Raw genomic sequence first — 54,071 nt, 5'->3', positions numbered from 1 at the left:
GATGCCCCCTTCCTGTTGCTTAAGGATCGAAACAATCTGCGTCTCGCTGAACTTGGTTTTTTTCATCAGTTTAAAATTAAGTGATATTCTCCAATTTCAAACTGTCTGTGGTTTAGGGATACTTACATGTTTTTACAAAGTTATTTCAATGTTGGGTTGTAAAATCTCCAAGTATGATTTGCAGGTCGAAGATCAGGGTTATATATCAATATTCATCAAGGATGCACATCCGCATCATCAACTCATCGTGCAGTCATTTTATGAAATTCCTGATAGGATAGCGGTTTCGAAAAATCCGGAACTTTGATCTTTTGCACGGAATGTATGCCATCATCCCATCCCTACCTCAATCAACAGCACTCCAAACAATACAATTACCCGTCGTGGATTTTACCTGGATGAGCCGGTAGTATTTGGAATAGAGCATATTGCCGGCAGGACATATTGCTGTGGCGCGGACGATCAGCGTTTTGTATTTCTGGGTGAGGCTGTCGGGGACGGTGTAGGACTGGGTCGCGGTGGTTTCTTCGATCGTCCGGTCGTTGCCAGACCAGCCTTTTGCTGCGGAATCTTTGACGGCAATTACCGTCCAGTCCAGACTTAGGGACTTGTTTGCTACCGTAGCCGTCAGTTTTAAACCCTGACCTGTGTTGCAACTTTGGTCGGCGGTGATGAGGGATGGGGCCTCGCAACCATAGGGTTTGAGTTCGCTGTCATGGCATGAAAAAACAATCGAAAGCAGAATCAGAAACAGGCCGCTAAATTTTCCAGACTTCATTTTATTCTATTTTTTGGTAAAAACTAAATTTAAATCGCCCATCCCAGGCCCAGTCTCACAGTACCCTGCCCCGATTTCGCGGTCGGGCCGGTTTTCAAAGTGTTCCAGCTCCATGAACCGTAAATGTCAAAATACACTCGCCGGAAAAGTGTTTTTTGAAAACCTAAAACAGCACCGGCGCCCAAGTGTTTGAAAAAAGCTTTTTCCAGTCCAAGCTCAGAGTCAAAATTGATATATTCTGCCAGCGGCCCGACATAGATGCCCGACAGGTTATTGCCGCCCAGGCCTCTTCTCGCCATATATTTTTGCAAAAAATAATACCGGATTTCCAGCGAAGGTTGCACCTGGGAAACGCGGTCTTTGAAAGTTGGATAAACCGTCGTCGGGAGCAGATGGTTGTTCCGATAATCGACATTGACCTGCACATTCACCGACAGCGGCGATTCCTCGATTTTTCGCTCGTAACCAAATGCCAGATTTGCTTTTTTGATTTTGGAAGAAAGATAAATGCCCGGCCACTGGATTTTCCACTGTTGGTTTAACTCCTCGTCACAGCGCAAAATCTCGCAAAATGGTGGATTGGAAGTTCTTTTCCAGTCTCCAAACGCGCCGCCGAGGCTGATGTGGGTTGATAATGCTACGTCTTTCACTTCTTGCAGCGCCAGACCTGGCTCATTCAAAAAGTAATTATTTTGATACTTCTGATAATCCAGCCCGACCGTAAACTCAATCCGGCCATCATTGAACAACCGCCGCTGTACGCCGAAAAGCAGTCCTACACTTCGCAGCGAAAGTACCTCGGTGGCTTGCCTGACGCTATTATTCCATGAAAATGCAAGAAAGTTTCCGCTGAAATTGTTCGCGTTTTTCCCTGCCCTGATCCTTTTGTTCATATCAAAATACCAGCGTGCCTGCACATTCGCGGCGTAAGTATTGAGGCTTTGCGGGTTACCGGGGGTTTTATTGGTAATGTTAAAATTGGCGCCCAAAGAAAATGCCGGCGTCACTTTAAACTCGTAGCCAGCCTCGGCAGTAAGCACCCCGATCCGCCCCGGACGCAGGAAAATTCCATTGACGGGTGAGATTGCGGAGCCATATTTGAACATGTGGCGCGTCGGGATTTTGGTCATAAAAACCGCCTCATACTGATCAATAAACCGCTGACTGACTGCCGACGTATCCTGCTCTTCCGAGAATGTAATGTGCGTTCCGTCCTGCCCGTAAGCCGAAGCGACGGACAGAAAAAGCAGCACAATTAGCAAACGAAATTGGATTGCAGCTGTCATGTCTGACAAGTTTTTGAATGGAGTAACCCTGCACGCCAAAAAGAGGCAGGCCGAACAAAAAATGGTTGTATAGGGTTAAAAATATTATTATTCAACATCCTACTCAGTTATGTCTATTACAAAAGAATCGGATCTGGAAGGCATGCAAAATGCCAGCGAGGCGGTGGCTTATACCTTGAAACAAATGACGGATTACGCCCAGCCGGGCATGACTACCAAGGAGTTGGACGAATTTGGCGCCAAGATATTGGCTGGCTTTGGCGCGAAATCGGCCCCGAATGCGACTTACGGTTTTCCGGGCTGGACGTGCATCAGCGTTAATCAGGAATTTTGCCACGGGATCCCTTCTTCGCGGAAATTAAAGGAAGGCGATCTGATCAATATCGATGTTTCGGCTGAATTGAATGGTTTTTGGGCAGATAATGGTGGTTCGTTTGTGCTGGGAGAAGACATTCACCGTCATCAGAAACTTGTGAATGCTTCGAAGGAAATCCTGATGAAAACGCTTCAAAATATCAAAGGAGGTGTCAAAATCTCCGATACCGGTTACCTGATGGAATCGGAGGCGAAAAAACGGGGCTTCAAAGTGATCCGAAATCTGGGCGGCCACGGCATCGGCCGGGGACTGCACGAGCAGCCCAACGAGCTCATGAATTTCCGAAATAAAGCCGATCAGCGGCGTTTCAAGAAAAATTCTGTCGTCGCCATCGAAACATTCATTTCAACTACTTCATCTTACGCAACCGAGCTGAAAGACGGCTGGACGATGGTTGGAAATAATGGTGGTTTTATGGCGCAGCATGAGCATACGATTGTTGTTACGGACAATGCGCCGATTATTCTGACGAAAATGAACGAGATTTTTGGGTGAAAAGAAATTCGGACGTAGTTGACTTCCGCGTCCTGAATGTCTGACTTAAAAACCAAACCCACGCGCTCATGCTGAACTTCACAACATTCAAAAATTACCTCTTTTTTATCGTTGCGGCGACTTTATTGCTGTCGTCCTGCAAAATGACGCGGCCAACATTGCCTGCCAAGCTGATCAATGAAACGCCCACTTCGGTTGTCTTTTCCGCTGACGGCAATCTCATTGCGGCTGGCGTGTGGGGCGGCGTGCGCGTGTGGGAAATGTCTTCGGACCATTACAAAGATTACCCGGCCAAAATGAAAAACGAGACGCCCAAAAATGTCAGTTTTTCGCCCGACGGCTCCCGCATTGCAGCAGGCATCTGGGGCGCAGTCCGCGTTTGGGAACTGAATTCGAAGGAATACAAAGATTATCCAACGAAATTAAGAAATGATACACCCGGCAAAACCTATTTCTTCCCAGATGGAAAATGGGTCGCCGCGGGGATCTTCGGCGCTGTCCGCGTCTGGAACCTGGAAGATGGCGCGTTCAAGGATTATCCACTCAAACTGAGAAACGAAACCCCAGACGCAATCGCCATTTCACCGGATGGCAAGACGATCGCGACCGGGACATTTGGCGGTGTGATGAAGTGGCATGTGGAGCCGTTTTAGAATTCTAACACAGCCACCGGCTTCTTCTTCCAATCAATGTCAATCATCCAATAATTCAAAGACATTAAAATGCCCCCTACCGCGTGCCATTCAACCGCAGGCCAACGGATAACCCGAGCTGATTGGGCCGCGCTTTGATGCTGGGCTGGTCGGTTTGGACTTTCATAAAATGGTATTCGAAATACGGCCCGATCGTCAGGTCGGTTTTGGCGTTGAGCATTATTTTCTTACCGGCGGAGATATTTCCGGAAAGAAAATTTTGGCTGCCCGCCTGCAAAGGACGGGCGTAGGCAAACCCAAATTGCCCGAATGTCCGACCCAGGTGCCGGCTTTTGAAATTGAGCTGCTTGTTCACTCCCACTCCTATGATATCCAGCTTGTTAGCCACGGTTTGCGCCACGCCCAGTCGCTCGAAAACGTATTTTTTAGAAGCATATTCGTCGGCCTTGAATTCGTCTACCGCAAAAACATATTCGGCTTTCCAGCGCAGGTGGCTGTAATTCAGCAACACCTGGAACCCGCCAGCCTGGACCCCCGCGCTAAATTTATACCCAAGGTTTCCTACCGAGTTGGGAAAAGAAACCTTCAAAATACGCGATTGTGCACTGGGCAGCAGGTAAATGCTCTGAAAAGTATGGGTCGCAACCACATTGAAAAGCCAGGCGTAGGATTTAGATTTCACCGGGTCGATTTTCGGAATGTCCAGTTTTTCCCAGACCGATTTGGTTTCTTCTTCTGCCACGACCGCCGCTGCTGCTGAATCCGGCGTACTGTCCGCAATGCCGATTTCCGGAAGCCGCATGGCAACCGGAATCGGCACTACGTTACTGGTAAAGAGAGGATTGACAGGCTTTTCAACGTCAAAAACCGTCCTGTGTTCATCAGGTGGCGGAAGTTGATACGGTAAATAGATAGTGGGTATAGTATTCAAATTTTTCTTTTTCTGATCGGTTTTGGTCACATTTAAAACCGTATTGACAGTAGAAGCTTCCCGATTTTTTACGGTTTTATTCTCCGCATCAGTCACCGTTTTAAGTTTGGTAACCGGCTTTTTGCTGGTGACCGCGTGATGATTTTTATTTTTAGAAAACACCTCATGTCCCGATAAACTGTAAATCCCGAAACCCAGCATCATAAGTAACCCAACCGCCGACAGCAAAATCAGCGGACGCGGTTTCCGGGACTTGCTGCGGAGCGCCTTGTATATTTTCTTATCAACCGACGCCTCAGGCATTTTCTCCAAATTTCCCAGCGAATTTTGGAGTGCCTTTTGAATGGCATCGTTCAATTCATCTTCATAAGAGTTCATGTTGTGTGATTCCTTTTTGTTCTAACTTTTTAATAAGAAGATTGCGCCCCTTCGACAATTGGGAGCGGGACGAAGCTTCCTTAATACCCAGCAAATCAGCAATTTCCGAATGTTTATAACCGTCCACAAAATGCAGGTTAATCACGATCCGGTACCCGTCGGGCAGTTCGTTAATCGTTTCTAAAAGTACATTTACATCCAATTTTCCGGGCAGTGTCAAATGATCGCCGCTCTCCCAGTCCATCTTCGAATCTTCCAGGTTACTGCTTAATGTTTCCTTCCGCGTCACCTGATTATAGTAGTCGATCGCGTGACGGATCATGATCGTTTTTACCCAGCTGTCAATCGTTTGCGGGTTCTGAATGTCTTTTATTTTGGTAAAAATCTTTAAAATCCCTTCCTGAAAAATATCCTCCGCCTCGGCCACCGTGCGCGCATACCGGAGACAGACGCCCAGCAGCTTGCTTTTATAGCGGTCGTAGAATGCCACCTGCGCCCGTGAATCCTGTTTTTGACAGGCCTCCACCAGTTCGGTTAATTCCCAGTGATGCTTTTTTGACTTAAATAAGGCCATTCGAAAATTTGTCGAAACAGGAGGCTGTTTTAGTTGCGGGCTGTCTGGACAACTTCAATCAACAAACTATTTGAAAACATAGGATGAATATTGGTCATAAATGATCTCTCCGGATGTGGCATTGACAAAAACTTCACGCAGCTCGTTGATGAAACTTTTGGTACCTGCTACGCCAGATTGTTTCTGGAAAACGTACCGCACACTTTTCAAACCGTTGAACTGCGATTCAAATGCTACTTCGGTCGGCGTGGTGAAATCTTCGTAGCCCGCAGTAACATTGGCAAGCAATGTGGCGTCGCCAACCTCATTGTTCGGCTTGTTGACGAGCTGGGTACCATCCGAATTTTTGGCGATCCAGATCAGCTCCCCGGCATCATTGAAAATCACCGGATAGAGCTGCGACTGCGGCTGGATAAAATAAACTTTCTTGCCCTCCGCATTCACATTGACGGTTATCTTACTGTCTGCCAGCGGTATAGAATTATCGGCACAAAATGCTACTGTACTGGCCGGCAGGTCTGCGGGTTGCAGGGAGTAGCTTTCTGCCGGAAAACCCGCGATTAATTTTACAATGTGCCAATCGTTCAGGATATAATAGTTCAGGAGGTACGATTTTCCGTCGAGCACATACTTCATTCTCGCTGTGCTGTCGGTGGATTTTTCCATGAGCTGCAAACCGGAAATCGTCCCGCCCTTTACTTTCAGCTTGTCTGTCAGCGATTTATATAATGTAATGTTATTCGATTCTTTGTAAACATCCGCTACGATGGCGATGGGACTGACCTGTGTTTCGAATTTGCTGGCGTTACTTTCAAATCCTGCTTTCCAGAGTTTGTCCTTTAATAATGTTTTAAATAGAAAATTCCCCGCGTCGGGATAAGCCGTTTTAATTGCCGTGATTGTTGCCTCGGGAACCGTTTCCGTGTCCGGCTCCTGAATGTCGTAAACCTTGTTGCACCCGACCAACAGCCATAAAATAGCGGCGGTGAGGAGCGGGGATAAACGTTTTGAATTCATTTTTCTTGATAAAAACTGGGTGGTGTAAGGCATTCCGGAAGTATGCCGTGGTAAGCAGACCGGATAGTTGGCAAATAACGTTGCCTGATTTCGATTTTTTTAAAAGTATAAATTCGTATCCGCTTTATTTGGTCAGGCAACGCCGTGTGCGAAAGTACCGGTCTAAGGATCAATCGTCACAACAACCCCTGAAACAATGAGATTTTTTTCAATACTGGCCCTGGGCTTTTTGATTTTGCAAGGCTGTAAAAAAACAAATGTCACGCCCGATCCGCCCCTTCCCGAGCCGACTATCGAAATCCCGCAGACTGTAAAGGAGCTGATATACAAAGCCTATCCCACGGCCGGCGAGTTGAAAAATGCCAGAGAGCTGGAAAAAGACAAGGTGTACGAAGTTTCTTTCCGGATGGGTGAGAAGGATTATTCGGTCATTTCGAGCCAGTCGAACATTTTGCAATCCAGCCGGATGTCCGGGGAAGAGGTGCCGGAATCGGTCGTTGAGCGGGTTCAGAAATTGTCGATCAAAGGCGGTGTCCTGAGTAATTACCGGACCGTCACCATTGCCAACGGAGGCGAGGCTGATGTAGCCGATTATTTGTTGAATGGTTTCAAATATGTCGCCCGGTTTACGCCCTATGCCGTCTACCTCAACCCTTTTGAAAAAGATTATTACACCAAAAACACTGCGGACCTGCCGGAGGGCGTCCAGCAATTTATCGCGCAAAGAAACAAGCCTAACCCCACATTCATCAACACATTGACCAACCTGAATGAGGCCAGCAGGAACTTCATCATCAAAAACAACGAGCTGACTTTCAGCGATTGCCGGGTGCTGGTAATGCCCGACGGGACCAATGCGTACGAGGTGAGCGTCAACTATTTTGGAACGACCCATCTGACTATTTCCTTCAACGCGGACTCAAAAGTGAACTGGGTGGCATCTTTTAACCGGCTGAAAAAATTTGAGCAGGATTTTAATGGTACGCCGGCACTCTGGGCACCAAACCTGACGACGCAGGAAATTTCTTACTTCCGCGATGTACTGGCCGGATCATCGCACTTCCTGGGTTTCAATCTGGACAATTTTCTCAATTTCGAGCGCAGCTACCGCAATGAATACGAAGATGTTAAATGTTATGAATTGCAGTTGAACAACAATAAAAACGAGTTCTGGTACCTGAGGTTTAGTGCGGACAAGAAGCTGATTTATTCGTTTTATAATTCCAATTACTAATCATTTAACCTTGATCGCGATCGGGCTTTTCACCTGCTGCGCGAACATTTTCAGGTAATCAAACCACGCCCCGCTGCTGCTGATCCTGCCTGCCTTGTCCCAGGCGCCTCCGGTATAGTAAGTAAGTGTTTCGCCGGAGGCTACGTCCAGCCGCGCCAGCCCGTGGGCATATTTTTCAAACATTGACCTAGGTAATGTTGGAAAAACGCATCCGATACCGAGCGTACCATCATCACCGTGACGAGGCTCCCAGTATCCCAGCACGCCCGCGGTTTCATCCAGCAGCAGCGAACTTTTTTCAGCGCGCAACGTAATGCCGACTACGACCGGCAGCTTGTTTTTGAATGAATGCTGCATCCTTACCTGCACTTTGCTGAGCTGTGAACCGGCGTCAAGGGAAACAGTCCGCTCCTCGTGAACCGTGGTTCCGTTAAACGTATGGGGATCAAAGTTTACGCGAAATGTGGCGCGGAGCGGGCCGTTATCGAGGATTTCGTAGCTGCGGTAATTGTGGATAAACTGGATGGAATCTTTCAAAAACACACCGATATCGCCCGCGCCCAATGTTAGTCCAACCTGGTAATAATCCAGTCCTTCGCCATGGTCTTTGTGGTAATCATTTTGCTTGTACCATTTATCCAAAACCAGGTCCGAAGTACGCTTGGCCCAGATATCGGTCCCGTAGGCATTGTCCGCCCTACCATTTAATGCCGCCCCATAAATCCGGAATGCAATCCGGTCATTTTCCCAGGCAAAATCATCAAACCGCTCAGGTACAAACCGACAGAAAGCTTTCGGGACGACGGGCGCTGGTTTTGCTTTTTTAAATGTGATGGTAACCGACTTTTTTGCCTCGATAGAAAGCTGGACTAAAAGATTCTGAACATTGCTTTTGCCCTGCCTTTCAAGCTGATAGGGAATATTCTCACCTCCTGACAAAACTTGCAACTGCGTCGTATCAATTTTTGGATATGCTTTCAAAACCGTTTTCCAGGGAATTTCTATGACGGTTTCAGTCACTGCCCGCTCGCCAGGATTGTACAGCTCAATGCCCGATTGCGCAAAAAGCTGTGCGGTCAGAAGCAAATTAATCAGCAAAATCATCGTCATTCTCATGCTATCCTTTGGCTTGTGTTAAAAGTAAAGATAGGAATGCGCGGTTTGCTGCGCGGGTCAAATTAGATTTTTATTATAATCCCTCAAATCGACTTTTTGGATCGCTGTAACTCCCGCTAAGTTGCTTGCTTTGTAAAAGTTTAATGACCGAGGTTATGACATTATACAGCCTTGCTGTTCGCGTCAAAGAAATTATTGACCTGCGGACCGAATACGAAGAAACCAAAGACCAGCAAATTCTGCTGAGCCTGAATGACAGAAGCGGCGACCTGAATATGCTCGCCGACAGTATTATCAGTGCATATCAGATCGCCGGCGTCGGTGAAACACACGAGGTGTTTGTGGATGTGGATGAATTTGGCTGCTAGTTTTTCAACTAAGCTTCAATCCCAATTTCTTCCCGTGCCTGCTGTGCTGCGGCTACCATGTTTTCCAGGGCAGCTTTGGTCTCGGGCCACTTGCGGGTTTTGAGGCCGCAGTCGGGGTTTACCCAAAGATTTTGTGCAGGCAGAAGTCCGGCCGCTTTTTTGAGCAGCGAGGTCATTTCCTCCGTCGTCGGTACGCGCGGAGAGTGAATGTCGTACACACCCGGCCCGATCTCGTTCGGATATTCAAAATGTGCGAAGGCCTGCAACAATTCCATTTGCGAGCGCGATGTTTCAATCGTGATTACATCGGCATCCATCGCCGCAATGTGCTCGATAATGTCATTAAACTCGCTGTAACACATGTGGGTATGGATTTGCGTACGGTCCTGCACGCCGCTGGCCGTGATCCTGAAAGCCCGCACCGCCCAGGCGAGGTAATGTGCACGTTTCGATTTCCTTAGCGGCAAACCTTCCCGGATCGCCGCCTCGTCGATCTGGATGATGCCAATGTTTGCTTTTTCCAAAGCCAGTACCTCGTCATGGATCGCCAAAGCAATCTGATTGGTCGTCACATCACGCGGCTGGTCGTCGCGCACAAAGGACCATTGCAGGATCGTGACCGGGCCAGTGAGCATACCCTTCATCGGCTTGTCGGTTTGCGCCGCTGCGAATGTGCTCCACCGCACCGTCATATCTTTCGGGCGACTGATATCGCCGTAAATCACCGGCGGCTTCACGCAGCGTGAGCCGTAACTTTGCACCCAGCCGTTTTTTGTAAACAAAAATCCGTCGAGCTGCTCGCCGAAATACTCCACCATATCATTCCGCTCAAACTCGCCATGCACCAGCACATCGAGCCCGATTTCTTCCTGCCAGCGTATCGATTCGATCGTCGCTGCTTCGATCGATTTTTCATATTGCTCAATCGTCAGATCGCCTTTTTTGAACTTTGCACGCAGCTGGCGGATATCATCCGTTTGCGGAAAAGAGCCGATGGTCGTGGTGGGGAAAGCGGGCAGATTAAAGCGCTCGCGCTGGATTTCCTGGCGTATCGGAAAAGCACTCGTACGCGTGGAATCAGCGTCGGTAATGCTGCTAACCCGATCTTTTACAACCTGCTTGTGTACTTTCTGCGAAGCACGTCTGCTCGCCAGCGCGGCTTTGTTGGCTTCCAGTAAAGCATTATTCCCCTCAAAAATTTGCTTCAATTCTTTCACCTCATGCAATTTCTGTTTCGCAAAAGCCATCCAGTTTCTGATCTCCGGATCTATTTCCGTTTCCAGTTCCAGGTCAATCGGACTATGCAGCAGTGAGCACGACGGCGCCAGGATCACGCGATCAGCACCTAGTTTTTCAACTGCTTTGTTGATCAGGCTGAGCGATTTTTCGTAGTCATTTTTCCAGACATTCCGTCCGTCCACGACGCCAAGGGAAAGTATAAGCTGGTCAGGGATCAGGGCCAACACCTCGTCCAGCTGCTCCGGGGCACGCACCAAGTCAATGTGCAATGCTTGTACAGACAAGTTTACAGCGAGTTGCGTATTGTCCAGCAATGCCTCGAAATAGGTGGCTACGAGCAATTTCACCCCGGTAACCTGCTCCGCAATGCTGCGGTAGGCATATTCAAATGCTTCTTTTTCCTTTTTGGTCAAATCAAGTGCCAGGGTCGGCTCGTCGAGCTGGATCCATTTTGCTCCGAGTGCGGCCAGGCGGTTGAATATTTCAATGTAAACCGGTACCAGGTTTTTGATCAGGTCGGCGCGCTCAAAACCTTCTTCTTTTTCTTTGCCCAATAACAAATAACTCACCGGCCCGAGGATCACCGGCTTCGCTTTTTGGCCCAGCGTCTGCTTCGCTATCTTGAATTCATTGAAAATTTTCTCGCCCGACATGCGGAATTCCTGGTCCGCTTTAAACTCCGGCACAATGTAGTGGTAGTTGGTATCCAGCCACTTGGTCATTTCCATGGCCGTAATGTCCAGCCCGTTTTTCTGGTAGCCTCGCGCCATCGCAAAATACAGGTCCAGCTCATCGTCCGACTGCGCCTGCACTGCCTCGTAACGCTGCGGCACCGCGCCGAGTAGAATGCTGGTATCCAAAGTCTGATCGTAGTAGCTGAAATCATTGCAGGGGATGAGGTCAATGCCGGCTTCGAGCTGCGTCTGCCAGTTTTCTTCCCTGATTTTCTGTGCAACCTCGTGTAAGTCAGTTGCATTGATCTTTCCTGCCCAAAATTGTTCAGAAGCTTTTTTAAGTTGTCGTTGCCCGCCAATCCGCGGATAGCCCAGATTTTGTGTTAACATTTCCTTGTTTGTTTTGTAAAAAAGTCAAAGGATGAATTATCTGGGCAAAACTATAAACGGTAAATTTATTCTCTACAAATGTTTCAAAATGGAGATATATGATGGAAAATTAACCTAATTAACCAGATTTTTTATCGGTTTGAATATTTGCAGACATTGAAAAACAGATGAATTTTCGGGCGGTTTTCGTGCTTGTAAATCCGGAGCTTTACTCCCGAAACTCCACCACCCCATTTTTCATCACCATTTTCATCTCAAAAAGCGACTTCTTAAAATCCTTTTGCAGATCTCCGTTGAATACCGCAATATCCGCCATCGCATTTTCTTTGATGACACCGATCCGGCCCTCCATTTCCAGCGCTACCGAAGCATTGTACGTGGCCGTTTTCAATACATCGGCTGGCGACAAACCTGCCTCAAAGTAGCCCAGGACCGTATGCTTGGCCGTTTCGCCTCTTGGTAGATTAAGGTCCAAATAAGCGTCCGAACCGGCAACAATCATGACGCCTGCCTTGTGCGCCGCTTTAATGCGGTCGTACAAAGGCTGGAAGTTGCTTTTAACCTCTTGTTCGTTGAATGTTATATTCTGGCCTTTCAGGTAGATCATTCTTAGCGCGGCCGAACCATCCGTGGGCACGAGGTATATCCCTCTTTTCGCCATCGTATCCAGGGTTGCAGGCTTGAAGCCGTAGCCATGTTCGAGGCCGTCCACCCCCGCTTCGATGGCCGCGTGCACCGCCCAGTCGCGGTCGCAATGTGCCGTCACTTTCACCCTTTCGCTGTGGGCCGCCTGCACGATCGCCTTCATTTCGTCCCTCGTTAATGTCAGCCTGCCGCCGATGGCGGTGATTTTGATGAGGTCCACACCCCTCGCAATGTGTTCTTTTACAGCCTTCCGCGCTTCTTCCACGCCACTTACCATTGAATACTCCTTGCGCGAATAAGTATCAAATTCTTTTACCGGTATCCCATCCAGCTGGCCGTCCATAGCGCTGATGATCGGGCCCGAAATGATCATTCTCGGACCAGGAAAATCGCCGCGCTCGATCGCCCGGCTCACTTCCAGGTCCAGGTATTGCTCGGAATTCCCCAGGTCGCGAATGGAAGTAAAACCCGCATTCAAATAACTCCGGGCATATCCGACCGCCCTCAAAACCCTCGTTTCGGGAGAATTCATGATACCGTCGAAAGAGAGACTTTCCGTGGGGCCCTGCCGGAAAATCAAATGGGTATGTGCGTCGATCAAACCGGGGGTGACGGTGGCATTGCCGTAATCCAGCACCGTGGTACCCGGCGGCACATCCAGCTTGTCGCCGACTTTTACAATGCTGTTTCCTTTGATCAGGATTTGCCTATTTTTCAGAAACACATTTTTCTCCGAGTCATACATTTGCCCGGCTTTGATGAGGTAATATTTGTCTTTCGACTGGGCGAAGATTTGTTTTGGGACAAGAAATAGGCAGAAGACCATGGCTAGGAAGGCCCTGACAAAGAATATGTTACGCATTTTACTTTGGATTAGGTGAGTTTTAGTACTATTATAAACCGGAAAATCAATTTTTATCCTCTAAAAAAATGACGTCACTATTTAGACAATTCGATCTGACCGGGAAGACGGCGCTGGTCACCGGATGCAAGCGAGGGATTGGCCGGGCGATGGCTTCGGCGCTGGCAGAAGCGGGCGCGGATATCATCGGGGTGTCGGCCAACCTGGAACTTTCCGGCAGTGAGATTGAGGCAGAAGTAAAGGCATTCGGGAGAAATTTCAGGGCGTATCAATGCGATTTTAGAGACCGGGAAGCACTTTATGATTTTATTAAAAAAGTAAAAACCGATTTCCCAGTGATCAATATCCTGATTAACAATGCAGGTTCGATCATGCGGAAACCTGCGCAGGAGCATCCGGACGAATATTGGGATACGATTATCGATACCAACCTGAATGCGCCATTTATTCTCAGTCGGGAAATCGGGCGGGATATGGTGGCGCGCGGGTCAGGGAAAATCATTTTTATGGCTTCGCTGCTGACATTCCAGGGCGGCATCAATGTGCCGGGCTACACCGCAAGCAAGTCGGCGATTGGCGGACTGGTGAAGGCGCTGGCGAATGAGTGGGCCGGTAAAGGTGTGAATGTGAACGCCATAGCGCCGGGATACATTGATACCGACAACACTGAGGCGCTGCGAAATGATCCCGAGCGCAGCACTGCTATACTCGGCCGCATCCCGGCAGGCCGCTGGGGCAATACCGATGATTTCAAAGGCCCAACGGTTTTCCTGGCATCGGCAGCATCGGATTATGTGCACGGCACCATTCTTACGGTTGACGGCGGATGGATGGGCCGCTAACCGACCAGGAAACCGGTATGCTCAGTAAAAAACATTCCATGAATCATTTATACCAGAAAAGACTTTTATGCGCAAAATCGGACTTTCAGCATTGCTGGCGTTTTTGTTGGTGATTTCCTGTATTGCCAGTTCATTTTCCCAAACCAAAAAGGTAATTGCCGCGACCAGCAATAAAGTGGATATCAGGGTCGGGCAGGAATTGCATAAAGGCACCTGGAACATAAACCTGTCTCTGAACCCGGATGTTTTTGATGTATTTGTGAAGAAATCCGGCACGACTGTCACGTTTATTACAGATAAAGATTCTGTCCGATATGACGTGAAACCTGGTGATTATCACGCTTTTGTGATCTTATTAAATGGAAAAGACAGCGCCTTCACGGCGATAAAAGGCATTCTGGACGTTCCGCGAGCTGTGTTTCCACAAGCTTATCAGAAAGCGCATCGGGAGAAAACTTTTGTTGAAATCCCGCGGGTGTACGAACTGATGAATGTGGTGATGGCTTTGACCGCCGAGGGCAAAAAGGACAATGGTATGATCCGAAAAAGCGAGCCTTACTATGCCGAGGTGATGAAATGGTTTGAACCGTTCAGCAAAGAGCCGGTCGTGGCGGAGGTCAATGCGGAAATTGTGAATCCGGATAATTATCATTCGACCAAAATGGATGCGTATGCCTTTGAATTTCAGAGAAAGAAAATTGTCAAAAGCCCGATTTACGATCGGATCGGATTTTCAAATGCCAATAACATTGGTGCGTTGCTCCCTGGCTTGCAGGCATTTGCGGATAAGAGCAAGTTTCTTGATTTTTATGCAAAACACCAGCCTTACTATAACAAGCTGATCGGAAATTACCGCGATTCGGTTGGGGTGGCGGACATGCAGAAGTGGCTGGTGCGCAACTTTCCTTCGACACGCTACGATTCTTTCAAGATCATTTTTTCTCCGCTGGTGAGCGCCAATCAGTCTGCTACCTGGTTCGACTATGATGGTTTCAGAGAGGCGCAGGCGCACGTTAACTATCCTTTCCGCAGAAAAAATTCACAGCCGACGCTTTCGGAAAAAGCCTTGCTGGTGGCTGACGGAAACATTGTTTTTACTGAATTAAACCACGCATTCATCAATCCGGAAAGTGAAAAACCGGCTTATGCCGCACGGATTGAAAAGGCATTTACTAACATGGCGACCTGGAATGATCCCAACAAGCCGGCGAAATATTACAACAATCCCTACGCTTCATTTAACGAATACATGAACTGGGCGCTGGTATGCATTCGCTACGTAGATTTTGCGCCGGAAAACGAGCAGGTGCAGCTCATTCAGGAGACCGAAAAAAAACTGGTCGAATCGCGCGGATTTCTCCGGTTTGCGGAATTTGATCAGTTTCTTGTGCAGCTTTATAAAAACCGGAAGCCGGGGCAGGTGATGGCTGACTTGTACCCTGAAATTGTAGGGTGGTTTGAGAAAAATCAATGACCTGATCCGGACTGGTACCATTTTGGGAAAGTGGCGCAGAGCATCTATTTTAGCTGAATGATACATATACTGCGTTCGTTTTGCCTGATGCTTCTTACTAGCGTCTTTTTTTCATCCCATATTTTTGCCCAGAATGTTCCTGCCAAAATGGACCTGTACCTGCTGATCGGGCAGTCTAACATGGCCGGGCGTGGTAAGGTCGATTCACTATCCATTCCCAAAAATCCGGAGATCTGGTTCCTCGACCGCAATGTGGAATGGAAAATGGCGGCTGATCCGCTGCATTTTGACAAGCCTGCCGTGGTAGGCGTGGGGCCGGGACTGGCATTTGCCCAGGAGATAGCGGCTCGCCGACCGGAAATGCCGGTGGGACTGATCCCCTGCGCGGTAGGCGGCAGCAGCATCGACGACTGGCAGCCTGGCGTAAGGCATGCGCAAACCGGCATTTACGCCTGGGATGAAATGCTGGAACGTGTGAAAGCAGCCATGAAAAATGGAAAGATCAAGGGGGTTATCTGGCACCAGGGTGAATCCGACAGCACGCCGGAGAAGAAAAAGGAATACGAAGCCAAACTGGAAGCATTTTTCAAAAGACTTCGCAGCGAATTGGACCTTAAAAAGACCCCGATCATCCTGGGTACTATCGGCGATTTTTATGTAGCTAAACATCCCGACGCCGTCGAAATCAACAAAGCCATGCACCATTATGCGGCCTCGCACAAAAATACGTATGTCATTTCCTCGACCGGATTAACAGATATGGGTGACGAGACGCATTTCGATACGGCTTCTGCCCGTGAGCTGGGCCGCCGGTATGCCTCTAAGTATCTGAGTGTTTCTAAAAAGAAATAAATCCTGACCGATGCTCATCAACAAACAAGTTTCTGTCAGTTATTTTATCAATCTGATCAAGTGGGATGTGCTGGCCATCACGTGCTATGCCACGATGACGGGCGCGATGGACCATTACTCGATTTTTCGGGGATTGACTGTTCCGCTGGCGCTTTCGGGGCTTGTCGGTACGCTGGTTTCGCTGCTGCTGGCATTTCGCACGGCGCAGTCTTATGAACGCTGGTGGGAGGCGCGACAAGTGTGGGGCGCGATTGTGAATGATAGCCGCACATTGATCCGCCAGCTGATCCAGTTTATGCCGGCGGGTACCAATAAACAGAATGTAATCAGTGAGTTTGCGGTGCGGCAATCGATGTGGTGTTTTGCGCTGGCAGATAGCCTGCGCCGCGTTCAGCTCTCACCGCAAGTAGCTGATTATGTGGATGCCCATGACCTGCGGCACGCCCACGTAACCAATCAGCTTTTAACCCGGCATGCGGAAAGACTGGCCGCATTGTCAGACGAATACCACATTGACCCCATCAAACAAACGCAGATCGACGGCACGATAACCCGGCTGACGGATGCGATGGGAAAGTGCGAGCGGATCAAAAACACCGTTTTTCCCCGCTCGTACAGTATGCTGATCCACTTTCTGATCTACTCGCTGATGACCATCCTTCCTTTCGGGCTGGACGACAACAATGCCGTCCTGGAAATCCTGCTGGTAATTCTGGTACCTGTTCTTCTGATCGCTATCGAAAAAACCGCCATCGTGATGCAGGACCCTTTTGAAAACCGGCCGACCGATACGCCGATGACGACGCTATCGATCAACATTGAGAAAAACCTCATGGAAATGGCCTCACTCACCGCGCCGGAGCGGTATGGCAATGTGGGCAGTTACTATTTGTTGTAACCTGAAATATTACTTCCAGCCTCCGCCTAAGCTCCGGTAAAGATCTACCCGCGCCGTCAGCGACTGACTTTTAATGTACGCCAGATTCAGCTCAGCCTGCAACGCATTTCCCTGCGCAGTAATCACTTCCAGGTAATTGGCCATATCGCTTTGATACAGCATTTGTGCATTGGCGATGGCTTGTTTCAAAATACCTACCTGCCGGTCGGCGATGGTTTCCTGCTCTTTCAGTTTCTGGGTTTGGACCAAAGTATTGGAAACCTCCCCTACTGCATTCAGAATCGATTGTTTGAATTCAATCACCGACTGCTCGCGCTCGATTTTAGCTACCGCAAGGTTTGTTTTCAGCTGACCTCTCGCAAAAATGGGCCGGGCGATGGTACCCGCTGCAATCCCGAACAAGGAGCCTGGAATGTTGAACCAGTTGCTCGACCGGAACGATTCGATACCCGTACCTGCCGAAATCACGAGTGACGGATACATACTCGCCTGCGCCACGCCCAGGTTGGCATTCGCGATCACAATGTTCAGCTCGGCGGCACGAACATCCGGGCGGCGTGACAGCAATGCTGCTGGCACGCCGGTACTCAGGCTATCCCCGGACTGAAAATCAGCCAGCTGCACTTTGCGGGTGACGGCTGCGGGCATTTGGCCGGTGAGGATTTGCAGGTTGTTTTCCTGGATCGAAATGTCCTGTTCCAACTGCGGGATCAGCAGTAACACCGACTCACGCTGGGCTTCGGCTTGCTGGATCGAAAGTGAATTTACTTCACCAGCATCTTTCAAAAGCCGTGTCAGCTTCAACGTGTTATCGCTTAGTTCCAGGTTGTGACGGGCTACTTCCAGCTGTTTATCCAACATTAAAAGATTAAAAAAACCTCTGGCAATGTCGGCTACCAGGCGCGTCTGCACGGCATTTCTGGCTTCCTGTGTTTGCAGGTAAGTGGCTAATGTGGCTTTCTGCTGGTTGCGGATCTTTCCCCAGATATCGGCTTCCCAGGATAAAGTGATCCCGGCCGAGTAGTTTTCAATGTGTTTGGAACCGAGGAAGTTACTCGCACTGATCCCGTTCAAACTGTTACTCGAAGGACGGTTGTATTGACCGGTAACATTCAGATCAAGGCGCGGGAGTTGCAGCAGGCGCGCCTGCTTGGCACGCTGCTGCGCCACGTCGATGCGTTTGATCGCAAGTTGCAGATCGTAATTATGAGTAATGCCCCGCTCGATCAATGTTTGCAGCGTGGTGTCAGTGAAAAATTTCTTCCACTCCACATCGGCGACGGTCGCCGTGTCGGCAAATGTTACCTGCCGGTAATTATCGGATATCGCAAGCTCGGGCCGCTGGTAATCCTTGGTGACCTTGCATGAAGCAAGGAACACCGTCAGCAGCAAAGCGGGCAAAAAGTGAATATTTATCTTGTTTTTCATGAGTTTCAAAATGTAGGGTCAACTAGTGCGCGGGTTCAATGAGCGGCTTTGCGGCTGGTTGTACCGGCGGCACTTTTACTACTTTTTCCTGCAAATACTGGAAGATCACGTAGAGCACCGGGATCACAAAAATCCCGAAAATAACACCCGTCAACATACCTCCCACGGCGCCGGTACCGATCGAGCGGTTACCTAATGCAGATCCACCGGTAGCGCGCATCAGCGGCAGCAAGCCCACGATAAAGGCAAATGAAGTCATCAAAATTGGGCGCAAACGCAGCCTGGAAGCTTCCAGGGCGGATTCGATGATCGTCATACCGGCTTTGCGGCGCTGCACGGCGTACTCAATGATCAGGATCGCGTTTTTAGCCAAAAGACCGATGAGCATGATCAAACCTACCTGCACGTAAATGTTATTTTCAATGCCCATCCAGTTGATAAACAGCATGACGCCAAATACGCCCAGCGGGATTGTTAAAATTACCGCAAAAGGCAGGATGTAGCTTTCGTACTGCGCTGCGAGCAGGAAGTAAACGAACACAAGGCTCAAAACGAAGATCAAAATGATCTGTGAACCTGCATTGATCTCCTCCCTCGTCATACCTGTCCATTCGGTGCGGTAATTGTTCGGCAACACCTCCTCGGCCGTTTCTTTCACGGCGCGGATCGCGTCCCCGGTACTGTAACCAGGCTTCGGCGTACCGTTGATCATTACCGCATTATACAGGTTGTTACGCGTCACCGTTTCAGGTCCAAAAACCCTTTTCATAGTCACCAGCTGGTTGGCTGGCACCATTTCGCCCTGCGTATTTTTAATATAAATACCATTGAGCGACGCCGGATTGGCGCGGTAACTCGGGTCGGCTTGCGCCATCACGCGGTAGTATTTCCCAAACCTGTTAAAGTCTGACACAAAGCTGCTACCGTAGTAAATCTGCAAAGTTTGCAGCAACTCATTCACCGGAACATTCAGCTGTTTGGCCTTGGCATTATCCACTTCCAGCATGTACTGCGGGTTACCCGTCGCGAAAGTCGTAAATGCATAGGCGATCTCTTTTTTCTGCATCAAAGCACCCAGGAATTTGTTCGTAGTAGCGCTCAGTTTTTCCAGCGAACCGTTTCCACGATCTTGCAGCATAAATTCAAAACCGCTGACGTTACCAAAGCCATCCACCGTCGGGAAGGTGAAAAAGAAAGCATTGGCATCATTCACGGCCCGTACCTGCTGCGACATCATTGCCACAATCTGGTTAAACTCCTTCACGTCGCCGCGCTCTGCTTGGGGTTTCATGCGGATAAATCCGACCCCGTAAGGCGATGCATTGGAGTTGGAAATGATGTTCATCCCTTCCACAATGTAGCGTTTGTCGGCGATCGGCGATTTTTTCACAATGCTATCCACCTGCGCCATCGCCTTGTGCGTACGGTCGAGCGAGCTGCCCGGAGGCGTGTTCAGGGCGTACAACAAGAAGCCCTGGTCTTCGGTCGGGATAAAGCCGGTCGGCGTTTTCTGTGTGAGCCAGAATGTAGTCCCGGTAATGACCAGCAAGCCTACTATGGTCACCCACTTGCGTTTGATTAAAAATTGTAAGCTCCGGACATACCGGTTGGTCATATTTTCAAAAGCCACATTGAATGCTGCGAAAAATCGCGCCGAGAATCCTGCACGGACGAGTTGCAGGTTGCCGGTATGTTCTTCTGCATGCGGATTTTTCAAAAGTAAAGCACAAAGCGCAGGACTGAGCGTCAACGCATTCAGCGCGGAAATCAAAATGGCTATCGCTAATGTAAATGCAAACTGCCGGTAAAATACCCCGGCCGGGCCTTGCATAAAACCGACGGGGACGAATACCGCGGCCATCACCAGGGTGATCGAAATGATCGCGCCGGAAATTTCGTTCATACTCTCAATCGTGGCTGGTTTGGCCGCCAGACGCGACCGCTCCATCTTCGAGTGCACCGCCTCCACCACCACAATCGCATCATCGACGACGATTCCAATCGCCAAAACCAAAGCAAAGAGTGTCAGGAAGTTGATCGTAAAACCAAACAACTGCATGAAGAAGAATGTACCCACAATCGCAACCGGGACCGCGATGGCCGGGATCAATGTCGAGCGGAAATCCTGCAAAAACAGGAACACAACCAAAAACACGAGGATAAATGCTTCAAACAATGTGGATCTTACCTGGTTGATCGAGTCGTCGAGGAAGTCTTTCGAGTTGTACATAATGGTTGTTTTCACACCCTTAGGCAGCGATTTTTCAAAATCTTTCAGCAAAGCCTCGGCCTGGATCAGGATATCATTGGCATTCGTACCGGCAGTCTGGAAAATGGCCACACCGGACGATGGGTTGCCATCCAGTTTTCCGTTGGACGAATAAGTATAGGAGCCGAATTCTACCCGCGCTACGTCTTTCAGCTTCACGACGGAACCATCGCTGTTCGCTTTGATGATAATGTCCTCGTACTCTTTGTTTTGCGTGAGCTTTCCTTTGTATTTCAAAACATATTCAAAAACCTCCGTGCTCGCTTCACCCAATCTTCCGGGCGCTGCTTCCAGACTTTGCTCGCGGATCGCGCCGGTCACTTCCTGGGGCGATAACCCGTAGGCAGCCAGACGATCGGGTTTCAGCCAGATCCGCATCGAATAGTCACGTGTACCAAAAGGCTGCGCCTGTCCGACCCCGGGTATACGCTGCATCTGCGGCACGAGGTTGATTTTAATATAATTCAACAAAAACGTCTCGTCATAAGTAGTATCCTCGCTCGAAAGCGCCACGAACATAATGATACTGTTCTGCTGCTTTTGGGTAGAGATACCGGCCTGCACCACTTCCTGCGGAATCTGGCTTACGGCTTTGGAAACGCGGTTTTGAACGTTTACAGCGGCAATGTCGGGATCAGTGCCCTGCTTGAAATACACATTCAGTGCCATCGTACCATCATTGTTGGACGATGACGTCATATAGGTCATATTCTCCACGCCGTTTACGGCTTCCTCGATAGGCGTGGCAACTGCGCGGGCTACGACCTCCGCGTTCGCTCCCGGATATACGGCCGTCACCTGTACGGTGGGCGGCGCGATATCGGGAAATTTAGTAATAGGAAGCGTAGTAAGTGAAATGATCCCCAGCAAAAGTATGAGTACGGAGATCACTGTCGAAAGGACGGGCCTTTCTATGAATCTTTGAAACATGATGTGGTGTTTTTTGTAAACTTTTACGTCAAATCGGGTTCGCGCTCAGCAAGCTATCCATTGACATTTTCTGCGGGTTGATCGCCATGCCGTCGCGGAGCCTGTCCAGACCATTATACACGATCTTTTCGCCTGGTTTTAAGCCTTTTGAGATCAGATAGTAGCGTCCGCTGCGGTCGGAAACCGTTACCGGCCGGCCTTCTACCTTGTTGCTGTCGAGCACGGTGTAGACGAACACCTTATCCTGCATTTCGAAAGTCGCTTCCTGCGGGATCAGCACAGATTTGGTCAGCTCACGCGGGATCCTGATCTTACCGGTATTGCCTGAACGCAGCATTCCGTTCACATTAGGAAAGGTAGCACGGAGCTTGATGGCACCCATGGTTTTGTCAAACTGCCCATCCACGATCTCGACTTTGCCTTTTTGCGGATACACACTATTATCAGCCAAAATCAGGTCAACGGACGGTATCTCCTTGATTTTCTGCTCAATAGTACTCCCTTCAAATTGCTTTTTAAAGTCGAGAAAATCCAGCTCGCTCATCGAAAAGTAGACGTGGATATCTTTGGTTTCTGACAAAACGGTCAGTGCTTCGGCATTGCCTTTCCCAACCAGACTTCCGGTTTTGAAAGGTATGGTACCAATGTAGCCGTCGGCGGGTGCTTTCACGGAAGTGTAGCCGATGTCGATTTTGGCAGCGTCCACCGCAGCCTGTGCAGACGAAACATTGGCCGCAGCAGCATTATAGGCCGCTTTCGCTGTTTTTAACTGCACATCAGATACTACATTATTGGCTACCAGCGGCGTCAGCTTATCGACATTAATTTGCGCACTTTCCAGTGCCGCTTTGGCCGAAAGTAATGTTGCGTTGGCGGTATTCAGTTTTTCGCGGTACGGGCGGGGATCAATGTGGAACAAAACCTGTCCTTTACGCACATACGCGCCTTCATCTACTGAAATTTTATCGAGATAACCATCCACCTGCGGACGGATTTCAATGTCGCGGCTGCCTTCTACGGAAGCGGTGAATTCGCGGTAAGCGGTTACCTGGTGGTCGCTGACGGTCAGCACCGGTAATGTTTGAGCGGGCATTGCGCCTGGCGCGCCGGCATTGTTTGCGTTACTTGACCCGCAGCTGTAAATGCCTGCGGCCAATGTGGCTAATAAAATGAACGTACTGAGCCTTTGCAAGGAGTGAATTTGCTTCGTTTCCATGGTTGTAGACGATTCTTTTGTGGTGAGAGACTATGGTTTGCGCCTGGTAGCGCGGTTACGTTAGCTAACAGTGTTAGCGGAAAGGAAAAAAAATTACAGGTTTTTGATGAATGCCTCTACGGTTTCATCGAGTACTTTTTTGTTCATGGTGCTGTCATCGATATCTGAACATCGCATCATGACTATGGAGATAAGTCCGTGAACAACAGACCAGAAAGCATAGGTACGGAAACAAACTTCCGACTCGTCTTTCTTCTTATCCTGAGCGATTTCCTCGATGGCGTCACCGATGTGGTCGCGGAAAGTATTGAATTCCGGCTTGATCTTCCCTGGTCCCGAACAGGGCATTCCAAGACCGTACATCAGCTGGTAATACTCCGGATTTTTGAATGCAAAATTCCAATAAGCGTCTGCGTAGGCTCTGAGCCGCTGAAATGGATCCGGATATGCCCGCTTGTTTTTTTCCAGCGTGCGTTGCAGTAACCGGAAACCATCAAGAGAAAGTTCAAAAAGAATGTCCTCTTTATTGGCAAAATGATCGTAAATAACCGGCACGCTGTATTCAATGGCATCGGCGATTTTACGGATAGAGAGAGACTGCCAGCCCTCGTCCTTGACCAGCTGCAATGCGACCGCCATGATGGTCGTCCGCATATTCTCTTTTTGCCGTATTTTTCTTTCCAGAATTCCCATTGATTCCTCCCATTCACCTAACGATGTTAGCAAAGGTAAAGGCGTTTTTTTATTTTGTCAAGGGTTTTATTTAAAGTAGCAGGTGCTTCATGCAGAACATTTAAATGTTCTTGATTTTATCTATAAAAAAAGAGGACGCCTTATATAATATAAGGCATCCCCTTCATTCTTAACATATTCTTAACCTTACAAATCGAGACCCTGTCTTCTCAGACGTTCCTCATCGGTAAGATCTTCCACATCTACCTCGGTGCTGCGCAGGGTTTCGTTGATGATTTCCTCACGCTCGTCCACGGTTTTGCTCAGGCTAACTTCCTGGATTACACGCGCTTCTTTGCTCACCACCGGAATTTCGGCATATTCCTTCATTTCAATGGTTCCTTCCTGGAAAGTATCGAACTCCGAACCTGTCGCGATCCGGTCTACCGGCGTACGGTTAATGGTTACTGTTTCCTGACGTAAACGAATGCTTTCCTGTACGGGACGCTCGATAATACGGCTGCGCAGACGTACGCCACCTGTTTCAATTTCACGCTTGCTTACGGAAAGCTCTTCCTCGATTACCGGCAAAGACGCTTTTTCGTCCTCAGACACATATACCTCATCCGTTATCGGATTCGACGGCGTTGTATATCCTTGTTCCGCAGGTGAATAGCTGTCTACTTCGGTTGGATAACTTGGATTAACGCCGGTGGAATAGCTTGGGTTAATTTCCGTGGAGTAGCTTGGGTCAACAGCGGTATAGCCGGTAGCAACCGTTCTGTCGGTTTCGGTGATATCGTCTGTATCGCTGTATTGATTAATTGCAGCGTCATTATCCGTTGCAGCATATCCGATACCGGCAGTAGCGTATGGCGTTTCCGGGTCGGTATAAGAAGTGTTTGTACCAGAAATGTTCGTACCAGAATAGCTGGTATCCGCATCGGAGTAGCTATTTGTCTTGTCGGCATCCACATCCAGCGCGCCAAACTGATCCAGTATTCTTGCAGCCGTGTGCGCTTCCTCGCGGTCCACAGCATGTACGGTTACGATCGTATTTCTTTTTCCAGCCTCTGAGTAACGTTTTGTATCATCCTCGTCGCCATCAAAAAGGTTGCTGAAAAAGTTTCCGATACGGTCGCCCAGGTCGTGTTCTTCTTCAACTACTTCTGAATCCGATTTGTAGGTAGCCGTTTTAATGTCTACATCTCCATCGGCAAATCCGTTTGCCAGCAAAAAATTCTGCGCTTCCTGCGCATCGCTTTCGCGCTCAAAAATTCCAACTACTGTATTTGCCATGATTTCTCCTTTTTTGGTTTTTAGTTGAATTGATTCCGCCGCGTTTCTAAATATCCGTGCCGGAAGTTTCTCTGTTGATGGTAATTTCTTCCTTCTTCAAAATTTCAGAATACGTTTGTTGATCCTGGTGCTGCCGTTTTGTGATGTGAAGTTCCTCCACCAGCATAAGCCTTTTTTCCACAACCAAAACTTCCTTCATCACCGACACAATCGTCACATCGCCTTCCTGCCGTACAGCAGGGGGAGCCGACTCTACATATTGGTTAATCGGTTTCCGCTCCACAACCACCTCGTCGCGGGTCGCGGTCACATCGATAAAGTCTTCTTCTTCAAAAACCTGTTTCGATATGACCACTTTCCCCGTCTCGACGCGCTCGTTGGTAACAACCAGTTTCTCCTGGATTACCGGGATTACCCGGCTCTCTTCAATCGGAAAACCGTCGTTAATGCGCTCATTGTCTTGTCCTTCCATGGACATTAATATCGTTTTTGATATCTGTCCACAGTCGCTTTGGTACTCTCGGCAAGATCGTCAACCGTACCTTTAGCTTTATCGGCCAGGCCGTCCACTGCGCCTTTGGTTTGCTCCGCTACAGAGTCGAGCTTTTCGCGGGCCGCATTTACCGAGTCAGTCGCCTTAGCCTTGGTTTGCTCCCATTGATTTTTAAGATTGTCTTTTTGCTGGTCAGCCAGGTCTTTTAAATGCTGACGCGTTTCAAAGCCAGATTTTGGCGCATACAAAATAGCCGCAGCCGCACCTATCGCAGCGCCAATCAGCATACCCATGAAGAATCCACCGTTGTCAGAATCTTCGTCTTCGTAATTTTCATGTTTTGAGCTCATCACATTTAAAGTTTAGCGTACGCCAAACTGCGAGCCAAAAACGTGCCAAAACCGAAATTCCTGAGGTTTAGTTTTGAGGTTTGTTTGAAGTGAATGTTGTTAAATGGTTCATTTTAAGCCTCTACGGCGCGCTCCTGCACACTTTTCAGCACTTCGTAACTGTGAATGCGGGCGTCGGGGTTGTAAATGTGGCTGGTTACCATCAACTCGTCGAGCTGGGTATGTTTTTGAAAATAGGCGAGATCGGTGCCCACTCTTTTACGGTCGCCGATGAAAGTGTATTTCATCATTTGTCTCACCGCGGCCTCTTCGTATTCTCCCCAGAGTCCATCCATGCTGTCGACGGGCGGTTGCAGGGGGCGTCGTCTGCCGGTAATAATTCCGGTGGCAAGCTGGAAAAATGAGGTAGCCAGCCGCTCGGCTTCTTCATTGGTGTCGGCGGCGATCACATTGATGCAAGCCATCACATAAGGTTTGTCCAGATAGCGCGACGGCCGGAAATTAGCACGGTACAAATCAATCGCAGTCATAAACTGATTGGGCGCAAAGTGGCTGGCAAATGCATAAGGCAAACCCAAATGTGCGGCCAGTCGCGCGCTGTCGGTGCTGGAACCCAGGATCCAGATCGGAATATCCAGGCCTTCTCCGGGGATCGCGCGCACTTTGGACGTACTATTCTCGCTGGAAAAATAGGTTTGTAATGCCATCACATCGTCCGGAAAATCGTGGGCCGATTCCATGTAGTTGCGGCGCAGTGCGCGTGCAGTTACCTGGTCCGTGCCAGGTGCTCGCCCCAGCCCCAGGTCAATGCGGCCGGGATACAGCGAAGCAAGCGTACCAAACTGCTCAGCCACCACCAGCGGCGCATGATTGGGCAGCATAATGCCCCCGCTACCGACCCTGATCGTATTCGTCCCGCCGGCAATGTACCCGATCAGCACCGAAGTCGCCGAGCTCGCTACACTTTCCATATTATGGTGCTCGGCGAGCCAGTAACGTTTGTACCCGAGCTCTTCCACCCGCTGCGCAAGCCGGAGACTGTTTTTGAATGTTACGCCTGCATTATTCCCTTCCGTGATCGGCGCGAGATCAAGAATCGAAAAAGGTATATCCTGAATAAGTTTGTCTGCCATGATTTTGTCAGCTAAAAGTTGCTTCTAACAAAATGGTTTCGGCAGCGTGGTAGTTCCCTCGCGCTTCGTAAATCAACCCTGGCCCGACAACATTGTCACCCTACTTCAAAGTTAAAATCACCGTTCATGACCAGCCTGGCATCCGTCGTTTCGGGGTTGCCGGGAATTTGCAAGCCCTTAATCTTAGCCGTTTTACCTTTGCTCAACAAATCATATACATGCTTGTCGGTGAGCTTTTTTCCTAAAAATTCAAATGGAATTTTAAATCCGCAGGCCTGGAAGTTGGAGCAGCCGTAGGCGGTTTTTCCTTTTTTCAGCAAATGTTCTTTGCATTTCGGGCAGGTCAGCGCTTCAATGTTGATTTCTTCTTTCTGCGCTTTGGGCTTGACCGGCTTTTTTTCTTTTTCTTCTTTTAAAACTTCCACCGGAGCTTCTTCGGCAATGCTGATCGCTCTTCCACGATTGCTTTTCACCTCCTGCGTAAGGTCTACCACCATCTGTATCAGCTCCTGCTTGAAGGTTTCCATCGAATAATCCCCTTTTTCGATGAGCCGCAGCTTTCTTTCCCAGTTTCCGGTCAGCTCTGCACTTTTAAGGAGTTCATTTTGAATGGTATCGATGAGGTCGATGCCGGTTTGTGTAGCAAAGATGTTCTTCTTTTTCTTTTCAATGTAGCGCCTTTTGAAAAGCGTTTCAATAATGTTCGCACGCGTCGATGGCCGGCCTATACCATTGTCTTTCAATAACTCACGCATTTCCTCGTCGTCCACCTGTCTCCCGGCGGTTTCCATCGCGCGCAATAATGTGGCTTCCGTATAGGCTTTTGGCGGCGACGTTTTTCCCTGGTGCACCCGCGGCTCGTGCGGGCCTCTTTCGCCAACTTCGAAATTGGGCATTACCTTTTCTTCTTCCTCTTTTTTAGGATCAGCTTCTTTTTTATCATTCAAATAAAGCTCCCGCCAGCCGAGTTCGAGGATCTGTTTACCAGTCGCTTTAAATTCTACCTGCCCCGCTTTCCCCAGAACCGTCGTATTTGAAACTTTACATTCAGGATAAAAAACGGAGATAAACCGGCGTGCTACCAGGTCATAAATTCGCTTTTCGTCTTGACTAATGTGGTTTGGCAAAACACCCGTGGGAATGATCGCGTGGTGATCGGTGACCTTTTTATCATCAAAAACATTCTTCGATTTCGGGATCGGCTTCGCCAGCAGCGGCGCGGTGAATTGGGCGTAGTAAGTCAGTTCACGCAAAATCCCCTCGACTTTCGGGTAAATATCTTCCGACAAATAAGTCGTGTCAACCCTCGGATAGGTGATGAATTTCTTTTCGTAAAGATTCTGGGTATGTTTTAATGTTTCCTCAGCTGAGTAGCCATACTTTTTGTTCGCCTCTACTTGCAGCGAAGTGAGGTCAAAGAGCTTTGGGTTTCCTTCTTTTCCTTCTTTCTTTTCAAATGAGGTGATCTCAAAATCGTGCTGCAAAAGATAGGCAAGACCTTTTTGTGCTTTTTCCTCACTTTTGAGGCGCTCGATGTTGGCAGTAAATTCTGTTTCCCGGTAAATGGTTTTCAGCTCCCAATATTCCTCCGAAACAAAAGCATTGATCTCCTTCTGCCGCTGCACGATCAGCGCCAAAGTCGGTGTCTGCACCCGGCCAATGCTCAGCACCACTTTTCCCTGCCCGAATTTCTTGGTAAAAAGCCGCGTCGCATTCATCCCCAGCAGCCAGTCGCCGATGGCGCGGGCACTGCCTGCCGCATATAAATTATTGTAGATTTCGCTGTCTTTGAGTTTTTCAAAACCCTCGCGGATCGCTTGCTCGGTCAGTGACGAAATCCAGAGACGTTTCACTGGTACATTGCATTTGGCTTTCAGCAGCACCCATCGCTGGATCAGCTCGCCCTCCTGCCCCGCATCCCCGCAGTTGATCACCTCGTCACATTGACTCACCAAATTCTCTATCACGCCGAACTGCTTCAATGCACCCGCATTGTCGATGAGCTTGATACCAAAGCTCGACGGGATCATCGGCAAATCTTCCAGGCGCCACGATTTCCAGCGCTCGGTGTAGTCGTGGGGTTCTTTTAATGTACAAAAATGCCCGAATGTCCAGGTTACCTGATAGCCATTTCCCTCATAATAACCGTCACGACGCTGGTTCGCCCCGATTACATTTGCAATATCCTTCGCCACGCTCGGCTTTTCGGCAATACACACTTTCATAGCCGCAAACTTACTCTGCCGACTGCTTTCTGCCTTTGATCAGAAAGTAAACCGATGCAATAAAAGTGATTAAGTAAATGATTCCCAGGGCAGTATTTTCAAATCGAAATGTTTGAAAATCAAACTGTTTATAAAGTGTTATTCCTAAAATGATAGCGACAATTGCCCAGACTGGGTTCATTGGAATGTGACAGTTAGGTTGAGTTTTTGGCGAAAATAGCGATTTCTAATTGAAAGGGATCGGTTTAAAAATCTCCCAATGATGCCCGAAAGGATCAATCAAATGCCCCAACCGGTAGCCATAGCTCTGGTCGGCGACTTCATAAACGACCGTCGCGCCCGCCTTCACGGCCTGCGCAAATAAAGCGTCCGGATCTTCCACCTGCAACCCAATCCTTACCGAAATGCCTTTCTGACGCTCCGGGCTTACATTCCCATACTCCTCCGATTCGTCGGCCACCACAAATCGCGCACCCATCACCTCCAACTCCGCCACCACTTCCCCATCCGGCGAAACATTCGACATCAAAATCGCGGCCCTGAAAGCCTCCTGATAAAATTCGATAGCCTTCCCGCCATTACGCACGCTAAGTGTCGGGACAATGATTGCCTGGGCTGGGTTTTGGTCCATGGGTTTGGTTGGTTTAAGTTTAGAACAAAAATTTCGACAGTTACAAAAAAGGCAACTAACCTAAGCCAGTTGCCTTTTTTTCCTGAAAATACAATATATTTTATTCTCCCGGAAGCTTGACGTTTTTCAAAGTTTCCGCCATGCGGTAGGTTTTTTCAACAATGACATTTCTTCGCTGTGAAGCGGTGGAATCAGAGTCTTTCTTAGCTTCGCTAGTAGGACTCTTCGGTTTTTTCGCTATTGTTGTCTGCATAATTCCCATCTGTTTTTTCAAATTTAATGATTCCTCAGTGATAATAAAAACCCATCAAAATTGATGCCTTTCTGAAAGTCGATGAAGATATCATCCATTTTTATAAAGCCATAAAGGCGCAGCTCTTTCGGGATTTCATCCAAGATGTTCGATATTTCTCGTTGATACAGCCTTGTTCTGGCCCGTGTACTTCCCTCAGCAAATAAGAAGGCGAAGGGATATCTTTGCAAGAAGTCTAGCGCAATTATCGCGATCGTACTCAAAATCCTGCGAAAATCTCCATTTCTCGTCTGTATCATGTCGTCTACCATTTGAAGTTCCTCACTCCAAACACCGAAGCCTACATTGAACAAGTCCTGCCTCGAATTAGTCTCCACCTTCGCGATAAAAGTCCGTAGTTCAAATCGCCCGTTTGGCCCTTCACTGAAAAATCTGCGGGAGTCGAAAATCTCAATGCCCGGCATATTGTCTTTATAACTTCCAGCATCGATTACTTCTGCATCGTATGTAGATACGCTCATTTATATGATTTGTATAGTGTGCAAAACTGACCAAAGCTACACCTTTTTTACGAAGCGCATCATTAGAATATTTCCCAATCAAATCAAAAAACCGGCGCGGCTGCTACTCCTGTCCGCGACAGATAAAAATGCCAGATGATCATGCAAGCGACAGTCCTGAATGGCTTCCAATGATTTGTGATTTCCAGCACTTCTTCCTTTGTTGCGGCAGGCAGATTTTTCAGACGTTTGGTTCCGTTGATGGCGGCGAGGTCGCCGAGGGGGAAGATGTCGATTCTTTGGAGGACGAACATGAAGTAGACGTCAATCGTCCAGTGGCCGATACCTTTGAGTCGGATCAGCTTTTCTCGGACTTTTTCATCGGGTAAGCTTGGGAAAAGCGTGAGGTCGGTTTCGCCGTTTTGCAGGGAAAGCGCCAAGCCGCGGAGGTAAGCGGCTTTTTGGCGGCTGACGTAGCAAGCACGCATCTCTTCGTCATTGAGCAAAAGCAATGTTTCCGGCGTGAGGGTTTTGGTTTTTTCGCGGAGTTTATTGAGGGCCGCGAGCGCCGAGGCCAGTGAAACCTGCTGTTCCAGGATAATGTGTACGAGTGTTTCGAAAGTGTTAGGGCGCGTCCACATGGGCGGATACCCGTATTTTTCCAGCACCGATTTCAGGTCCGCATCCATTTCAGCCAGCTGGTCGCAGATTTCGTGAAAGTTCTCCTGGTTAAATGTTGTTGGCAGCTCCGGCGTCAGTTCCATTTTTTTTACTCATCATTTAACTAATGGCCTCCTCTTCATTGGTAAACCGCGCGGTAATTTTTCCTACTGTCAGACCCTGCACAATGATGGAAAATAGTACTACGAAATAGGTGATGGCCAGGAAAAGGTTTTTGTTGAGATCATCGTCGATGGAGAGTGCGAGGGCGATGGAGACGCCGCCGCGCAGTCCTCCCCAAACAAGTATCGCCACAGATTTTTTCCCAAAACGGGATTTGAATGGAATCAGCTTTACCGGCACATATATCGAGATAAACCGCGCCAGCAAAACGATTACGATCGTAGCCATACCAGCCCAGCCAAACCGTCGCAAATCGGGGATCAGCAGCAGCTCAAAGCCAATAATCATGAATAAGATCGCATTCAAAATCTCATCCAGCAGCTCCCAGAATTTGTCGATATAATCCCGCTCGGTATCCGAAACCGCACCCGGATTTTTACCAAAATTACCAATCACCAACCCGGCCGCGACCATCGCCAACGGACCAGAAATGTGTAGCGATCGCGCCGCCAGATGCCCACCCATCACGATCGCCAGGGTAATCAGTACGTGCACATTATATCCGTCGACACGGTAGATCATTTTGGAACCAACAAAACCAAGTACAAAACCAAACGCAATCCCGCCCAAAGCTTCCTGGACAAATAACAGCGTAATGCCGCCCAGTGACGTATTCACGTCCTCGCCTCGGGCCAGCGCCAGCATTAAGATAAAAACCACAACCGCCATGCCATCATTAAAAAGCGACTCGCCGGCAATTTTGGTCTCGATGGATTTGGGGACACCGGCTTGTTTCAGAATGCCTAAAACGGCAATCGGATCGGTCGGTGAAATGAGCGCGCCAAAGACCAGACATTGTATCAGCGGAATAGGCAAACCGAGCAGCGGCAAAATCGAATAAATGAGCAAACCGATCACGAATGTGGAAATGATCACGCTCACCGTCGAAAAAATAATAATGGGCATGCGCTGCTCTTTCAGGTCTTCCAAATGCAGATGGATTGCCCCGGCGAAAAGCAGGAAATTGAGCATTGCGCCCATTAAAATCTCGGTGAGATCGACGCTGGCGATCAATGTGGTGACGCGATCGAATGTGCGCGGGAATATGCTGTCTGTGGCGATCAGGGCCAGGGAAACCATCAAAGCGATGACCATGATCCCGATCGATGGCGGAAGTTTTAAAAATCTTGAGTTTAAATAGGAAAATACGGCCGTGAGCACAATCAGCGCCGAAAAAGAATAATATAACTCCATGAAATTGTTCTGTTGAATACTCAAGAATACAAATTCCAGCCCACAAACCGGGTCTGCGCGGGTGATTCTAATGGTATTCTAACATGCTTTTGCGGTGCCGGTTTTTCGATGGAACGCGTTTTGTAGAAGGTGGTCGAACTTTTAACCGGGGTGCTTTAGCATCCCCAAATCCGAGTAACATGGCGAAAAGGAAAGCACAACAAGATCCGGCCGTAGACCAGCCTGAAAATGACAAGGTCCGCAGCCTGGCGCCTTTTATGGAGGATTCAACCGGAGAACGGATGAATACGAATACAGGGCTCCTCATCAACGATGACCAGAATTCTTTAAAAGCAGGTGAACGCGGCGCTTCGCTGCTGGAAGATTTTATTCTGCGTGAAAAAATTACCCATTTCGACCACGAGCGCATCCCTGAGCGGGTAGTGCACGCAAGGGGTTCGGGTGCACATGGTGTTTTTAAATTGTATAAACCGCTGGGCGAATATACCCGCGCAAATTTTTTGAATGATACCGAGGTTGAAACCCCGGTTTTCGTGCGTTTTTCTACCGTAGCAGGTTCCCGCGGCTCGACTGACCTGGCTCGTGACGTGCGCGGTTTTGCCGTCAAGTTTTATACCCAGGAAGGAAATTTCGACCTGGTGGGGAACAATATGCCGGTATTTTTTATCCAGGATGCCATTAAATTCCCCGATCTGGTGCACGCTGTAAAGCCGGAGCCGGACAATGAAATTCCGCAGGCAGCATCGGCACACGATACTTTCTGGGATTTTATTTCGGTAATGCCCGAATCGGCGCACATGATCATGTGGCTCATGAGTGACCGCGCAATCCCGCGCAGCTACCGCATGATGGAAGGTTTTGGGGTACATACATTCCGTCTGGTAAATGCAGCAGGTGTTTCACACTTTGTAAAATTCCACTGGAAACCTTTGCTGGGCGTACATTCGGTGGCCTGGGATGAGGCGCAGAACATTTCCGGAAAAGATCCGGATTTCCACCGACGTGATTTGTGGGATGCGATCGAAAGCGGCAGTTTCCCAGAGTGGGAACTGGGATTACAGATCGTACCGGAAGAAGATGAGTTCAAATTTGATTTCGATTTACTCGATCCTACCAAGATCATCCCGGAAGAACTGGTACCTGTGCAGCGGATCGGTAAAATGACGTTGAACCGTAACCCAGAAAACTTTTTTGCAGAAACCGAGCAGTCGGCATTCCACCTTGGGCATGTTGTGCCGGGGATCGATTTTACGAATGATCCACTTTTGCAGGGAAGACTTTTCTCTTATACCGATACACAGCTGATCCGCCTAGGTGGACCGAATTTCCAGGAAATCCCGATCAACCGACCAATCGTACCGGTGCACAATAACCAGCGCGACGGCTACATGCGGCAGACGATCAACCGTGGCAAGGTAAGCTACGGTCCGAATGCTCTGGGTGATGGTTTCCCGATCCAATCGAAAGTTTCGGAAGGCGGATTTGCTTCCTACCCCGAGCGTATCGATGCACGCAAGGTTCGCGCGCGCAGCAAAAGTTTCCTTGACCATTTCAGCCAGGCGAAACTGTTTTTCAACAGTCAGTCGGATCCTGAAAAAGACCACATTGTGGATGCTTTGAGCTTTGAATTGGGTAAGGTACAATCCGGCGAGGTACGCCAGAGAATGCTGGGTATTTTGTCGATGATCGACAGCGGCCTGGCTACGCAGGTAGCATTCAAGCTCCGCCTGCCGGTACCCGAAGATCCGGAATTGCCAATGAACCGCAGCATACCTGCGGATGCTGATCCGGCTGACTACGATCCGGAAGTGAAAGAACCATCGATAGCTTCTTCGGCAGCATTGAGCATGGCTAACCAGCCAAAAGACAGTATCGAAACACGTAAAATCGCTTTCCTGGCAGCCGATGGCGTGGATGGTACTGCTTTGCAAACCGTCAAATCGGCTTTGGAAAATGCAGGTGCAGTGGTTGAAGTGATTTCAACTCGTCAGAACTATCTTTTGTCGGAAGCGAACGAGCAAATTCTGGTCAACCACAGCTTACTTACGGCGGCGTCGGTATTATATGACGCGGTGTACGTGCCGGGCGGTACTAATAGTGTGGCCGAAATTGCGGCGGATGCGGACGGCGTGCATTTTCTGAATGAGGCTTTCAAACATTGCAAAGCGATCGCAGCAGATGCCGGCGCCACTCAGGTGATCGAGGCAACGAATTTTGCCAAGAAAGTACCTGATAGTTTCGATGACGAAACGGTTTTGATGGAAGGCATTGTGATCAGCGAAGATCCGGCGCAGCTATCCGAATGGTTTATCAAAGCCATCGCGCAGCACCGTTTCTGGGATCGCGAGAAACCGCGCAAGGTTCCAGCATAATTGGAAGTTGAATTGTTTTTGAGAAAATCAAAAATGATTTTAAGACAGCCGCAAATGTTGCGGCTGTCTTTTTTATGCTTCGTAGCCCAGCAATGTTAATGCTTCTTCATTCCCCTGCTGCACGGCCAGGTCGGCGACAGACTGGCCTCTTTTATCCAGTAAGCTTACATCGGCACCTGCATCGAGCAGCAGCTGCACCATATTATTCCTGCCAAACATCACCGCGAACATCAGCGCAGTCCCGCCATTTCCGTGTTGCAAATTCAAATCAGCACCATTTTCGATCAGCAGTTCAGCGATTTCGGGATAACCTTTAAATGCCGCACCCATCAAAGCGGTGTTCCCGCCAAAATCTGCAGCATTCACATCGGCCCCGGATTGCAGCAAAAACCGCGCAGCTTCCAGCCGGTTATTATAACACGCAATGATCAGCGGCGTGTATCCTTTTTCATCCTGCACATTGAGGTCCGCGCCTCTTTCGACGAGTTCGGCCAGCACGCCGGTTTCACCCAGCCGTGCTGCATGTATGGTAATTTCGGTAATATTTTCCATGAGAATAAATGTTATTGGCGTGGGTTTAGAAAAAATGTGCCACAGGATTTTGACACAACCTTTAAACCGAATAATAACCTTTCCCTACATTAAAGCCTCGTCCAAATCGGGATTATCAAACCATCGGTTACATTTGATAAACTGCCTGACCCACTATGAAAAAATTCTGCCTGATTACTGTTTTGCTCTTCCTGTTTTTTCAGGCTTTTGCGCAAAATCCGAATGTGACCATCAGCGGGTTCGTGCGCGAAAAAGGCAGCATGGAATCACTGCCCGGCGTGCATGTTTATCTGGGCCAATCGGGCATCGGCTCCGTAACCAACACCTACGGCTTTTACTCGGTTTCCGTCCCGAAAAAAGATTCTGTTAAAATCTCCTATTCATTTGTTGGCTACGATCGTGCTGAAATTTCCTTATCAGCCACAACCGACAAAAAGATTGACATCACACTTTCACCATTTACGCAACTAGACGAAGTAACGGTTCTGGCGGGACGCGAAGGTGAAAAAGTGAGTGAATCGGTGCAGATGAGCAAGATTGAAATACCAATAAGCCAGATCAAAAAGATACCTTCTTTTTTTGGAGAAAAAGACGCGATACGTGTTTTGCAGCTGATGCCCGGCGTGCAGAAAGGCAGTGAGGGTCAAACTGGTCTGTACGTTCGCGGAGGCGGCCCGGAGCAAAACCTGATCATCCTGGACGACGCAGTTGTGTACAATGCCAGCCATTTATTCGGCTTCTTTTCTGTTTTCAACAGTGATGCCCTCAAAAGTGTGGAGCTGACTAAAGGCGGGTTTCCTGCCCGGTACGGCGGCCGGCTTTCGTCGGTTGTCGAAATGAATATGAAAGAAGGCAGCAAGGAAAAGTTGCATGGCGAAGGCGGGATCGGGCTGCTGTCGTCGCGGCTGACATTGGAGGGGCCGCTACTCAAAAACAAGGCATCTTTCCTTGTCTCTGCCCGGCGGACTTACGTGGATGCGCTGGCAGGTTTGGTGGTACAAAATCAGCAGAAGACTAATTACAGCAGTGCGAAACCCAAATATTTCTTCTACGACCTGAATGCGAAGGTCAACTATGATTTTGGTAAAAAAGACAAACTGTACCTGAGCGGCTATTTCGGAAAAGACCGGTACGGTTTACGCGAAAAATACGATCGCCACGACAACCGGTCAGCAGTGGATTGGGGTAATGCGACGGCTACCCTGCGCTGGAACCATTTGATCAGTAACAAACTTTTCGTCAATACTTCGCTGATTTACAGCCGGTTCAATTTCAACATTTCATCCAGTGACGAGACACTTGATTCACTCGGCACGGTGATCGACGAGGCGGTGATGGATTACCGCAGCCTGATCCGGGATTACAGTATCAAAACCGATTTTGATTTTTATCCGGCTCCGGGGCATAAGATCCGGTTTGGCGCCCAGGCCACGTCGCACCGGTTTGTCCCGTCTGCGCTGGTGATCCGCGACCCGAATTATCTTGGTGCGATAGACATCAGCACGGCGCCTATCAATACCGTGGAAGCCGGAGCGTACATTGAAGATACCTGGCAGCCGGTTGCCCCGCTGAAAATCAATGCCGGATTTCGTCTGAGCGCTTTTATTACCCAGTCCAAAACTTACATCAGGCCCGAGCCGAGGGTGTCCGCAGCATTCAAAGTCGGAGAAGATTTGTCTGTAAAAGCATCCTATGCCCGGATGAACCAATATGTACACCTGCTGAGCAACACCGGCATGGGGTTGCCGACGGACCTCTGGGTACCCACCACCGACAGCATTCCGCCGCAGCAGTCGAACCAGGTGGCGCTTGGCCTGGCGAAGGATCTGGAAAAACAGGGCTTGACGGTGACGCTGGAAGGTTATTATAAAAAAATGAGCAACATTATCAGCTATAAAGAAGGTGCGTCATTTATCCGGCTGGACGGCGCCAATGCCAACGAGCTGGATTGGGAGGACAATGTTACCACCGGCAAGGGCTGGTCTTACGGAGCGGAATTCATGGTCCAGAAGAGAACGGGCCGACTTTCCGGCTGGGTGGGCTACACGCTTTCCTGGACCAAATGGCAATTCGCCGATCTGAACTTTGGCCGGACATTCTATCCTCGCTACGACCGGCGTCACGACATTTCGGTGGTGGGGATTTTTGAACTGAACAAACGTTTTACACTTTCGGCCACCTGGGTTTACGGTACCGGCAACGCACTAACCTTGCCCATTTCCCGCTTTTCGACATTCGACAACACATTCTTGCTCAAACCATACAGCTTTGGAAATGTCAATACCGAATACGGACAGAAGAATTCGTTCCGGGCAGAAGCTTATCACCGGGCTGATCTGGCGGTGCAATACCATAGAAAAAAAGGACGGTTTGAGTCAACATGGGAACTGGGCGTGTACAATGCTTACAGCAGAAAAAATCCGTTTTTCTACCAAATCCGTCAGAAAATGGATCCCAGAAACCCGAACGACGGCGTGAATGTGCTCACCCGGTATTCGCTATTCCCGATACTTCCTTCCATCACCTATAACTTCAAATTCTGACCCGCATGAAATGGATCTATAATCTGATGATAGTTATGTCGGCGCTGCTTTTTTGTAACTGCGAAGGCCTGGTGGAAGACCTGGACGCCAGCAAGCTGCCCAAAGTTGAATCGAAACTCGTAGTATCCTGCTTCATTTCGCCGCAATCGAGTTTTATGAATGTCATTGTGAGCGAATCGCAGCCGCTGCTTGGGCCGGCAACATACAGTCCGATGTACGTTCCCAACGCGGAAGTAATACTTTCAGGAGAAGCCGGCCAGATCAGACTACCCTATCGCGATTCTGTCAATCAATATTATGTCGATAGCAGCGCGTTTAAAATTATTGCCGGGCAGAGTTATACGCTCACAGTCAATGATGGTAAAAGGTCTGTGAAGGCGACTTGTACAGTTCCGGTTAAGGTGCCTAAAATCAAGAATATAGTGATAGAATATCTACCTGAGTTTGAATTCATTTACCTGGGCATGCTTGTCCGTGCATTGTGGGCAGATATTCCGGGAGAAAAAAACTATTACTCTTTGCGAGGCTACTTTAATAACAGCATTACCTACCTGGATGCGATGTCGGGAGATTTGAAGCCCGTCCGCCGAAATGATATCACCGAATTTCGGTTTCTGCCCGCGATCAATAATTTGTTTAACGATGAGAATCTTGACGGGACAACTTTTGCAAGTCAAGACATTCAATTTGTACTTGGTAAAAAAGAGACAATCGTTTACCGCGACAAAAACAATGTTGAACATTCTTTTAACAGTAATCCCAGGGTCGATGTCATTCATCTCGAAGTCATGAACCTGGACGAAAACTATTACCAGTTCCTAAAAACGAGGGCAGATTATAAGGAAGACAACAAATTCACGGAACCCACGCCGGTTTTCACTAATGTGGAAGGAGGCTTGGGTTGCTTCGGCGCGTACAATGCTGCCATTTTTGAAGATCGGACGGGATGGTAAATCCCCGGGATAATAACCCGGGGATAATACCTCAGAAAAAAATTATCGCCACCCCAACCCAGGTGCCACGTGCTCCAAAATAGACGACAGCACATGCACATTGTAATCCACGCCCAACGTATTTGGGATGGTCAGAAGCAACGTATCTGCTTCCTGGATCGCTTCGTCCTGTGCCAACTCTTTGATAAGCTGGTCGGGCTCAGCGGCGTAGCTTCTGCCGAAGATGGCGCGTTTGTCCTGCTCAATCATGCCGATTTTGTCGCGGCGGTTGCTTTCCTGGCCGAAGTAGTAGCGGTCCTGCTCATTCACCAGGGCGAAAATCGACCGGCTTACTGAAACCCTCGGCTCACGCGCGTGCCCTGCTTTTTTCCACGCGTCTTTGTACAGCCTGATCTGCTCGGCCTGCTGCACGTGGAAAGGTTTGCCGCTTTCGTCGTATTTTAATGTTGAGCTTTGCAGGTACATACCATTTTCCGCTGCCCATACCGCGGTAGCATTGGAGGCGGCGCCCCACCAGATGCGCTCCCGCAAGCCTTCGGCGTACGGTTCCAGGCGCAATAAGCCTGGCGGGTTGGGGAACATGGGATTTGGATTAGGTCGCGCAAACCCTTTACCATCAAGTTTTTCCAGGAATTCCAAAGCCTTGCGGCGCCCCATCTCCGCGTCGGTTTCGCCTGCGGCAGGTTCGTACCCGAAATACCGCCAGCCATCGATTACCTGTTCCGGCGATCCTCTGCTAATACCCAATTGTAATCGCCCCTCAGAAATGAGGTCTGCCGCACCGGCGTCTTCCACCATGTACAGCGGGTTTTCATAACGCATGTCGATCACACCCGTACCAATTTCAATCTTGCTGGTTTTGGCACCGATGGCCGAAAGCAGCGGAAAGGGCGAGGCGAGCTGGGCAGCAAAATGATGCACCCGGAAATACGCGCCGTCCAAGCCGATTTCCTCGGCTGCCACAGCCAGATCGATGGATTGGAGTAAGGTATCGCTGGCTGTCTGGGCGTTATATGCCGGATGGTTTGACCAATGTCCGAACGATAAAAATCCTATTTTTTTCATAAAGCGCCTTTCAAATTCATTTCAAATTAGACATTCAAATTGCCCCTAAAAGTTCCTGATTTTACCGTAGGCCAGGCGCGGGTCTGGGGATTCTAGCATGATTATTATAGGGAAGTGCGAATCAAATTATAGCTTCATCAACAAACGAATCTTTCATCAAAAGCTAAAAACAATGGATAACAAAGGAAAATACGCACTGATCACCGGGGCAACCAGCGGAATCGGGTTTGAACTGGCGAAACTTTTTGCCCGTGACGGGTATAACCTGGTGATCACCGCCAGGGATGAGACAGAACTGTCAAACGCACGCACAACATTGATCGAATCGGGTGTAGAAGTGGTGACGATTGCCAAAGATCTTTTCGACCGTGAGCAGGCTTTCGCGTTGTATGCCGATATCAAACAGCTTGGTATTGAAATAGATGTACTTGTCAACAATGCCGGACAAGGTGTTTACGGTCAGTTTGACAAAACCGACATTGACCGCGAACTGATGATCATTGACCTCAACATTGCCTCGCTGGTGATATTGACGAAATGCTTCCTGACGGATATGATCGCAAGAAATTCGGGTAAGATCCTGAACCTGGCGTCGGTTGCGAGCAAGCTGCCTGGTCCTTGGCAGGCGGTGTACCATGGTACCAAAGCATTTGTACTATCGTTTACCGAAGCCATACGGGAGGAAACAAAAGACACCGAAATCACGCTCACCGCGCTGATGCCGGGCGTGACTGATACCGACTTTTTCAACAAAGCGGATATGCTCGATAGCAAAGTGGTGCAGGACGAAGACGCCATGGCAGATCCGGCAGATGTGGCCAAGGATGGGTACGACGCATTAATGGCAGGCAAGGATAAGGTGATATCGGGCCTGAAAAACAAGTTACAAATTGCGATGGCGAACCTGACGCCAGACCGCTTGGTAGCGCACCAGCTTAATGAGCAGCAGAAACCCGCGTCTCAGGAATAATCCAAAAAATTTTCATCCGCTGAATAACTGTTAAAGACATTCAGCGGATGAAAACCTTTCTCCTATTTCCCGGTGACCCGGTTGAGGCGGTACCACTTATAGCCGTAGCCATCCAATGCAATGCGCGGACCTGCACCGGTTTTCTGATCATCGTGACCAATCAGGTCTATCAATGTGCCGCCGTCGAGCGGTAGCTGTGCAGTTTGCGGCTTGTCGCTGAAATTGTGGAGTATCACCAGCGTTTCTCCTTCATAATCATAACGGAATGCCAGTATGGAGGCCGATTTTGCATCCATCACCTGGTATTTCCCCATCCCGATTTCCGGACTTCCTTTTCGCAACCGGATCATTTCTTTTGTCCAACTCAGCAAAGATGAAGGGTCGCGGGTTTCCGCATCGACATTCACTTTCTGATAACCAAATTCCCCGGTGCTGATCACCGGCCGGAATACGGAATCCGCACTTGTAAAGCCTCCGAAACGTGCCCCGCTCCATTGCATCGGCGTGCGGACGGAAATCCTTTCTTTTAAACTTTGGTCATCACCCATGCCCAGCTCGTCGCCGTACCGGATCACCGGCGTGCCCGGCAGGGAGAATAACAGGCTGTATGCCAGCTCAATGTGTTTTCTGTTGTTGGATAGCATGCTTGCCAGCCGGCGGCGTATCCCGCGGTCGTAAAGCTGCATGCTGGAATCCGGGCCGAAGCGTGCGTAGACCTGGTTCCGCTGTTTATCCGTAAGCCGGCCCAGGTCAATTTCATCATGATTTCGGAGAAAATGCGCCCACTGCGAGGCGTCGGGGATCATTTGTGTCTTAGTGATGGCTTCTTTGAAAGGTGCCAGCTCGCCGGTGGCAAGCGCATAGAACAAAAACTGGTTTGCATAAAAATTAAACATCAGCTGCATCCCTTCCCCGTTCTTACCAAAATAATTCAGGTTCTCTTCCGGCTCAACATTTGCCTCGCCCAAAATGGCCACATCCGCCCGCCGCGACTGTGCAAACTGCCGAAGATCCATCAGCAGCTTGAAATCCAGCTTCGGTTTTTCCGTCCCGGTTTTTGGTACTTCAATGATAAAAGGAACCGCATCGAGCCGGAAGCCTGAAATGCCCTGGTTAAGCCAGAAGCCGATAATTTTCTGACATTCCGCCACCACTTCCGGATTTACAAAATTGAGATCGGGCTGGAAATCGTAGAATCGGTGGTAGTAATATTTACCCGAAATAGAATCCTTTTTCCAGGTACTTTTTTGCACACCCGGAAAAACCATTCCCTTGTTGTGGTCTTTGGGCAATGTTTCCGACCAGACATACCAGTCGCGGTACTTTGCTTTTTCACTGCTGCGGGCATTCCGGAACCAGTGATGCTGCTCGGAAGTATGGTTGATCACCAAATCCATCAAAACCCGGATCCCCCTCTTTTGCGCCTGGAACATAAAATCGGCAAAGTCGCCGCCGGTGCCCAGCCTCGGGTCAACACTGTAAAAATCAGCCACATCGTAGCCATCGTCCTGCCCGGGTGTGGGCTGGAACGGTGCCAGCCAGATCGCATCCACCCCCAGCGCCTTCAAATAATCCAGTTTTTGGATCAATCCCTGAAAATCGCCCCGGCCATCGCCGTCGCTGTCTTTAAAAGTGCCCACTTCCAGGTTATAGATAATGCTGTTCTTAAACCAGAGCTGGTCCTGCATCTGCACAGTCGCCAGCTTTTGCGGCTGGGCAGCCACATTTACACACACCAAAAGGGACAGAAAAAGGAGGTACCGGTATTTCATTCGTTTCAAAATGTTTAGAAGTGATGGTTGACGCGTCCGAATTTGAAATAACACATTGTGTTGACGGCGCTGTGTTGTTAAAATCGTTCCATACGCGCTTCGGGAACAGTTTTTTCTAATGAGGCGACCGTATTTAACCAGTCGGCAGGCAGTGGAATAAAATGAAAAAGCAGGATGTAATGATTTGGGACTGGTACCGGGTTTTGTTTGGGGAAACGCCGGTAATCTTTTTGGTGGAAATTTTGCTCAGGACAATTCTGATGTACGCGGTACTTCTGGTGATTGTCAGAATGATGGGCAAGCGGATGGGCGGCCAGCTGACGATTTCGGAAATGGCTGTGATGATTACCCTCGGTGCGATCGTGTCGCCGGGTATGCAGATGCCGCAAACCGGGTTGCTGCTATGTGCCACGATCCTGGTGTGTGCGCTCGTATTTCAGCGTGGAATGAACTTCCTGGAATACCGGAGCGAGAAATTTGAGCAAATAACGCAGGGGAAACTGAGCATTCTCGTCAAAAATGGCGTCATCCAGCTTGACGAAATGAAGGAAACCAACATTTCCCGGCAGCAGCTTTTTGCCAAACTCCGCAGCGAGGGCGTCTACAATCTTGGTGAAGTGGACCGGGTTTACCTGGAATCGTGCGGGCTTTTTAGTGTTTTCAAAAACGAAAAGGCGCTGCCGGGTCTATCCGTTTTTCCGCCCGTCGACGAGGCGATCGGCCGGTATCTTCAGCAGGATGATTCGGCACAAAATGTTTGCGCAAGTTGCGGAACAGTCGCCTCAACTGTGAATTCCAAGGATAACTGCGCCGCCTGTGGCGCCCATCAGTGGCAGATCGCCAGCACTTCACAAAAAGAACAATCAAAGTAATGTTATGAAAAAAGAAGATATCCATTTCGGCGACTGGCAGCGCGTTTTTTTAGGCGATGTACCAGGTGGTTTTTATTTTGAAGTCATTTTCCGGATCGCGGTCATCTATGTTATACTGATGGTTTCGATGCGGCTCATGGGAAAAAGAATGGCGTCGCAGGTAAGCCGGAACGAGATGATCGCGCTCGTTTCACTGGCTGCGGCCATCGGGGTACCTTTGCAGGCGCCCGACAGGGGCATTCTTGCCGCAGTGATCATCGCAGCCGTCGTCATATTGATGCAGCAATGCATTGCGCGGCTCAGCATTATCAACCAAAGAACAGAATCCCTCACGCAGGGCGACCTCACCGTGCTGATCAACGACGGTCAGCTGGATCTGAGCCAGATGAAATTGAGCGGCATCACGCGCGAAAAAGCCTTTGCGCAACTCAGAAGCCGCGGTACCAGGCATTTGGGAGAAGTAAAACGGCTCTATTTCGAAGCAGGCGGCTCCTTTTCATTTGTACCGAATGAGCCGGCCGTTCCGGGATTACTGATTTTGCCGGACAATGATGAAGCATTTGCCTCCCAGGTATGCAAAGTCACGGAGCAAAAGATTTGCAAAAAGTGCGGGAGTAGTTTTAATGTAGAACAAGACGATTCAAAATGTCCCCATTGCGGAGCGAAGGAATCGACATTTGCGGTATTGTAATGTTGTAAAATTGAGAGGCTAAAAAAGCAGCCTGTCCCAGAATTTGAGACAGGCTGTTTTTTATTATTTATAAACTAAGGACCTTCTTCAAAGATAAATGCTACTCGGCCTCGGCTGTGAGAGAAACTTTATCCAGATCCACTCTCGCCGGCCCGGTCAGGACCTGGCCTTCTGCATTATACCTCGCGCCGTGGCAAGGACAATCCCAGCTTTTTTCCGAGTTATTCCATTTTACAATACATCCGGCATGCTTGCAAACCGGATCCAAAGCGTGGACCTTCCCGGATTCGTCTTTGTAAACGGCCAGCTTTTGCCCCTCGTAAGTTACGATCTCACCAGTGCCCACTGGCAGTTGGTTCAGCGAATCCACTTTTTCGGTTTTAAAGCGATCGCCAATGAAGCGAGCAGTCACATCTGCACTTTCCTTGACAAATTCCGTAAATCCTGCCACCGGTTTGATCCGACCCGGGTCGTATAACTTTTCGTACAAACTTGTCTTTTTCAGGATCAAATCACTGATGACCATAGCAGATACCGTCCCCAGGATCATGCCGTTACCATTGAAACCCGTGGCCGCATACACACTTTTCGAATCGCCCGGCAACTTGCCAATGTAAGGTACCCCGTCGGCAGGAACAAAATATTGAGACGACCACTGTTCTGTTACCTCAGCCACATTATAGCACGACTTGGTAAATTCGATCAGGTCCGATAATGCCTTTTCCGGGTCGCCGTGGCCAGTCTTATGGTCGTGCCCTCCTGCCACCAGGTACTTTTGCCCGTCGATCACGTGAGTCCTGAAATAATGATACGGGTCTTTCATATCATATACCAGATCGTCGGGATAAGCGTCATCGGTCAGTGTCGCGGCGATCACATAGCTACGGTATGGCGCATTTTCAAAGTGCAGCAGATTGATGCCGCCCGGCGGAATGTGGGTTGCATACACCACCGACAACGCCTTGATCTCGCCGTTTTCTGATTTTGCGATGTTGATCCCTTCGCCTCGCTCAATATCATTGATCAGCGTATTTTCCAGCACGATACCGCCCAGCCTGATGAATTCTTTCTGCAATCCCAGGATGTATTTCAAAGGGTGAAACTGCGCCTGGTTCTCAAAAACCAGGGCCTTCTGGTAAGCAACGCGGGCCGGTGCCTGGGTCGTAATTTTAACTTCAACACCTACATTCAGGCTGCTTTCCAGGATATCGTCGAGCTGTTTTACTTCGTCATCTGTCTCAGCGTAGACATATCCTTTTTTCCAGTCAAAGTCGCAGTCAATGTGATAGGTTTCCACCAGCTCGTGGATCAGCTTCACCGACTTACCGATCGACTCGGCAAAAAGCCGCGCGGATTCTTCATCAAATGCATCTTCGACTTCTTTAAATGTCGTATCGGCAAAGGTATTGATGTGGGCGCTGGTACCGCCGGTCGTACCGTAACCCGCATGATGGGCATCCGCTACCACGCATTTCAAGCCTGATTTTTGTAACAAAAGCGCCGTCGTCAGTCCGGTAATCCCGGCCCCGACAATCAGCGCATCGTAAATTTTTGCATTATCCGGCGAAGCTGAAATTGTTTCGTCCTTCACATTTCTTTGCCAGAGACTTTTATTTTCACCGTCGCGGGTGATTTCGTTTGGTTCTGCATTCATATTTTTCGCCATTTTACTGATTAACAATATTGCAATCGAGCGCAGGGAATGTAAAAAAATGTGCCATGTAGCAGATGTTGGGCGCGGAGTATTAGGCAGGCAATTCGGCAAAAGCCGCTTTATACCCGTTTACTGCGCAGATAAAAGATGAATGCACAAAAGTCTGCGGGAAGTTTCCGAGCATTTTTCCGGTTTTCAAATCCATTTCTTCGCTGAAATAACCCAGATCATTCGCACAGCCTAGCATGGCATCCAGGATGGTTTTTGATTTTCCCAAATTTCCGGCCAGGGCATAATAATGTGCTACCCAGCAGCTCGCAGCAAGGAAAACGCCTTCCTTCGCGGAGTCGAATTCCAGCAGGTGGCGGCGGTACAGATCTCCATCACGGTATCTTGCCTCAATCTCCGCTATCGTGTTCTGCATCAGACTGCTGTCGGGCGCGTCAAATTCAAATGGCGCAAATAATGCGCAGGTAATATCCACATCTTCGGACCCGGCATAGACGGCGTATGCACCGTAGCTGGTGATGCAATGTTTGTTGATAAATTCACGAATCAACCGTGCATTGTGAAGCCAGCGATCGGCCAGCTGCTGGTCGGGCTGGTAGGCGGCCATCACTTCCAGCGCCCGTGCCGCAAAAGCTTTGCTGGATGTATAATGTTGCTGCTGCTCCTCTTCCCAGATACCATTGTCCTTCCGCTCCCAGTTCCGGCAAATGTAGTCAGCTATCGTTTCGACGGTATCCCACTCGATTTTGCAATCGTATTTCTGGTAAATCGCGTTACAGGCCAGGAGGATACTTGATTCGGCATCCAGCTGAAACTGACCGGCCGCCGTATTTCCCGCCATCACCGGCACACTGCCCTGGTAACCCGAAAGTGGCAGCTCGCGCGCGTCCATCCGGATCGTCTGGTCTATCCCGTAAAAACATTGCACATGCGACTGCCGGTTTTTCTTCTTCGCGCCAGCCACAAAAGACATGAATTTCCGCTCCATTTCACCGTTCGTTTCAAGCCCTACCAGGCTGGACGTGATCAGCGCCGCATCACGCATCCACACATACCGGTAATCATAATTGCGACTCCCGCCGATTACCTCTGGTAAAGCAATGGTCGGCGCGGCAATGATACCGCCGGTCGGTTCAAACACCAGCTGCTGCAAAGCACGGAGCGAGCTGTACACTTCTTTTTCAAAAGGGCCTTCGTATTTCACATAAGCCTCAATTTCCTCCCACTTTTCCAGTGTAGTCTTTAAAGCTTCGTCAAATGTTTCTCTGTCAATTTGATCAGAATCAATCAAAGCAAACCAACTTTCCTCCCCTGCCGGGATCTCGCAGGTAATGTTATCTCCTTCAAGAATAAGCTTGTGTGAGCAGTGCAGCCACTGTTTGCTGGATTTTATTTCAATGATATGATTTGAAAAAACGGACAGCCCGGCATCTGCCAGTCCATAGTCCGCACGAAGGCAGATATGGCTAGTTAATCTTACCTGGGCGGGGCTGGTCATCCGGCAAATTCCTTTGAATGCAGCCTGAAGGGGCATGAAATCGGTCAGGGTAAAAGCGCCTTGGTCCGTTGAAAAAGTAGTATAGAGTACACTGCTGCGCCCCTCGAAGTGACGTTCTTCAAACTTTTTACCATCGGCTTCAATGTCCCAGAAACCGCCTTTATCAATGTCAATCAGGGAAGAAAGCAGCGCTGGCTGGTCAAAAGCGCCCGGACAATACCAGCTGATTGTTCCATCACGATCGAGCAATGCGCAGGTATGCCGGTCACTGATCACAGCCAGCGATGCAATTTGAGGTTGTTTCATTGTAGGGACAGCATTATGGATGCCCGCTTCCACCCGCAGAACCGTAGATCTGCCCGGTCGCAAAACTGGCGTCACCATCGGCGAGCTGAACGTAAATAGAAGCTAGTTCGGCCGGCTGTCCTGGTCTGCCCAGGGGCGTAGCTTGCCCAAATTCCACAATTTTGTCCTGCGGCTGACCGCCACTCACTTGCAGCGGCGTCCATACCGGGCCCGGCGCGACACCATTTACCCGGATACCTTTCGGCCCCAGTTGTTTCGCCAGCGATTTTACAAAGGCAACATTCGCCGCTTTCGTCTGCGCATAATCGAAGAGGTTTTCCGACGGATCGTACGCCTGAACGGATGAGGTAGCAATGATCACCGAGCCTTCGGCCAAGTGCGGCAATGCAGCCTTGGTAATCCAGAAAGGCGCATAAATGTTTGTTTTGATCGTCGCATCGAAGCTTTCCGACGTAATGTCCAGCAGCGAATCCACCGCCTGCTGGCGTCCCGCATTATTTACCAGGATATCCAGCCCACCCAGCTTTTCCACCGCCTGGCTTACCAGTTCCTCGCAAAAAGTTTCTTCTGTAATGTCGCCCGGGATCGCGAAACCTTTCCGGCCTTCCGCCTCGATCAATGCGACTACTTCGTCGGCATCGGACTGTTCCTCAGGCAGATAATTAATGACGACATCCGCTCCCTCGCGTGCATAAGCAATCGCAGCGGCCCGCCCGATTCCCGAATCACCGCCTGTGATAAGCGCCTTTCTGCCAGCCAGCCGGCCCGATCCTTTGTAACTTGTTTCGCCGTGATCAGGCACCGGATCCATTTTGGAAGCCAGTCCGGGCACATTCTGTGGTTGTTTATTAAATGGTGGCTGCGGGTATCTCGTAACCGGATTTTGAAGCGAGATTTTTACTGTCTCAGACATGTTGATGAAGTTAAATGAGCAAAAAATAAGCGTGATGAAAAGCACCACTGCCATTTTCAGCTATTAAAACTTTGCCAAACCGGTCACTTCCCCATCCAGGCTTTAAAATCCCGCACCCGCTCCCGGCTGACCAGCGCTTCACGTTCGAAAGCAGGTTTCAGGGTGATGGCGAGGCGGTTTCCGAAGTAGGGCTGGATGTTTTCCACGCCCTGGTGCGAGACGATCAGGCCGCGGTTGAGCTGGAAGAAATGCTCGGGGTCGAGTAAGCCTACCAGTTCATCGATGCTGTAATCGACGAGATACTTCTGGTTTTTGGCGGTGCGGAAAAAGCTGATCTTTTCGTCTGAATAGAAATACATGATCTCCGAAACCTCCACCGAAAACTGCTTGACACCCTGCTTCACCAGAAATCGCTTCCGGTATTGCTGCGCCGGGGTAGTGGTACTCTGCAACCCTTTTAATAATTTTTCAATGTCCAGTACCGGCGCGGTGACGGACTTTTCGGCCGATTCTCCAACCAGTTCCTTCAACTTGCGGATACTCCGGTCGAGGTCTTCGAGCTGAATGGGTTTCAGCAGGTAATCAATGCTGTTGACCTTGAAAGCCTGCAAGGCATATTCATCGTAGGAAGTGGTAAATATGACGCGGCTCTGGATTTTGATGTATTCAAAAATTTCAAAACATTGTCCGTCAGCGAGTTCAATATCCATAAAAATCACATCCGGCGCGTCGTGGCTTTGCAGCCAGGCCACCGAGTCGGCAATGCTGATCGTCACACCCTCGATCTGGAAAGACGGATCTACCTCGGCAATCAGCCGCCGCAGCTTGCGCTCCGCCAGTTCTTCATCTTCAATAATAAGTACCCTCATATTTTTGTTTTGAAAAAATTTAAAGCAAAGGCAGGCTGACCACAAACTGGCCGCCTTCTTTACTCACTACCACACGCATATCATCCGCAATGCGCATTTGCTGCGCCAGAAGCCGGTATTTTTCACTGATGTTGGACAACCCTACCCCATTGCTCAAAACGCGCGAATTCCTCGGCTGCAGATTATTCTGGATTTCCAGCCGACCGTCTTCTGCCAGGCATATTTTAATCATCAGCGGCTTTTGCGTATGGATCACATTGTGCTTGATGGCATTTTCGACCAGCATCTGGAGCGTAAGCGGCGGCAGCAGATAATCCTGCACGGCATCGGGGACGGCGATGAGCAGCGAGATACCTTGTCCATAGCGGGTTTTTAACAAATGAAAATAAGACTGCACAAACACGATTTCATTGGCCAGCGACGTCAGGTCCCGCCCGCCGCCGGCTTGCTCGTTGGATTGCAGCAGGTATCGGTACACATTGGCCATTTCATTGATAAAGCCCTCCGCCCGGTGCGGGTCTTCCACAATCAGCGAGGAAAGTGAATTCAATGTATTGAAAAGAAAATGCGGATTGATCTGATTTTTAAGGCTTTCGTACTGGCTTTGCAGGTTGGTTTTTTTCAGCTGCTCCTTTTCCAAAGTATTCTCCCGCCATTTTTTATGGGAATGCAAACTTTCAAAAATACCCACGGTCACCAGGCTGATAAGCCCCGCAGCGATTGCCAGATGCTTCACTTGTCCAGGTTTTTCTTCAAAACCAAACAACTGCCAGTGAGAAAAAATGGCCAGCTGCACCAGCAAGGTCACACAACTGATCAGAAAAAACAGCAGGAAAAGTAAGGCAATTCTTTTTACGGCCTGCTCAATGTCAGGCAGATAGATGACGACCCGCTGAGAAACCCAGTCCATCATGAACTGACAAACCAGCGCAAAACCGGCGCCGATCAATGTTGTGTACAAAAATGTGGGTACGTCATGCCAGTAACCCTGTCCCAAAAGCAGGAAGCCGATGGCCGGGACCAGGCAGGGCAACAGGATGATCAGCTGCCATTTGAATTGCAGTGACGGCTGGTATCCCGAATGTTGGCTGACTGACTGACGTAAAAGCATAGCTCGATTTAAATGCTGATCCAATGTATCCACAGCATGCGTACAACCGGTAGCGTTTTCGGCTGAACTGTCATTTTCGCTTACTGAAACAGCGCAACCGTATTCAGCAGCGGGAGCGTCACTTTGAACAGTTTTTCAGTTTCTTCGATGGCGACGGGCTCACTGGTCAGCATTTTATATCTAATAATGAGATTGCCCAGCCCATGCCGCTCCTGGCGCAGCAGCACACGTTTTCGTTGCAGGGAATTTTGTACGGTAACCTGGTTATCATGTAAAGAAATCCCGATCACCAGCGGCGAAGCGACCGACATGATGTTGTTTTCCAAAGCATTATCTATCAGTATCTGCAAACTCAGGGGCGAAATAAATGCCGTAGATCTGAGGCTGGCGTCCGGCAGCATAATCCGGACCCGCTGACCAAACCGCACCCGCAGCAAATTGGCATAGGACGCGATAAAAAGCAGCTCGTCGGTGAGGAGCACCTGTTCCTGGCTGCTGCTTTGCAACATATACCGGTACACCCGCGCCAGATCGTCCACCAGTTTTTCCGCCAATGCATTGTCCTCATATAATAATGCAGAAATGGAATCGAGGCTGTTGAATAAAAAATGCGGCCTTACTTTTTGTTTCAATGCATCGATTTGCTGTTCAAGGGCTTTGCTTTTCAAAGATTCGATTTCCATTTTCTCCGCTTTCCACTGCTGGTAGGCGTAGGTAAGGTTGAGCCCGACACCAAAAAGAAAAGCAAAAACGGCATCCAGCAGGCAAATAGGCCAGACGACTTCCCAGCTGAATGTTACTTCCAGGATCGGGACGAGGCTGAATATCCAGAGAAACAAAATGCTCAGTACAATGCAGGTGGAGGCCAAGGCTATGGTCATCACCAAGGTCCGCACCGAAGTTTGGCGGAATGTGGGGTAAAGCGCAATGATGCGGCGCACCAGCAAGGTCAGGCAAATGATTGAAATCGCGTAAGTGGTTTGTCCGCCGAGGCTGCCGACGATGAACACGCGGATATCGGACAAATACCTGGGACCGAAGAAAAAGTAATTCCCAAATGGTACCCAAATCACAAACATGCCAATGTTGAACCACCATTCGGGGCGGCTGAAAAAGGATGGCCGAAAGCGTTCGACGAATTGAAGGAGCATGGGTAGGGTTTGCGCGGTTTGACAACACTAAGCTAAACTCCGCGGAAGAATTTTGATACTGGTCTTTGAAAAAAATCGCTTAACCGGACCGACAATCCAGCAGGCGATTCTTGCAGTCCGGCGGGGAAATATTTCAGGCTGGTCTGCATGGCCTGGGAGGATGCGGATTTACAACGGACTTTTGATCCAGGTTTAAAAATCTACATAGCCATGAAAAATAATCTGTTAGCCAAATTGTTTGCACTATCCCTCGCCGCCCTGTGCGCCTGCGAGAAGCCCGAAAAAAACGTAGACCCGGTTGAAGAAACCCAGCCGGGGACAGGAACCGGCACGCCGACACCCGTGGGCCAGCCTGTCGGAGATCCGTTTTCCAAAACCATCGGCCCGGCCGGCGGCAGCATTTCCTCGCCCGACGGCCGCCTGAAATTCACATTTCCCGCAGGTGCAATTGCAAAGGAAACCACCATTAAAGTGCAGCCGGTGGAAAATCATGCCCCGGGTGGCGTGGGTTTGGGCTACGCCGTGACGCCCACCAACATTCCGCTCGAAAAAGATGCCGTGGTAGCGTGGAAATATGAAGACGCGGACATGGACGGCTCCGCCCCGGAAGCGCTGGGTATGGCCTATCAGGACGAAAAGGGTGTGTGGCAGGGACGGGCCGATGTTAAGATCGATAAAGAAAAGCACACGGTGGAGGTACCAGTCAGCAAGCTGGCACCCTGGGCATTTTACGAGCAGTTTTATCTTGAAATTGATAAAGATGTACTGGCTCCCGGCGAACATGCCAGCATCAAGGCTATTTATCAAACGGGCCGGAAAGAAAATCTACCAGGTGACTTAGCATACCCTTTGCTGAAATCGGAAGTGATACAAGCTTCCCGCGTAATTCGCTGGACATTAAATGGACAAACCGACGGTACCGGGGGCAATAATTACAGCAATGTAGGCCAGATCATCGAGGATAATGCTTACGCAAAAGCGACTTATGACGCCCCTCCCAAAGAACCGGACAACAATCCCATCGCGATCGGAATTGAGATCGATGCGAAACAGTTCGGTCATGTGATCCTGACCAAAAACATGACCATTATTTCTCCTGCCAAAATGGAGATCGGCGGCCGCAGCGATTCCAACCCGACCGTCGGGCTGACCATCCAGGGTTCGTCACTGCAAGGCATTATTACGGATTCACAGGGCAAAACGATGTCCATCTTTTTCACGATCGACAGTTTCAAAGGGAAAGGACATTATAAAGTTAACCAGCCGGGCACAGTCATGATCACGCCGCTGATCTTCGGGCGGGTACCCTACCTCTACGGCCACTACAACGATAACGGAGAGTGGATTTCGGGTGGCGGCGAAATCAACATTACCGAATATAATGGTAACACGAAGGCCATCAGCGGTACCATTTCGGGCACTTTCTGGTGGGAACAGGCCGGCGGCAAGCTTGAACCGCAAAAAGCATCCGCCAGGTTCCGGGCAGTGCCGGTGGTGATTTAAAAAAATAAAGCAGCAGCGGGCGGGTGTCTGCTGCTGCCTGGTTTGAAAGCGATTACTATTGATCTTCTGTATTGAATGACGATAGGTCGGTCACATTGTCCCAGCCGCCTGAAATGGTTTTCACCGCGCCGGCTTCGTCCACACTGTATAATGTTCCCTGGCTGACGATCAGCAGGTTGGTACCGTCGGAAGTGAGCTGCGCGCCGGGTGAGAAAGTGGTTGTAGAGTGGAGCTTGATAATGCCGGTGGTCGGGTCGGTTTTGTAAAGTTTGCCGTCGGGTTTGATCAGGTAAAGACCTTTTTTCAAACCAACCATTTCCGTAACCCCTTTATATCCGCTGCCATAGTTGCTGAAAGATTTGCCGTCCCACGAGATAATGTACAGGCTATCGCCCATCACAATGTAAGGAAGCCCGAATGCATAGCTGAGTGCCGTGGCCGATGACCAGTAAGGCCCTGTAAAAGCTTGTTTAATCGTATTGTTCAGCTCGATTTTCCACACGGTACCTTCCTGCAAAGCGAATATGCTGCCTTTGTAATAAGTGATCGCTTTTACCGGCGCATAGCCTCCGCCTACACCAAAACCCCAGCCCGATTTGAAATTCAGTTTCATGATACTAGTGCCTTGTGAAAGGAACAGGGATTCCGAAACTGCGTAGATCTCTCCCGCGCCGGCATAAGTTGTGGCCATCGGCGCATTTTTCCCGGTCGCCGCGTCGCCTGCCAGGACGCCCGTCGGTGTGACGGCA

General features: G+C 49.3%; 48 protein-coding genes (1 of these 48 only partly in view). 16 read left to right on the top strand and 32 right to left on the bottom strand.

Annotation, left to right across the window (positions count from 1 at the left end):
* The coding region (locus FEN17_RS27520) for a hypothetical protein (protein ID WP_205748174.1) at nucleotides 1-307 on the top strand (307 nt) is incomplete at its 5' end.
* Nucleotides 308-346: 39 nt separating this feature from the next.
* Here FEN17_RS27520 and FEN17_RS19085 read toward each other — a convergent pair.
* Together FEN17_RS19085 and FEN17_RS19080 are read right to left on the bottom strand one after the other, a co-directional pair.
* Nucleotides 347-778 carry a hypothetical protein gene (locus tag FEN17_RS19085; RefSeq protein WP_138366901.1) on the bottom strand — a complete coding sequence of 144 codons (432 nt, stop codon included), beginning with the start codon at nucleotides 776-778 and terminating at the stop codon, nucleotides 347-349.
* 29 nt (nucleotides 779-807) lie between these two features.
* Nucleotides 808-2,064, bottom strand: a complete 1,257-nt coding sequence (locus tag FEN17_RS19080; RefSeq protein ID WP_138366900.1) for a hypothetical protein — start codon at nucleotides 2,062-2,064, stop codon at nucleotides 808-810.
* A 109-nt stretch (nucleotides 2,065-2,173) separates the two neighbouring features.
* On the opposite strand from FEN17_RS19080, the gene map reads away from it, so the two are divergent.
* Together map and FEN17_RS19070 are read left to right on the top strand one after the other, a co-directional pair.
* Nucleotides 2,174-2,935 (top strand): type I methionyl aminopeptidase, encoded by a 762-nt coding sequence (gene map / locus FEN17_RS19075; protein WP_138366899.1) that lies wholly within the window; start codon nucleotides 2,174-2,176, stop codon nucleotides 2,933-2,935.
* Between the two features lie 68 nt (nucleotides 2,936-3,003).
* Nucleotides 3,004-3,588 carry a WD40 repeat domain-containing protein gene (locus FEN17_RS19070; protein ID WP_138366898.1) on the top strand — a complete coding sequence of 195 codons (585 nt, stop codon included), beginning with the start codon at nucleotides 3,004-3,006 and terminating at the stop codon, nucleotides 3,586-3,588.
* A gap of 76 nt (nucleotides 3,589-3,664) precedes the next feature.
* On the opposite strand, the gene FEN17_RS19065 is transcribed toward FEN17_RS19070, so the two are convergent.
* From FEN17_RS19065 to FEN17_RS19055, 3 genes are all read right to left on the bottom strand, one after another.
* Nucleotides 3,665-4,897: a hypothetical protein gene (locus FEN17_RS19065; RefSeq protein WP_138366897.1), complete on the bottom strand. Its 1,233-nt coding sequence runs from the start codon at nucleotides 4,895-4,897 to the stop codon at nucleotides 3,665-3,667.
* A complete protein-coding gene (locus FEN17_RS19060) occupies nucleotides 4,884-5,471 on the bottom strand; it encodes an RNA polymerase sigma factor (protein WP_138366896.1) in 588 nt (195 codons plus the stop codon). The genes FEN17_RS19065 and FEN17_RS19060 overlap by 14 nt, the downstream gene beginning before the upstream one ends.
* 66 nt (nucleotides 5,472-5,537) lie before the next feature.
* Nucleotides 5,538-6,488, bottom strand: a complete 951-nt coding sequence (locus FEN17_RS19055; RefSeq protein WP_138366895.1) for a hypothetical protein — start codon at nucleotides 6,486-6,488, stop codon at nucleotides 5,538-5,540.
* Between the two features lie 196 nt (nucleotides 6,489-6,684).
* On the opposite strand from FEN17_RS19055, the gene FEN17_RS19050 reads away from it, so the two are divergent.
* Complete coding sequence (locus tag FEN17_RS19050; RefSeq protein ID WP_138366894.1) at nucleotides 6,685-7,722, top strand: hypothetical protein; 1,038 nt, start codon at nucleotides 6,685-6,687, stop codon at nucleotides 7,720-7,722.
* Here FEN17_RS19050 and FEN17_RS19045 read toward each other — a convergent pair whose 3' ends face one another.
* Complete coding sequence (locus tag FEN17_RS19045) at nucleotides 7,723-8,838, bottom strand: BT3233 family polysaccharide utilization protein (protein ID WP_138366893.1); 1,116 nt, start codon at nucleotides 8,836-8,838, stop codon at nucleotides 7,723-7,725.
* 155 nt (nucleotides 8,839-8,993) lie between these two features.
* On the opposite strand from FEN17_RS19045, the gene FEN17_RS19040 reads away from it, so the two are divergent.
* Entirely contained in the window at nucleotides 8,994-9,206 is a 213-nt protein-coding gene (locus FEN17_RS19040; protein ID WP_138366892.1) for a hypothetical protein, read from the top strand.
* Between the two features lie 8 nt (nucleotides 9,207-9,214).
* On the opposite strand, the gene metE is transcribed toward FEN17_RS19040, so the two are convergent.
* Nucleotides 9,215-11,509, bottom strand: a complete 2,295-nt coding sequence (metE, locus tag FEN17_RS19035; RefSeq protein WP_138366891.1) for a 5-methyltetrahydropteroyltriglutamate--homocysteine S-methyltransferase — start codon at nucleotides 11,507-11,509, stop codon at nucleotides 9,215-9,217.
* Between the two features lie 208 nt (nucleotides 11,510-11,717).
* Complete coding sequence (locus tag FEN17_RS19030; RefSeq protein ID WP_138366890.1) at nucleotides 11,718-13,016, bottom strand: amidohydrolase family protein; 1,299 nt, start codon at nucleotides 13,014-13,016, stop codon at nucleotides 11,718-11,720.
* A gap of 68 nt (nucleotides 13,017-13,084) precedes the next feature.
* On the opposite strand from FEN17_RS19030, the gene FEN17_RS19025 reads away from it, so the two are divergent.
* The 4 genes from FEN17_RS19025 to FEN17_RS19010 all read left to right on the top strand — a co-directional run bounded on the left by FEN17_RS19025 (nucleotide 13,085) and on the right by FEN17_RS19010 (nucleotide 17,082).
* Nucleotides 13,085-13,858, top strand: a complete 774-nt coding sequence (locus tag FEN17_RS19025) for an SDR family NAD(P)-dependent oxidoreductase (protein ID WP_138366889.1) — start codon at nucleotides 13,085-13,087, stop codon at nucleotides 13,856-13,858.
* A 67-nt stretch (nucleotides 13,859-13,925) separates the two neighbouring features.
* Nucleotides 13,926-15,332, top strand: a complete 1,407-nt coding sequence (locus tag FEN17_RS19020; RefSeq protein WP_138366888.1) for a DUF4932 domain-containing protein — start codon at nucleotides 13,926-13,928, stop codon at nucleotides 15,330-15,332.
* Nucleotides 15,333-15,389: 57 nt separating this feature from the next.
* A complete protein-coding gene (locus FEN17_RS19015) occupies nucleotides 15,390-16,184 on the top strand; it encodes a sialate O-acetylesterase (RefSeq protein WP_229208883.1) in 795 nt (264 codons plus the stop codon).
* Between the two features lie 10 nt (nucleotides 16,185-16,194).
* Nucleotides 16,195-17,082: a bestrophin family protein gene (locus FEN17_RS19010; RefSeq protein ID WP_138366887.1), complete on the top strand. Its 888-nt coding sequence runs from the start codon at nucleotides 16,195-16,197 to the stop codon at nucleotides 17,080-17,082.
* A gap of 9 nt (nucleotides 17,083-17,091) precedes the next feature.
* Here the strand turns inward: FEN17_RS19010 and FEN17_RS19005 are convergent, their stop codons facing one another.
* The 14 genes from FEN17_RS19005 to FEN17_RS18945 form a co-directional block, all read right to left on the bottom strand.
* Nucleotides 17,092-18,510: an efflux transporter outer membrane subunit gene (locus FEN17_RS19005; protein ID WP_138366886.1), complete on the bottom strand. Its 1,419-nt coding sequence runs from the start codon at nucleotides 18,508-18,510 to the stop codon at nucleotides 17,092-17,094.
* Between the two features lie 22 nt (nucleotides 18,511-18,532).
* Nucleotides 18,533-21,709 carry an efflux RND transporter permease subunit gene (locus FEN17_RS19000; RefSeq protein WP_138366885.1) on the bottom strand — a complete coding sequence of 1,059 codons (3,177 nt, stop codon included), beginning with the start codon at nucleotides 21,707-21,709 and terminating at the stop codon, nucleotides 18,533-18,535.
* Nucleotides 21,710-21,737: 28 nt separating this feature from the next.
* Nucleotides 21,738-22,925, bottom strand: a complete 1,188-nt coding sequence (locus tag FEN17_RS18995; protein WP_138366884.1) for an efflux RND transporter periplasmic adaptor subunit — start codon at nucleotides 22,923-22,925, stop codon at nucleotides 21,738-21,740.
* A gap of 93 nt (nucleotides 22,926-23,018) precedes the next feature.
* Complete coding sequence (locus FEN17_RS18990; RefSeq protein ID WP_229208882.1) at nucleotides 23,019-23,651, bottom strand: TetR/AcrR family transcriptional regulator; 633 nt, start codon at nucleotides 23,649-23,651, stop codon at nucleotides 23,019-23,021.
* A gap of 153 nt (nucleotides 23,652-23,804) precedes the next feature.
* On the bottom strand, nucleotides 23,805-24,896 hold the full coding sequence (locus FEN17_RS18985; protein WP_138366883.1) for a YsnF/AvaK domain-containing protein: 1,092 nt from the start codon (nucleotides 24,894-24,896) through the stop codon (nucleotides 23,805-23,807).
* A 46-nt stretch (nucleotides 24,897-24,942) separates the two neighbouring features.
* Nucleotides 24,943-25,368, bottom strand: coding sequence for a YsnF/AvaK domain-containing protein (locus tag FEN17_RS18980; protein WP_138366882.1), 426 nt, complete (start codon nucleotides 25,366-25,368; stop codon nucleotides 24,943-24,945).
* 5 nt (nucleotides 25,369-25,373) lie between these two features.
* Nucleotides 25,374-25,739 (bottom strand): YtxH domain-containing protein, encoded by a 366-nt coding sequence (locus FEN17_RS18975; protein WP_138366881.1) that lies wholly within the window; start codon nucleotides 25,737-25,739, stop codon nucleotides 25,374-25,376.
* A gap of 113 nt (nucleotides 25,740-25,852) precedes the next feature.
* Complete coding sequence (locus tag FEN17_RS18970) at nucleotides 25,853-26,872, bottom strand: LLM class flavin-dependent oxidoreductase (RefSeq protein ID WP_138366880.1); 1,020 nt, start codon at nucleotides 26,870-26,872, stop codon at nucleotides 25,853-25,855.
* Nucleotides 26,873-26,967: 95 nt separating this feature from the next.
* Nucleotides 26,968-29,097 carry a type IA DNA topoisomerase gene (locus FEN17_RS18965; protein WP_138366879.1) on the bottom strand — a complete coding sequence of 710 codons (2,130 nt, stop codon included), beginning with the start codon at nucleotides 29,095-29,097 and terminating at the stop codon, nucleotides 26,968-26,970.
* 226 nt (nucleotides 29,098-29,323) lie between these two features.
* Nucleotides 29,324-29,728 (bottom strand): VOC family protein, encoded by a 405-nt coding sequence (locus tag FEN17_RS18960; RefSeq protein ID WP_138366878.1) that lies wholly within the window; start codon nucleotides 29,726-29,728, stop codon nucleotides 29,324-29,326.
* A 100-nt stretch (nucleotides 29,729-29,828) separates the two neighbouring features.
* A complete protein-coding gene (locus FEN17_RS27325; protein WP_171037957.1) occupies nucleotides 29,829-30,002 on the bottom strand; it encodes a hypothetical protein in 174 nt (57 codons plus the stop codon).
* Between the two features lie 2 nt (nucleotides 30,003-30,004).
* A complete protein-coding gene (locus tag FEN17_RS18955) occupies nucleotides 30,005-30,502 on the bottom strand; it encodes a DUF6934 family protein (RefSeq protein ID WP_138366877.1) in 498 nt (165 codons plus the stop codon).
* Between the two features lie 83 nt (nucleotides 30,503-30,585).
* Nucleotides 30,586-31,245 carry a DNA-3-methyladenine glycosylase family protein gene (locus FEN17_RS18950; RefSeq protein ID WP_138366876.1) on the bottom strand — a complete coding sequence of 220 codons (660 nt, stop codon included), beginning with the start codon at nucleotides 31,243-31,245 and terminating at the stop codon, nucleotides 30,586-30,588.
* A gap of 16 nt (nucleotides 31,246-31,261) precedes the next feature.
* Nucleotides 31,262-32,518, bottom strand: a complete 1,257-nt coding sequence (locus tag FEN17_RS18945; protein ID WP_138366875.1) for a cation:proton antiporter — start codon at nucleotides 32,516-32,518, stop codon at nucleotides 31,262-31,264.
* 179 nt (nucleotides 32,519-32,697) lie between these two features.
* On the opposite strand from FEN17_RS18945, the gene FEN17_RS18940 reads away from it, so the two are divergent.
* Nucleotides 32,698-34,890: a catalase gene (locus FEN17_RS18940; protein ID WP_138366874.1), complete on the top strand. Its 2,193-nt coding sequence runs from the start codon at nucleotides 32,698-32,700 to the stop codon at nucleotides 34,888-34,890.
* 72 nt (nucleotides 34,891-34,962) lie between these two features.
* Here FEN17_RS18940 and FEN17_RS18935 read toward each other — a convergent pair whose 3' ends face one another.
* On the bottom strand, nucleotides 34,963-35,442 hold the full coding sequence (locus FEN17_RS18935; RefSeq protein WP_138366873.1) for an ankyrin repeat domain-containing protein: 480 nt from the start codon (nucleotides 35,440-35,442) through the stop codon (nucleotides 34,963-34,965).
* Nucleotides 35,443-35,597: 155 nt separating this feature from the next.
* Here FEN17_RS18935 and FEN17_RS18930 point away from each other — a divergent pair, with 155 nt between their 5' ends.
* Together FEN17_RS18930 and FEN17_RS18925 are read left to right on the top strand one after the other, a co-directional pair.
* Nucleotides 35,598-37,985, top strand: a complete 2,388-nt coding sequence (locus FEN17_RS18930; protein WP_138366872.1) for a TonB-dependent receptor — start codon at nucleotides 35,598-35,600, stop codon at nucleotides 37,983-37,985.
* Nucleotides 37,986-37,990: 5 nt separating this feature from the next.
* Entirely contained in the window at nucleotides 37,991-38,938 is a 948-nt protein-coding gene (locus FEN17_RS18925) for a DUF4249 domain-containing protein (protein ID WP_138366871.1), read from the top strand.
* Nucleotides 38,939-38,980: 42 nt separating this feature from the next.
* On the opposite strand, the gene FEN17_RS18920 is transcribed toward FEN17_RS18925, so the two are convergent.
* Nucleotides 38,981-40,003: an LLM class flavin-dependent oxidoreductase gene (locus FEN17_RS18920; RefSeq protein WP_138366870.1), complete on the bottom strand. Its 1,023-nt coding sequence runs from the start codon at nucleotides 40,001-40,003 to the stop codon at nucleotides 38,981-38,983.
* Between the two features lie 172 nt (nucleotides 40,004-40,175).
* Here FEN17_RS18920 and FEN17_RS18915 point away from each other — a divergent pair, with 172 nt between their 5' ends.
* The gene (locus FEN17_RS18915; RefSeq protein WP_138366869.1) at nucleotides 40,176-40,973 is read left to right on the top strand and encodes an SDR family NAD(P)-dependent oxidoreductase; all 798 of its coding nucleotides are present in this window, start codon (nucleotides 40,176-40,178) and stop codon (nucleotides 40,971-40,973) included.
* Nucleotides 40,974-41,035: 62 nt separating this feature from the next.
* Here the strand turns inward: FEN17_RS18915 and FEN17_RS18910 are convergent, their stop codons facing one another.
* Nucleotides 41,036-42,745, bottom strand: coding sequence for an alpha-amylase family protein (locus FEN17_RS18910; RefSeq protein ID WP_229208881.1), 1,710 nt, complete (start codon nucleotides 42,743-42,745; stop codon nucleotides 41,036-41,038).
* Between the two features lie 161 nt (nucleotides 42,746-42,906).
* On the opposite strand from FEN17_RS18910, the gene FEN17_RS18905 reads away from it, so the two are divergent.
* Nucleotides 42,907-43,617, top strand: a complete 711-nt coding sequence (locus FEN17_RS18905) for a DUF421 domain-containing protein (protein WP_138366868.1) — start codon at nucleotides 42,907-42,909, stop codon at nucleotides 43,615-43,617.
* Between the two features lie 4 nt (nucleotides 43,618-43,621).
* Nucleotides 43,622-44,308, top strand: a complete 687-nt coding sequence (locus tag FEN17_RS18900) for a YetF domain-containing protein (protein ID WP_138366867.1) — start codon at nucleotides 43,622-43,624, stop codon at nucleotides 44,306-44,308.
* A 100-nt stretch (nucleotides 44,309-44,408) separates the two neighbouring features.
* On the opposite strand, the gene FEN17_RS18895 is transcribed toward FEN17_RS18900, so the two are convergent.
* The 6 genes from FEN17_RS18895 to FEN17_RS18870 all read right to left on the bottom strand — a co-directional run bounded on the left by FEN17_RS18895 (nucleotide 44,409) and on the right by FEN17_RS18870 (nucleotide 51,819).
* Entirely contained in the window at nucleotides 44,409-45,962 is a 1,554-nt protein-coding gene (locus FEN17_RS18895; protein WP_138366866.1) for an FAD-dependent oxidoreductase, read from the bottom strand.
* A gap of 91 nt (nucleotides 45,963-46,053) precedes the next feature.
* Entirely contained in the window at nucleotides 46,054-47,775 is a 1,722-nt protein-coding gene (locus FEN17_RS18890) for a glycoside hydrolase family 15 protein (RefSeq protein ID WP_171037956.1), read from the bottom strand.
* 13 nt (nucleotides 47,776-47,788) lie between these two features.
* The gene (locus FEN17_RS18885) at nucleotides 47,789-48,688 is read right to left on the bottom strand and encodes an SDR family oxidoreductase (protein WP_138366864.1); all 900 of its coding nucleotides are present in this window, start codon (nucleotides 48,686-48,688) and stop codon (nucleotides 47,789-47,791) included.
* Nucleotides 48,689-48,771: 83 nt separating this feature from the next.
* Entirely contained in the window at nucleotides 48,772-49,557 is a 786-nt protein-coding gene (locus FEN17_RS18880; protein WP_138366863.1) for a LytR/AlgR family response regulator transcription factor, read from the bottom strand.
* Nucleotides 49,558-49,576: 19 nt separating this feature from the next.
* On the bottom strand, nucleotides 49,577-50,668 hold the full coding sequence (locus tag FEN17_RS18875; RefSeq protein WP_138366862.1) for a sensor histidine kinase: 1,092 nt from the start codon (nucleotides 50,666-50,668) through the stop codon (nucleotides 49,577-49,579).
* Between the two features lie 80 nt (nucleotides 50,669-50,748).
* Nucleotides 50,749-51,819, bottom strand: coding sequence for a sensor histidine kinase (locus FEN17_RS18870; RefSeq protein ID WP_138366861.1), 1,071 nt, complete (start codon nucleotides 51,817-51,819; stop codon nucleotides 50,749-50,751).
* 210 nt (nucleotides 51,820-52,029) lie between these two features.
* On the opposite strand from FEN17_RS18870, the gene FEN17_RS18865 reads away from it, so the two are divergent.
* Nucleotides 52,030-53,322, top strand: coding sequence for a hypothetical protein (locus tag FEN17_RS18865; protein ID WP_138366860.1), 1,293 nt, complete (start codon nucleotides 52,030-52,032; stop codon nucleotides 53,320-53,322).
* 55 nt (nucleotides 53,323-53,377) lie between these two features.
* Here the strand turns inward: FEN17_RS18865 and FEN17_RS18860 are convergent, their stop codons facing one another.
* A protein-coding gene (locus tag FEN17_RS18860; protein ID WP_138366859.1) for a M12 family metallopeptidase crosses the window boundary here: on the bottom strand, nucleotides 53,378-54,071 show its 3' portion. The gene runs 653 nt beyond the window's last position; only the last 694 of its 1,347 coding nucleotides appear in the window; its start codon lies beyond the right edge, outside the window; it ends in the stop codon at nucleotides 53,378-53,380.

The sequence above is a fragment of the Dyadobacter luticola genome (assembly GCF_005860805.1).
Taxonomy (GTDB): domain Bacteria; phylum Bacteroidota; class Bacteroidia; order Cytophagales; family Spirosomataceae; genus Dyadobacter; species Dyadobacter luticola.
This window is presented reverse-complemented; position numbering and strand designations above follow the sequence as displayed.

Coding starts and splice junctions, on each gene's coding strand:
- FEN17_RS19085 (WP_138366901.1), bottom strand. CDS start 778: ATGAAGTCTGGAAAATTTAGCGGCCTGTTTCTGATTCTGCTTTCGATT.
- FEN17_RS19080 (WP_138366900.1), bottom strand. CDS start 2,064: ATGACAGCTGCAATCCAATTTCGTTTGCTAATTGTGCTGCTTTTTCTG.
- map (WP_138366899.1), top strand. CDS start 2,174: ATGTCTATTACAAAAGAATCGGATCTGGAAGGCATGCAAAATGCCAGC.
- FEN17_RS19070 (WP_138366898.1), top strand. CDS start 3,004: ATGCTGAACTTCACAACATTCAAAAATTACCTCTTTTTTATCGTTGCG.
- FEN17_RS19065 (WP_138366897.1), bottom strand. CDS start 4,897: ATGAACTCTTATGAAGATGAATTGAACGATGCCATTCAAAAGGCACTC.
- FEN17_RS19060 (WP_138366896.1), bottom strand. CDS start 5,471: ATGGCCTTATTTAAGTCAAAAAAGCATCACTGGGAATTAACCGAACTG.
- FEN17_RS19055 (WP_138366895.1), bottom strand. CDS start 6,488: ATGAATTCAAAACGTTTATCCCCGCTCCTCACCGCCGCTATTTTATGG.
- FEN17_RS19050 (WP_138366894.1), top strand. CDS start 6,685: ATGAGATTTTTTTCAATACTGGCCCTGGGCTTTTTGATTTTGCAAGGC.
- FEN17_RS19045 (WP_138366893.1), bottom strand. CDS start 8,838: ATGAGAATGACGATGATTTTGCTGATTAATTTGCTTCTGACCGCACAG.
- FEN17_RS19040 (WP_138366892.1), top strand. CDS start 8,994: ATGACATTATACAGCCTTGCTGTTCGCGTCAAAGAAATTATTGACCTG.
- metE (WP_138366891.1), bottom strand. CDS start 11,509: ATGTTAACACAAAATCTGGGCTATCCGCGGATTGGCGGGCAACGACAA.
- FEN17_RS19030 (WP_138366890.1), bottom strand. CDS start 13,016: ATGCGTAACATATTCTTTGTCAGGGCCTTCCTAGCCATGGTCTTCTGC.
- FEN17_RS19025 (WP_138366889.1), top strand. CDS start 13,085: ATGACGTCACTATTTAGACAATTCGATCTGACCGGGAAGACGGCGCTG.
- FEN17_RS19020 (WP_138366888.1), top strand. CDS start 13,926: ATGCGCAAAATCGGACTTTCAGCATTGCTGGCGTTTTTGTTGGTGATT.
- FEN17_RS19015 (WP_229208883.1), top strand. CDS start 15,390: ATGATACATATACTGCGTTCGTTTTGCCTGATGCTTCTTACTAGCGTC.
- FEN17_RS19010 (WP_138366887.1), top strand. CDS start 16,195: ATGCTCATCAACAAACAAGTTTCTGTCAGTTATTTTATCAATCTGATC.
- FEN17_RS19005 (WP_138366886.1), bottom strand. CDS start 18,510: ATGAAAAACAAGATAAATATTCACTTTTTGCCCGCTTTGCTGCTGACG.
- FEN17_RS19000 (WP_138366885.1), bottom strand. CDS start 21,709: ATGTTTCAAAGATTCATAGAAAGGCCCGTCCTTTCGACAGTGATCTCC.
- FEN17_RS18995 (WP_138366884.1), bottom strand. CDS start 22,925: ATGGAAACGAAGCAAATTCACTCCTTGCAAAGGCTCAGTACGTTCATT.
- FEN17_RS18985 (WP_138366883.1), bottom strand. CDS start 24,896: ATGGCAAATACAGTAGTTGGAATTTTTGAGCGCGAAAGCGATGCGCAG.
- FEN17_RS18980 (WP_138366882.1), bottom strand. CDS start 25,368: ATGGAAGGACAAGACAATGAGCGCATTAACGACGGTTTTCCGATTGAA.
- FEN17_RS18975 (WP_138366881.1), bottom strand. CDS start 25,739: ATGAGCTCAAAACATGAAAATTACGAAGACGAAGATTCTGACAACGGT.
- FEN17_RS18970 (WP_138366880.1), bottom strand. CDS start 26,872: ATGGCAGACAAACTTATTCAGGATATACCTTTTTCGATTCTTGATCTC.
- FEN17_RS18965 (WP_138366879.1), bottom strand. CDS start 29,097: ATGAAAGTGTGTATTGCCGAAAAGCCGAGCGTGGCGAAGGATATTGCA.
- FEN17_RS18960 (WP_138366878.1), bottom strand. CDS start 29,728: ATGGACCAAAACCCAGCCCAGGCAATCATTGTCCCGACACTTAGCGTG.
- FEN17_RS18955 (WP_138366877.1), bottom strand. CDS start 30,502: ATGAGCGTATCTACATACGATGCAGAAGTAATCGATGCTGGAAGTTAT.
- FEN17_RS18950 (WP_138366876.1), bottom strand. CDS start 31,245: ATGGAACTGACGCCGGAGCTGCCAACAACATTTAACCAGGAGAACTTT.
- FEN17_RS18945 (WP_138366875.1), bottom strand. CDS start 32,518: ATGGAGTTATATTATTCTTTTTCGGCGCTGATTGTGCTCACGGCCGTA.
- FEN17_RS18940 (WP_138366874.1), top strand. CDS start 32,698: ATGGCGAAAAGGAAAGCACAACAAGATCCGGCCGTAGACCAGCCTGAA.
- FEN17_RS18935 (WP_138366873.1), bottom strand. CDS start 35,442: ATGGAAAATATTACCGAAATTACCATACATGCAGCACGGCTGGGTGAA.
- FEN17_RS18930 (WP_138366872.1), top strand. CDS start 35,598: ATGAAAAAATTCTGCCTGATTACTGTTTTGCTCTTCCTGTTTTTTCAG.
- FEN17_RS18925 (WP_138366871.1), top strand. CDS start 37,991: ATGAAATGGATCTATAATCTGATGATAGTTATGTCGGCGCTGCTTTTT.
- FEN17_RS18920 (WP_138366870.1), bottom strand. CDS start 40,003: ATGAAAAAAATAGGATTTTTATCGTTCGGACATTGGTCAAACCATCCG.
- FEN17_RS18915 (WP_138366869.1), top strand. CDS start 40,176: ATGGATAACAAAGGAAAATACGCACTGATCACCGGGGCAACCAGCGGA.
- FEN17_RS18910 (WP_229208881.1), bottom strand. CDS start 42,745: ATGAAATACCGGTACCTCCTTTTTCTGTCCCTTTTGGTGTGTGTAAAT.
- FEN17_RS18905 (WP_138366868.1), top strand. CDS start 42,907: ATGAAAAAGCAGGATGTAATGATTTGGGACTGGTACCGGGTTTTGTTT.
- FEN17_RS18900 (WP_138366867.1), top strand. CDS start 43,622: ATGAAAAAAGAAGATATCCATTTCGGCGACTGGCAGCGCGTTTTTTTA.
- FEN17_RS18895 (WP_138366866.1), bottom strand. CDS start 45,962: ATGAATGCAGAACCAAACGAAATCACCCGCGACGGTGAAAATAAAAGT.
- FEN17_RS18890 (WP_171037956.1), bottom strand. CDS start 47,775: ATGAAACAACCTCAAATTGCATCGCTGGCTGTGATCAGTGACCGGCAT.
- FEN17_RS18885 (WP_138366864.1), bottom strand. CDS start 48,688: ATGTCTGAGACAGTAAAAATCTCGCTTCAAAATCCGGTTACGAGATAC.
- FEN17_RS18880 (WP_138366863.1), bottom strand. CDS start 49,557: ATGAGGGTACTTATTATTGAAGATGAAGAACTGGCGGAGCGCAAGCTG.
- FEN17_RS18875 (WP_138366862.1), bottom strand. CDS start 50,668: ATGCTTTTACGTCAGTCAGTCAGCCAACATTCGGGATACCAGCCGTCA.
- FEN17_RS18870 (WP_138366861.1), bottom strand. CDS start 51,819: ATGCTCCTTCAATTCGTCGAACGCTTTCGGCCATCCTTTTTCAGCCGC.
- FEN17_RS18865 (WP_138366860.1), top strand. CDS start 52,030: ATGAAAAATAATCTGTTAGCCAAATTGTTTGCACTATCCCTCGCCGCC.